Here is a 56,119-nt window from a genome sequence, read left to right on the forward strand (position 1 = left end):
ACGCCTGGGACTTCGGTGACGGCAGCTCGGGCAGCGGTGAAACCGCCAGCCACAGCTACGCGGCCGGTGGTGCTTACACCGTGACCCTGACCGTGACCGACGACGATGGCGCCACCAATTCGACCAGCCAGGACGTGACGGTCGAAGAGCCTGTCAGCGACGGCATCACCCTGTCTGCTTCTGGCTACAAGGTGAAGGGTCGTCACAACGTGGATCTGGCCTGGGACGGTGCCGAGTCCACCAACGTCGATATCTATCTCGATGGCGGTGTGATCGACACCACGGCCAACGACGGTGCCTACACCTGGTCGAGCAACAATCGTGGCGGCGGCAGCTACACCTTCCAGGTGTGCGAAGCCGGTACGAGCACCTGCTCGGACAGCGTGACGGTCAACTTCTGATCGCTTTCACGCGATAAGTCCTGAAAAGAGGACAGGGCCCGGTCACCTCGCGGTGGCCGGGCCTTTTTCATTTACATTCGTGACTTGTGGCGGATGCAAGTCCGCGCCCGATCGGTTAGTTTGGCCGTCCTGTGTCCAGTCAATCATCGGGATATTCCATGAAAAGCATTGTTTCCTGCGTGTCGGCGGCCCTCGTGCTGTTCGGCGTTTCGGAAGTTTTCGCAAGCGACGATGGCGAGCCGACCCGCCTGCTCAGCCACCCCGCCGTTTCGGCCGATCACCTGGCCTTCGTCTATGCCGGCGATCTGTGGATCAGCGACCGCGACGGCAACGAGCCGCGTCGCCTGACCAGTGCGGCGGCCGAAGAGAACAACCCCTACTTCTCGCCCGACGGCAAGCGCATTGCCTATGCCGCCGAGTACGAGGGCAACACCGACGTCTATATCATCGATGTCGACGGTGGCCAGCCGATGCGGCTGACCTGGCATCCGGGCAGCGACGTGCCGGTCGGCTGGAGCGCCGACGGCAGCGAAGTCGCTTTCGCCTCGCGTCGCGAGACCGACCACGGTCGTTCGGCGCAACTGTGGCACGTGCCGGTCGACGGCGGTGCGCCGGCCAGGCAGATGGAAGCACGCTTTTTCCGCGGGCGCTGGGATCAAGACGGCGAACGGCTGGCCTATATCGACCACGGCCCGGCTTACAACGGCCTCTACGGCGGTTCGGCCGGCTGGCGCGGCTATCGCGGCGGCACCACGCCGTCGATCCGCATCATCGAGCCCGGCGAGGGCGATGTGGTCGACGTTCCCGGCGATCGCGTCAACGACATCCAGCCCTTCTGGATGGGCGAGCAGGTGGTCTTCATTTCCGACCGCCACGAAAAGCGCCTGAACCTGCACGCGTTCGACACCGCCTCGGGCGAGATCGAGCGCCTGACCGACCAGGCCGACTGGGACGTGCACTGGGCCGATGGCCATGGCGAACACATCGTGTTCGAAGCCGGCGGCGAACTGCACGAACTGAATATCGCCAGCGGCGAGCGCCGCACCCTCGAGATCGCGCTCAACCCCGACCTGCCGCAACAGCGCACCGAGTGGCAGAGCGTCCAGGGCAACATCGAGCGTGTCGGGATCTCGCCCAACGGCAAGCGCGTACTCGTCACCGCCCGCGGTGAGATCTTCACGGTGCCGGTCGAGCACGGCTCGACCCGCAACCTGACCGTATCCGACGGCCAGCGCGAATACCCGGCCCTGTGGTCGCCCGAGGGTGACCGGATCGCCTGGATTGTCGAGTCGCTCGATGGCCAGGAACTGGTGGTCGCCGACCAGCACGGCGAGGTGAGCGAACGCCACGAGCTGGGCGCGGACTTCTACCAGCTCGAAGCCTGGGATGCCTCCGAGGGTCGCATCGCCTACTCCGACAACGGCGTGAGCCTGTTCGTGATCGATCTCGAAGACGGTGATCGCGACGAGATTGCGCGCTCGGCCCGCATGGGCAATTACGACGTCGCCTTCTCGCCGGACGGCCAATGGCTGGCCTACACGCTCAACCGCGACAACTACCTCAGTGACCTGATGGTTCACGATTTCGACTCGGGCCAGTCGACGCGGGTCAGCGACGGCATGGCCGACGTGGCCTCGCCGGTCTTCAGTCGTGACGGCAAATACCTCTATATGGCCGCCTCGACCAATGCCGGGCCGATCCAGTTCGGCCTCGACATGTCGACGCAGGAGCGCCCGTACCGCGCCGGTATCTACGCCCTGGTGCTGGCCGAAGACGCCGAGTCGCCGCTGGCCCCGCGCACCGGCGACGAGGAGCCGGACGAGGAAAACGGTGATGAAAACGGCGACAAGAACGGCGAGGACAACGGCAAGGACAAGGACGACAAGGACGTCGAGGTTCGCATCGACTTCGACGGCCTGGCTGAGCGCATGGTCGCCCTGCCGGTGGCCAAGGGCAACTACCGCGGCCTGCAGGTCGCCGGCGACGGCAGCCTGTTCTGGATGCGCTATCCGCAGCCGGGCTCGACCGTGGAAATGCCCGGCGAGAACCGCGTCGACGAGAATCGCCTGATGCGCTTCGATTTCGAAAAACGCGAAGCCTCGACGGTCTTCACCGGCCTCAACAGCTTCGATATCAGCTCGGCCGGCAGTCACCTCCTGGTCAGCTCGAATGGATCGGTCCAGGTGGCCGAGGCCGGGGAGAAGATCGAGCCGGAGGCGGTCGACCTGTCGGGCCTGCGCATGCGGATCGACCCCGAGGCCGAATGGGCGCAGATCTTCGATGAGGGCTGGCGCATGCAGAAGGAATTCTTCTACGCCGACAACCTGCACGGTCTCGACTGGGATGCGGTGTACGAACAGTACCGTCCGCTGGTCGGGCACGTTGGCCGGCGCGAGGACCTCAACGCCCTGATGGTCGAGATGATCGCCGAGCTGCACGCTGGCCATAACCGTGTCGGCGGCGGTGACGTCCATAGCGAGTCCGGTCCCGGCGCAGGCCTGCTCGGCGCCAATTTCACCATCGAGAACGACCGCTGGCGGATCGAACGTATCTATACCGGCGAGTCCTGGAATGCTTTCCTGCAGGGGCCGCTCAACCAGCCGGGTAACGAAGCGCGCGTGGGCGAGTACATCCTTGCGGTCAACGGCCGCGAGATCACCGCAGACGACAATCTCTACGAACACCTCTACAACACCGTCGGCGAGCAGGTGATCCTGACGGTCGGGCCGGACCCGGACGGTGACGACGCGCGCGAGATCATCGTCGAGCCGGTCGACAGCGAAGGCGAGCTGCGCCTTTGGGCCTGGGTCGAGGGCAACCGAAAGGCCGTCGACGAAGCGACCGACGGCCGCGTGGGCTACGTTTACCTGCCCAATACCGCCGGAGCCGGCTACACCTTCTTCAACCGGATGTTCTTCGCCCAGCTCGACCGCGAGGCGGTCATCATCGACGAGCGCGGCAACGGCGGCGGCCAGGCGGCCGACTACATCGTCGAGGTGCTCTCTCGCCCGCACCTGTCCAACTGGGTCTACCGGCACGGCGAAATCTCGCGCACGCCCTTCGGTGCCATGCACGGACCCAAGCTGATGATGATCGACCAGGACGCCGGCTCCGGCGGCGACTACCTGCCCTACGCTTTCCGTGAGCTCGACATCGGCCCGCTGCTGGGCACGCGCACCTGGGGTGGCTTGATCGGCATCTATGCCAATCCGGGCTTCGTCGACGGCGGAACGATGACGGTGCCGCATTTCCGCTTTGTCGACGCCGACAACAACTGGTCGGTGGAAAACGAGGGCGTGGCGCCGGACATCGCCGTCGAGCTCGACCCGGTCGCCACCAACAACGGCCGCGATAGCCAGCTGCAGGCGGCCATCGAGCAGATCCGGGCGATGCTCGAAGACCATTCCGACGATATTCCCGACGAAGCGCCGCCGCTGCCGACCGAGCTCGGCCGGTAAGGACAGGCCCAGGCAACGCAATTGCGGCCCCGGACACCGGGGCCGTTTTTTATTGGGCCACGAGACGCCTTGATGCCGCGACCACCTCGCCCCCATATCCTGTAATACGCACCCAAACCGAAATGCCCCAAGGAGTTACAGACATGAATATGTTGTTACGCATCAGTGGCCTGCTTGCCGCAACGGCGCTTTCCGGCAGCCTGATGGCACAGGACTGCGAGCTGACCATCGACAGTAACGACCAGATGAAATACGACAAGGACTCGCTGACGGTCAGCAGTGACTGCTCGGAGGTTACGCTGACGCTGACCCACAGCGGAAAGATGGCGGTCGAGCAGATGGGCCACAACTGGGTCCTGGCCGAAAGCGGTGACGTTCAGGCGATTGCCCAGGACGCCGTCCCGGCCGGGCTGGAAAACGATTACCTCAAGCCCGGAGACGATCGGGTGATCGCGGCCACCGAGCAGATCGGCGGCGGTGAGTCGACCAGCGTCACCTTCAGCCTGGACGGACTGGAAGCCGGCGGGGACTACGAGTTTTTCTGCAGCTTCCCCGGCCATGTGGCCATGATGCGCGGCGAATTCATCATCGAGTAACGACGCCGCTCAGTACCAAAAAAGCGCCCGCAGTGCGGGCGCTTTTTTCTTTCCACGAATGAACGGGGTTTACGGATCCTTGCGCAGGATAACGTAGTCCCATACGGGTTTCGTCAGGAATCCTCCATCCTGCTCGGCGTCGAAGACTTCCGACGGCACGCCGACGGCCTCGGCCTCTTCCCAGTCAATCATCGAGTCATCGTTCTTGTCGACTTCCTCGAATTCGGGCAGGTCGTCGGGCAGCTGGTCCGAATAGTCCTTGGTGTGCTGCTGCGCGGCCAGCGGGGCGGCCAGGGCCGCACAAACGAAAAATACGGTAATCGGTTTCCAGGTCATTGGGGTTGCTCCATTTTCTACGGTCTTGTTCATTTGGCGTCGCGTCGTTTCGGTTCGCGAACGCATCGCTTCATGCCATGTATACAGCATACCCAAGGTATCGCAACCTTGGCTGAATCCGGACTGAATCCGGGTCTGGCGCTCGCCCTGTGCCCGCGTGCATCAGGCGCTGATTTCGATGACGACCGTCAGCGCAAGCAGGGCGATGACCGTGGCGCTGATGCCCATGCGCATGCGTCGATACCAGCCCGGCTGGGTGTGTCGCACCCACAGGTGCTCCGCCGTCCAGTGCAGGGCGAACAGGACGGCCAGCAGGAGTGCGGCGGAAATCGTGGGCAGCACGAAGGCGGGCAAGGCGGCGAGCACGAGAAGAATGCTGGCGATCAGCGGGGCCTCCGGCTCCTGGGGCTTGTCCAGCGCGGCGGCCCAGAGCGTGCCGCCCATGAAGGCCAGGATCAGTACACCGTAGCCGACCAACAGGTCGAGCAGCCAATCCGGGGCCCCGGTCCAGGCCACCAATGCCCACGCGGCGAACGGCAGTACGCCGGCCCACCCGAGAATTCTTGCGGTTTGCTGCCTGCTGCGCATGCGCCTTTCTCCCATCGAGTTCATCTCTGCCGCGAACCATCGACAGGATAGCTGCCGAGCGTCCGGAGCCCTTCACACGATAGTCGGACACCTTTCCGGGCCGGTCAAGCCAAGGCCCCCCGATCACCAGCATGGACTAAAATAAGAACCTGCTCATGCAGATCGGTCGCGGTGTCGGAGTTTCTCGCATTTTTCGTGCCCTGGGAGTTCAGCTGGCTGGTCCAGATCAGCGTCTGGGGCGCCTTGCTGCTGTACTTCAACGGGCTGCGCAACAGCGCGGGCGACGACTTGCCCGGCTACGGGCCGATCATCGCTTTCGTGCTCGGCGTGGTGCTGATGTACCTGGTCACGCAGACACGCTTCGACTACTGGTCGCAGTACATGTTCTTCGTGCACCGCGGCCAGCACCTGGTGCTGCACCACCTCGCACCCTTCCTGATCGCTCTGGCGATGCCGGCGCCGGTGCTCGCGCGCGGCATTCCGCAACCGGTTCGCGCCTGGTTCACCGAACGACGCTGGCTGGGTGCGATCTGGGTCGCTGTATACCGCTGGCTGCAGCAGCCGGCGATTGCCTGCATATTGTTCGTCGGCCTGATCGCCTTCTGGCTGACGCCGGAGATCCATTTCGACGCCATGCTCAACGTGACCCTCTACTGGGTGATGAACTGGTCGATGGCGCTCGACGGGCTGCTGTTCTGGTGGCTGATGTTCGACCGGGGGCGCGGTGGTATCACGCCCCGGTTGGGATACGGCACGCGCGTGCTGCTTTTGTTCGCCGTGATGGTGCCGCAGATCGTGATCGGGGCAAGCATTGCTTTCGCCGACGCCAACTGGTTCGAGGTCTACGCCGTTTGCGGCCGCGCCTGGCCGCTCGATCCGATGACCGATCAGCATATCGGCGGGCTGATCACCTGGATTCCGGCGGCGATGATGAGCGTGGTCGGCGCGCTGGTGATATTGAGATTCTGGATCTACGACGATGCGGCGCGCAACGCCGTACGTCCGGCCGAAGCATGAGCCGGGTCAACCGAGCGACAGGAGATAGTGCATGAAAATCGTTTCTGGTGTTTTGCTGGTCATCATCCTCCTGGCCGGGGCGCTGTGGTGGGTGTCCGACATGACGCCGGCCGAGCCGATCGAGGTCGAGAACCCGCGCGTGCGCCTGGTGCCGGGCGGCGCACCGATGGCCGGCTATTTCACGATTGCCAACCACACCGACCAGCCAGTCCGCCTGGTCTCCGCAACGTCCGACGCGTTCGGGCACGTCATGATTCACCGCACGGTGGTGACCGACGGCGGCGCCCGCATGGAGCACCAGGACCAGGGGGTGCTGGTCGGCTCGGGCGAGACCGTGGCCTTCGAACCCAAGGGGCTGCACCTGATGCTGATGCGCGCGACCCGCGAACTTGAAGTTGGAGACGAAGTGGATGTCGATCTCGGCTTCGAGGGCATCGAGCCGTCCACGCGAACCGTCACCTTTACCGTGGTGCCGGTGACCTCGTCATGAATCCGTTTCGATCGGGCCTGGTGCTGACGGCCCTGCTGGCCCTGGTCGCCTGCGGCGAGGAAGGCTGGCACGGCAAGTCCATCGACGGGCTCATGCCCGAGCTTGAATTCGAACTCACCGCCGAGACCGGCGAGACGGTGACCGAGCAGGTGTTCGAGGGCCGCCCGGTGGCGATGTACTTCGGCTTTACCCATTGCCCCGATATCTGCCCGACCACCCTGGCCCGCCTGGTCGCGGCCGTGCGCCGACTGCCCGAAGCGCAGCAGGAACGGCTGCAGCTGGCCTTTATCAGCGTTGATCCCGAGCGTGACGGCCCGCAGGAGTTACGCGATTACACCGACGCTTTCAGCGAGCGCATGCTCGGGCTGACCGGCACCCAGAAACAACTCAAGGCGCTCACGCGCCGCTACCGCACCACTTACGGCTACGAGGAGCGTCGCGACGACGGCAGCTACGAGGTCAGCCACAGCTCGGCCATCTTCGTATTCGATGCCGGCCTCGAGCCGCGCCTGATGCTGCTCGACCGTCTCGGCGTGTCCGAGATCGCCGCAGACCTGGAACGACTGCTGGAAAAATCGGGGTAATCCTTGATTTGAAGGCGATTCTGGGGTATAAAGTCCGGCTCGATTTGCAACCAATCCAATTTCAGGAACATTCGTCATGTCCCGAGTGTGTCAGGTGACCGGCAAAGGCCCGCTGGTCGGCAATAATGTGTCTCACGCCAACAACCGAACCCGTAAGCGGTCGCTTCCGAATCTGCACAGCCACCGTTTCTGGGTCGCGAGCGAGAATCGCTGGGTCAAGCTGCGCGTTTCGGCGAAGGGGCTGCGCATCATCGACAAGAACGGCATCGACCAGGTCCTTTCCGACCTGCGTGCCCGCGGCGAACACGTTTAAGGAGCTCCATCATGGCCAATAGCGCGCGTGACAAGATCAGGATGGTTTCCAGTGCCGGAACCGGGCACTTCTACACCACCGACAAGAACAAGAAGAACACTCCGCACAAGCTGGAGTTCAAGAAGTACGATCCGGTGGTGCGCAAGCACGTGATGTACAAGGAAGCCAAGATCAAGTAAGGGTTCCGCTTCCGCGGAGGCTCTTCGAAAACGCCGGGTTCTGCCCGGCGTTTTTTCGTTGTGGACGGTGTGGCGCTAGGTTGGTTGGTGCCGCTGCGTGCGGTGGTAACAACCACCCCTGGCGTCGAGGCCGGACCCCGATGCGCACACTCGGGGACCGATATACAATGATTCCCGTTCCCAAATACGCAGATTCCAATCAATGCCAGACGATCTGATTCGCGGCAATCGCCGCTGGGCGGAAGGCATCCGCAACGAATCCCCTGACTATTTCGAGCGCCTGGCCGCCGTCCAGAAGCCGGATTATTTCTGGATCGGTTGCGCCGACTCGCGTGTGCCGGCCAACGTCGTGACCGGTCGTGATCCGGGGCGCATTTTCGTGCATCGCAATATCGCCAATGTGGTTCATCCGGCCGATCTCAACCTGCTCTCCTGTCTGGAGTTCGCCGTCGAGGGGCTGGGCATACGCGACATCGTGGTCTGCGGGCACTACGGCTGTGCCGGCGTGCGCGCGGCAACCGAGGAGATGGTGCACGGGCTGGCCGATCACTGGGTCGAGCCGATCCGGCGCGTGGCCCGGCGCAAGGCCGATGAACTCGATGCGCTCGGCGACAGCGAGACTCGTCTGAACCGCCTGGCCGAGCTCAACGTCATGGAGGGCGTCAGCCGGGTGGCCGAAACGCCGGTCATTCAGCGCGTCTGGAGTCGGGGCGAGAACGTGTCCGTGCACGGGCTGATCTACGGTCTCAAGGACGGTCTGCTCGAGTCCCTCGATTGCTCGATTCGCCGCGAATCGGCCTGACGGGACTCACACAAGCCCTCGCTCGGCCAGCGACACCACTTCCCCGTCGCCGACGATGAAGTGATCGAGCAGGCGGATATCCACCAGGCCCAGCGCGTCGCGCAGGCGGCGCGTGATGGCCAGGTCGGCCTGGCTGGGTTCGGCGATTCCGGAAGGGTGGTTGTGGGCGACGATCAGGGCGGCCGCGCGGCGACCCAAGGCTTTCTCGACCACCACGCGCGGGTGCACGTGGGCTGAATCGATGGTGCCGGCGAACAACTCGTCGAAGGCGATCACGCGGTGGCGCGTATCGAGATGCAGGGCGCAGAAGACTTCGTGCGGCCGGTCCCTGAGGGCCGCTCGCAGGTATTCGCGCGTCGCCTGCGGACTGGTCAGCGGCCGACCGCGCTCCAGGTTTTCGCGCAGGTGGCGCCGGGCCAGTTCCAGGGCGGCCTGCAGCTGGGCGTACTTGGCCGGGCCCAGGCCCGGTGTGTCGCAAAACTGCTCCACGTTCGCCTCGAGCAGTCCGCGCAGGCCGCCGTGGTGATTGATCAGGTGGCGGGCCAGGTCCAGCGCGGAGCGGCCGCGGGCACCGGTGCGCAGCAGGATGGCCAGCAGTTCGGCATCGCTCAGTCCCGCCGGCCCGCTTGCCAGCAGACGCTCTCGCGGGCGTTCGGTCATGGGCCAGTCGGCGATTCGCATGATATCCCTTAAGCTTGGAGACCAGAACCGTTATTCTGGTCGGCACGTACGGGCCTGAAAATCGGCCCTTGTCCCGCTCCCGCGTAGGAAATCGACTCGACAATTCATGAGCACGCTCGAAGGGAAGAACATACTGGTCGGCGTGACCGGGGGCATCGCCGCCTACAAGACGCCGGAACTGGTGCGCCGCCTGCGCGACGCCGGCGCGCATGTTCGCGTGGTCATGAGCGCGGGTGCGGAAGCCTTCATCACGCCGCTGACCCTGCAGGCGGTCAGCGGTCATCGTGTTCGAACCCACCTGCTCGATCCGGACGCCGAAGCCGGCATGGGACATATCGAGCTGGCCCGCTGGGCCGACGAGATCCTGGTGGCGCCGGCCACCGCCCACGCCCTGGCCCGCTTTGCCGCCGGCCTGGCCGACGATCTCTTGTCGACCCTCGTCGTGGCGACCGAGGCGCGCATCTGGCTGGCGCCGGCGATGAATCGAGTCATGTGGGACGCCGCCTCGGTTCGCGATAACTGCGCGACACTTCAAGCGCGCGGCATGCGGATACTCGGGCCCGGTGCGGGTTCGCAGGCCTGCGGTGAGCAGGGCCAGGGCCGAATGCTCGAGCCGGAAGAATTGGTGGCTGCAGTGGCCGGGTCGGAGGACTCGCTCGCCGGGCTTCGATTCGTGGTGACCGCCGGGCCCACGCATGAGCCGCTCGACCCCGTGCGCTTTATCGGCAACCGGTCTTCGGGTCGGATGGGCTTTGCCGTGGCCGGTGCGCTGGCCGAAGCGGGTGCACAGGTCGACCTGGTGGCCGGGCCCGCCCATCTGGCTACGCCGCACGGCGTCACACGCCACGATGTAGTGACCGCGCGCGAGATGCACGCAGCCGTCATGGCGTGCATTTCCGGCGCCGACGGTTTCGTCGGCGTGGCCGCCGTGGCCGATTACCGACCAGCCGCCGAGGCCGACGACAAGATCAAGAAGTCGGGTGAATCCATGGCCGTGGAACTCGTGCCCAATCCGGATATCCTGGCCGAGGTGGCGGCCCTGTCCGACCGCCCCCGCCTGGTCGCGGGTTTCGCCGCCGAGACGCGCGATGTCGAAGCCGCGGCACGCGGAAAGCTGGCGGCCAAGCGGCTCGACCTGATCGCCGCCAACCGGGTCGGAAAGGACCTGGGTTTCGACTCGGAAGACAATGCGCTGGAAGTCTTCAGCGCAGAGCGACACTGGAGCCTGGCGCCGCAGTCGAAGACGGCCCTGGCGCGTGAACTGGTTGCTATCATCACCGACAGCATGCTTGAGAGGGAAAGCCGATCCGATGAAAGACCTGAAAGTCAGGATTCTTGACCCGCGACTCGGGCGCGAGTGGCCATTGCCCGAGTATGCCACCTCCGGCTCAGCCGGTATGGACCTCCGCGCCTGCCTGGACGAGCCAATGAGTCTGGCGCCGGGCCAGACAGCGCTGCTGCCCTCGGGCATGGCGATTCATCTCGATGATCCCGGACTGGCTGCCGTGCTGCTGCCGCGCTCCGGTCTGGGCCACAAACAGGGCCTGGTGCTGGGCAACCTGGTCGGCCTGATCGACAGCGATTATCAGGGCGAGGTCAAGATCTCCTGCTGGAACCGCGGGTCGGATCCCATCGGCATCGAGCCGGGACAGCGTATCTGCCAGCTCGTTGTCGTCCCGGTCGTGCAGGTTCGCCTCGATATCGTTGACGAGTTCCAGGCGAGTGCGCGGGCCGAAGGGGGCATCGGCCACACGGGGGTGAGCTGATATGGCGAACAAGTCCGCTTTGAAAAAAATGCCGGGCCGGGGCCTTGCCAGGCCGCTCGGACTGGCCTTAATGGGTGTCGGCATCGTGGCGCTGATGGCCGGCTTGTGGCTGGCGTGGAATGCGATGGGAGCGGTTGACGAAAACGTTCCGGCCGACACTGCCGCAACAAGCAGCATCGACAGGATCGCAGAGGGTATCGCGCAGGTGCGCGAAGCGATGGCGTCGCCGGAGGTGCTGGAGACCGCCCGCACCGTCCTGGCCAGCGATGATGCCGATTCCGATCGGCTGCGCCGGCACCTGCAGGATGCCGGCATCGCCAACCTGATCGATGTGCGGGTGTTTCCGCCGAGCATCGAAGACATCGAGACCGGCGCATATCCCGAGCCGAATTTCGGCGTCATCCAGATGCTGCTCAGCGCCCGGCAACAGGGCAGTGCGCCGGCGGAAGTGCACTACCCCGGCACGGCCAACGAAAACCTGGCTTTCGCCCAGGCCCTGCGCTCGGCTGATTCGGATGAACAGGGCGAGCTCGCGGGCTACCTGTTCGTACGCCTGCCGGTCAGTGTCGTGACGCGGCGGCTGGCTGAACCGGGCGAGGACCGCTGGCTTGCCGTGCAGCAGGGCGAGACCGTGATCGCCGGCAAGGGCTCCCGCGCGGGTGAAGGGGCGCCGGGTGGACAGGCAATTATCGCCGACAGCCAACTGAGCCTGCACTGGGCGCGCGCTGAAAGCACGGGTGGGGCTGCGCCGATGATGGGTGGCGCCGTAGCGGGGATCGGCCTGCTACTCGCGATCGCCGGACTGGTATCGCTGCGGAAGGCCGGACGCCCCTTCGAGCCAGAGGAGACAAGCAAACGGCCAGCCGAAGCTGAACCTCCAGCTGAAAAGAAAAAGGAAAAGGAAACGGCGGCATCACGCCCCGCCGCTGCCGCCCCTGCCTCCAGTGAGGCCGGCGGCGACCAGCAGGACCTGCCCGACTGGATGCTGGACGAGGCCGCCGGTGATGACGACGCCGGTCCGTTCAGCGAGCCCGCCAGGCAGGACTCCCCCGATCCGGAAGCGGCTATCGACGTTCCGGACCTCGACGAGATCTACGAGCAGATCGAGGCCGAGGAAGCCAAGGGCCAGGGGCCGGCTGCAGGCGATGAAGGCGCGTCGCAGGCAGGACACGGCGCGCGGGCGGCGGATCAGGGCTCGGACGAACCCTCGGAAGACGATAGCCTGCTTGAACTGGAGAACTTCGACTTTACAGAAGATTCGGTCGAGCCCGATGAGGAGGAACTGCCCGCGCTGGATGAAGAACTCGAATTCGGGGAATCCGAAACCGACCCGGAACACGAGTCGGAGGGCACGGGTCTCGACCTGGACTTCGCGTTCAGCGATGCCGGGGACAAGCAGGATGAGGTCGCGCTCGACTCCGAGCCGGATGCGATCGATGAGCAACATGAAGCGCCGGAAGCCGAGGGACCCGAGGAGGATGCGCTCGAATTGGCGCTGGAGGATGACGATTGGCAGGAGCGCCCCGATGCCGGCGCCGACGAGCAGGCCAAAGAGGCGGACGTGCTCGACTTTGATAACTCCGCTCTCGAACTCGAGCCCGAGCCGACTTCCGAGTCGGAAGCCGAGGCAGAACCCAAGCCCGAACCCGACTTGGAACCGACCGCCGAGCCGGAACCGCAACCGGAGTCGCAGCCGGAACCCGTGCCGGATTCCGGCGAGACGACTTTGCTCCCCGCCGGCATTTTCCGCTCGCATCAAGTCCTGGGTATTGCCGAAGAGGATCTGACGGTCTCGAAGGCGACCGATATCGGCCAGGCCATCGGGTCGATCGTCGCCGGGCGCGGGTTTTCGCGCATCGCCGTCGCCCGCGATGGTCGATTCAGCGGGCCCGTGCTGCTGTCGGCGGTGACCCGGGGCCTGCGCAACAGCGGCGTCGATGTCATCGAGATCGGCGCAGTGCCCACGCCGCTGTTGTGGTTCGCCGCCACGGAGTTGGCAGAGGGCTGCGGCGTGATGGTGACCGCCTCGCATCACCCGCCCGAATACAACGGTTTCCGCATGATGATCGGCGGTGAATTGATCGAGCCCGGCGGCATGGCCGAACTGGCCCGCCGCGCGGAGGAGAAGGACTTTGCCGAGGGCGACGGCGGTTACGAGCAGCAGGATGTCCTCGAGCGCTACGGCAAGCGCCTGACCACCGACATCCAGCTCGAACGTCCGCTCAAGGTGGTGGTCGACTGCGGCAACGGCGTCGGCGGCGCGGTGGTACCGAAGTTGCTGCAGGCGATCGGCGCCGACCTGATTCCGCTCTACTGCGATGTCGACGGAGCCTTTCCCAATCACCGGCCGGACCCGTCGTCACCCGACGATCTCGAGGACCTGCGCCTGTGCGTGCGCAATTTCCAGGCCGATCTGGGCATTGCCTTCGACGGCGACGCCGACCGCCTGGTCCTGGTGACGCGAAACGGTGAGATCGTCTGGCCCGACCGCCTGTTGATGATGCTGGCCGCGGAGATCGTGCCGGCGCGGCCCGGGGAAGCGGTGGTCTTCGATGTGCGCTGCTCGGGGCATTTGCAGCACGTCGTCGAGCGCGCCGGCGGGCGAGGCATCATGACCGCTACCGGCCAGCAGCCCGTTGCACAGCGACTGCGTGAGGAAAGTGCGCCGCTGGGCGGCGATATGGGCGGTCACCTGTTCGTCAACGACCGCTGGTATTCCTTCGACGACGCCATTTATGCGGCCGCCCGGCTGCTGGAGATGCTGGCCGCCGACGCGCGCGAGGTCGACGAGATCCTGGCCGAGCAACCGCAATTCCGTGCCAGTCCGGAGATCACGATCGACATCGACCGGGAGCACTCGCGGTCACTCGTGGAGCGCCTGGGACAGGAATCCGATTTCGGCGATGCGCAGCTCACACGCGTCGATGGATTGCGCGTGGACTGGCCCGACCGCTGGGGTCTTGCGCGTGTGGATGCCGATTCCGGCCGCCTGGTCCTGCGCTTCGGAGCCGACGAGGCGGCTGCCCTGGGACAGGTTCGTGGGGAATTCCGCGAAAAACTGCTCGAGCTGGATCCGAAACTGCAATTGCCCTATTGATCGTCCCTGCCCGCCAGGGACCGCTCAGTAAGCGTGCTTTCTGAACAGGTGGCTCAGGTCGCCGCCCCATTCACCCTCGTAGGCGGCGAGCTTGACCTCGGCCGGTGTGGTGCCGCGGTCCACCACCTTCTGCAGGGATTCGAGAAAACCGCCTTCGTGGTCTCCGCTGCCGCTGAGCCGCTGGCGGCGTGCCAGGCCTCGATGCGCCAGCTCGAGCAACTCGCCGGCGATCGCGTGAACGCTTCGGCCGCGAATTTCGGCTCGCAGACCCTCCCGGGCGACGTCACGACGCAGGCGTTCACGTTCATCGGCATTCCAGTCGCGGGTCATGTCCAGGCAGGCGGCCAGGCTGTCGGCGTCGTAGAGCAGTCCCACCCAGAAAGCCGGCAGGGCACACAGCCGTCGCCAGGGGCCGCCGTCGGCCCCGCGCATTTCAAGAAAACGCTTGAGTCGAACCTCGGGAAAGGCCGTGGTGAGGTGGTCTTCCCAGTCCGACAGCGTCGGTTGTTCGCCCGGCAGCGCCGGCAGGCGCCCGGCTAGGAAATCGCGAAAGCTCTGGCCGGCGCAGTCGATCATCCGCTCGCCGCGTTTCACGAAATACATCGGCACGTCGAGCATGTAGTCGACGTAGCGTTCGAAGCCCATGCCCGATTCGAATACCCAGGGCAGCGTTCCGGTGCGGTCCGGGTCGGTATCCGTCCAGACATGCGAGCGGTAGCTGAGAAACCCGCTGGGACGCCCCTCGACGAACGGGGAGTCGGCAAACAGGGCGGTGGCGATCGGTTGCAGGGCGAGCGAGGCGCGGAACTTGGCCACCATGTCGGCCTCGCTGGCGAAGTCCAGGTTGACCTGCACGGTGCAGGTGCGCTTCATCATGTCGTGGCCGAGCCGGCCGACCTTGGGCATGTAGTTGCGCATGATCACGTAACGCGCCTTGGGCATCCAGTCGATGTCGTCGAGCGCGGCGGTGGGATGAAAGCCCATGCCGAGAAAACCGATGCCCAGCGGTTCGGCCACGGTGCGTACTTCGGCAAGATGCGTGTTGACCTCGTCGCAGGTCTCGTGCAGGTTGTCCAGCAACTCGCCCGAAAGTTCGAGCTGGCCGCCGGGTTCGAGGGTGATCGAGCAGCCATCCTTCTTGAGTGCAACGGGAAGGCCGTCTTCGAGCACTCGCTCCCAGCCGAAGCCTTCGGCCAGGCCCTCGAGCAAGACGCGGATGGATCGTTCACCCTCGTAGGGCAGCGGCCGGAGCGTTTCGGTACAGAAGCCGAATTTCTCGTGCTCGGTGCCGATGCGCCATTCGGATTCCGGCCTGCAGCCGGATTCGAGCCAGGCAGCGAGCTCACGCTTGTCGGTCAGGATGGTGTCGGGATTCAAGATGCAATCGCCGGCTAGAATGAAGCGCCGATTATCGCTTTTTTGCCCGGATGCTGCATGGAAGCGAGGCACCGATCCCCTGAAAATCACTGGAACCACGGAAGACACGGAATGCACGGAAAGAAAGAAAGTGGAATCCGGTCTCGCCTCACAGAGCTTGTTGTGGACCGATTGCGCACCCTGGCTCGACCGGGGCGGCTTCGAACTTGTGTTTTTTCCGTGTCTTCCGTGCTTTCCGTGGTCCCATTATTTTTCGCCCTTGCCCTCTGCGCAATCCCGCTACAAGCAGCGACGCTGCATCGCGGCGTGGGGCCGGAACCGGATTCACTCGATCTTCACGCGGCGCAAAGCCTTTCGGCGCTGAACGTGCTGCGCGATTTGCACGAGGGGCTGCTCACCCTCGACGCGAAGGCCGAGCTGATCCCCGGCGTGGCGAGGTCCTGGTCGGTCAGCGAGGACGGCCGGGTTTGGCATTTCGAACTGGATGAATCGGCGCGCTGGTCGGACGGCGAGCGCATCGTCGCCGACGATTTCGTTGCCGGCTGGCGGCGTGCCCTCGATCCGGCCACGGCCTCGCCCACGGCCGCCTTGCTCGATGTGGTCGAGAATGCTCACGAGCTGCGCACCGGCGAGGTCGATGCCGACGAACTCGGCATCGAGGCGCTTGACTCCGGGCGGCTCGAGGTACGACTGAAGCGGCCGTTGCCCTGGTTCGGCGAGTTGCTGACCCACCCGGTGACCTATCCCTGGCCGGGTGAGGCGCCACGCTTCAGCGGCGCCTTCGTGCTGGCGGAGCAAGTGCCCGGCGCCCGTCTCGAGCTCGAGGCGAACAGCCAATACCGCGCCGCCGATCAGCTGGAACTCGACGGTGTGACCTGGCACGTCATCGAGCAGCCCAACGTCGAGCTTGCCCGCTATCGCGCCGGGCAGCTGCACGTCACCGAGACCATTCCACCCGGCCGTGTCGACTGGCTGCGCGAGCAGTTCGGTGACCAACTGAGAATCTCGCCCTACCTGGGCAGTTTCTTCCTCGGATTCAACTTCCGGCGTGAACCGTTCGCCGAGGCGCCGAAGCTGCGTCACGCGCTGAGCCTGGCCATCGATCGCGACATCATCACCGAGCGCGTGCTCGGCTCGGGCGAGATTCCGGCCTGGGGACTGCTGCCGCCGGGCATGCCCGGCTGGCCCGAGGGGCGCGAGCCGCCGTTACCGGTCGGCGAACGCCTGGCAGAAGCGGAGCGCCTCTACCGCGAGGCCGGTTATGGCGAGGATCGACCGCTGCAGGTGGAGTTGCGCTTCAATACATCGCTGACGCATCGCCGCATGGCCGCGGCGATTGCCGCCATGTGGAAGCTGCACCTGGGTGTGCAGACACGCCTGGTCAACGAGGAATGGAAGGTCTTCATCGCCAACCGCCGCCACGGCCGGATCACCGAGGTCTTCCGCGGCGGCTGGATCGCCGACTGGCGCGATGCCGCCAATTTTCTGCAGCTGTTCGAGAGCGACAGCCCCGGCAACTACACCTTTTTCGACGACCCGGTCTACGACGGGCTGATGCGCCGGTCCGGTAATCAGCGCGGCGAGGACCGTCTCGAAACGCTCCGACAGGCTGAAAGACGCTTGCTCGACCAACAGGTTATCGTGCCCTTGTACTACTATGTTTCGAGGCATCTCGTGGACTCTCGCGTGCGCGGATTCGAAGACAACCCCATGGACATTCACCTCTCGCGCTGGATATCGCTGCCGTGAGACGGCTCTGGCCGCTATGCCTGGTAATGCTGCTGGCCGGCTGCGGCGAGCAGGAAGAGGGCGAGCCGGAACCGATCTCGGGGCTGGCCGAGCCGGTCGAAGTGGTGCTCGATGAGGACGGCCAGCCGGTTCCCGGCATCCTGGCCGAGTCCCAGGTCGTGCATCGCGGCAACGGCGAGGAGCCACAGACCCTGGATCCGCACCTGGCCGAGGGCGTGCCTTCGACCAATATCCTGCGCGACCTGTTCGAGGGACTGGCCACCACCACCGCGGACGGGCACATCGTGCCCGGTGCGGCGCGGCACTGGGACATCAGCCGGGACGGACTGACCTACACTTTCTTCCTGGACCCCGACGCACGCTGGAGCAACGGCGAGCCGCTCACGGCCGAGGATTTCGTGTGGTCGTGGCGGCGTGCGGTCGATCCGGCCACCAGTGCGTCCTATGGCCGCATGCTCTCACCGGTGGCCAATGCCGAGGCGATCTTCGCCGGTGAACTGCCGCCGGATGCTCTGGGCGTGACAGCGCTCAACGAGGCGACCTTCCAGGTCGATCTCAACCATCCCACCCCCTATTTCCTGGGGCTGCTGACCCATCCCACCACTTACCCGGTCTACCGGCAGGCGGTCGAGGCGCACGGCGACAGTCACGTGCGTCCCGGCAACCTGGTCTCCAACGGCGCCTACACGCTCGAAGAATGGCGCGTGCGCTCGAGCATCGAGCTGGTGAAGAACCCGCACTACCGCGCTGCTGACGATGTCATCGTCGAGCGCGTGGTGTTCTATCCCCTGGAGGACGAGAACACCGAGTTCAACCGCTTTCGCGCGGGCGACCTTCACTGGACCTACCAGGTGCCGTCGAACCAGTTCAAGTGGCTCCGGAAAAACCTGGACGAGGCAATGATGGTCGCGCCCTGGTTCGGCACGTACTTCTTTTCCTTCAATCTCACTCGCCCGCCCTTCGAGGACAACCTCGCGCTGAGGCGGGCGCTCAACCTCGCCATCGACCGCGAAATCCTGACCGAACGGGTCAGCCGCTTCGGTGAGATACCGACCTTCAACCTGGTGCCGCCGGGCCTGCCCGAGTACGAACCGCCGGCCACCGACTGGGCCGACATGAGCCAGGAGGAGCGCGAAGCCGAGGCAATACGGCTCTATCGGGAGGCTGGCTACAGCGAGGAACGCCCGCTGCAGGTGGAGCTTCGCTACAACACCTCCGAGAACCACCGCAAGATCGCCGTGGCCATCGCGGCCATGTGGAAGCAGGTGCTCGGCGTGCGTACACGCCTGATCAACGAGGAGTTCCGGGTCTTCCTTCAGAACCGCGCCCAGCGTCGCGTTACCGAGGTGTTTCGTTCCGGCTGGATCGGCGACTACCAGGACGCGTTCACTTTCCTCGAACTGTTTCACTCCGAGCACGGCCGCAACGACGCCGGCTACGACAATCCGCGCTTCGATCGCCTCCTCGAGCGCATCGCCGCCGAACGGATCCCGGCCAGCCGCCGCAACCTGATGGCCGAAGCCGAGCGCATGATCCTGGCCGACCAGGTGATCCTGCCCGTCTACAACTACGTCACCAAGCGCCTCATCGACCCGCGCCTGAAAGGCTGGAAAGAAAACGTCATGGATCACCACCTGACGCGCCATATGTATCTGGTGAGGAGCCGAGAGGTCGGAGCAGACGATGACGATGAAGCGTCCGAAGGGGAGGAGTCGTGAGGGCGCGAAATTCCAAATTCGAAATTCGAAATCCGAAACGGAAAAGCACCACGAAATCAACCGGCAGCCATTTCGTGCTTGGGTTTTCGAATTTGTTTCGAATTTGGTGCTTCGAATTTGGTGCTTTAGATCAGTGTGATCGAAGGCGGTCCGCGTCATGTTGAAATACTCGCTCCGCAGACTGGCATCAGCCATCCCGACGCTCTTCCTCCTGATCACTTTCGCTTTCTTCCTGATCCGCGTCGCGCCCGGCGGGCCGTTCGATTCGGAGCGGGCCTTGCCGCCGGATATCGAGGCCAACCTGGCGGCGAAGTATCATCTCGACGAGCCGCTCGTGTTTCAGTACGCGCGATACCTGTGGCAGATCGCCCGCGGCGATCTCGGGCCGTCTTTTCACTACCTCGACTGGACGGTCAATGACCTGATCGCGCAGGGCGCGCCGGTATCTTTCGTGCTGGGGGCGGCGGCGCTGATCCTGGCGCTGATCATCGGGGTCATTACCGGGGCCCTGGCCGCCCTGCGGCAGAACAAGCCGGCGGACTACGCGGTGATGAGCATCGCCATGATCGGCATCTCGATTCCGAACTTCGTCATGGCGCCACTACTGATCCTGTTGTTCGCCATCGTGCTCGGCTGGGTGCCGGCCGGCGGCTGGGCGTTCAGTTTCGATCGTATGGTGTTGCCGGTAGTCACGCTTGCCTTACCCATGATCGCCTACATCGCACGCATCACCCGAGGTTCGATGATCGAGGTCCTGCATTCGAGCTATATCCGGACCGTGCGCGCCAAGGGCATGCCCGAAAAGGAAGTGATCCTGCGCCATGCGCTCAAGCCCGCGCTGCTGCCGGTGATCTCTTATCTGGGCCCGGCCGCGGCGGCGATCCTCACCGGATCCGTGGTGGTCGAGCGCATCTTCACCATTCCTGGTATCGGCTCGTATTTCGTCCAGGGCGCGCTCAACCGCGACTATACGCTGGTGATGGGTGTGGTCATCCTCTATGGTGTGCTCATCATTCTGTTCAATTTCATGGTCGACCTGATTTACGCCTGGCTTGATCCCCGCATCCGCTATGACGACGGGGCCGAGACATGAACGAGTCAACCCGCGACGCCTTCGAGCAGGCGCTCGATACCCGCGAGGTCAAGGGCCGGTCCCTCTACGTCGATGCCTGGCATCGGCTGCTGAAAAACAAGGCCGCGGTGGCGGCGCTGGCCGTCCTGGTCATGATCATCGCGCTGGTCAGCTTCGGGCCCATGTTGTCGGGCTGGGATCACGAGATTCCGGACTGGGACCACTACTCCTCGCCGCCTTCACTGGAGAACGGCCACCTCTTCGGCACCGATGCGCTCGGCCGCGACCTGTTTGCGCGCACCATGATCGGCGGACGCATCTCGCTGCTGGTCGGCCTTGTGGCCACGATGGTCTCGCTGATCATCGGCGTGACCTGGGGTGCATTCGCCGGCTACGTCGGCGGACGCGCCGACAACGTGATGATGCGTATCGTCGACGCCGTCTATGCCATGCCCTTCATGTTCTTCGTTATTCTCTTGATGGTGGTGTTCGGCCGCAACATCTTCCTGATCTTCGTCGCGATCGGCGCGATCAACTGGCTCGACATGGCGCGCATCGTTCGCGGCCAGACGCTCAGCCTCAAGAACAAGGATTTCGTCGAGGCCGCGCGCGCCAGCGGCGCCACCGAGTGGCAGGTCATTCGTCGGCACATCATCCCCAACCTGCTCGGTGTGGTCATCGTCTATGTCACGCTGACCATCCCCCAGGTGATCCTGGTCGAGAGTTTCCTGAGCTTCCTCGGCCTGGGCGTTCAGGAGCCGCTGACCTCCTGGGGAGCCCTGGTCAACGAGGGCGCCCAGGAGATGGAAACCGCGCCGTGGTCGCTGCTCTACCCGGCCAGCTTCCTGGCCGTGACCCTGTTCGCCTTCAACTTCCTCGGCGACGGGTTGAGGGATGCGCTGGATCCGAAGGACAGGCAATGAAAACAAGGGTTCAGTGTTCAGGTTTCAGGTTTCAGGAAAACCTCGGGTTAGAAAACCCGGGGTTGCCGAGAGGTTGTCATGGCTTTACTTGAAGTACGGGATCTGACGGTTTCCTTCGACACGCCCGACGGCGTGGTGCACGCTGTCAACGGCATCAGTTTCGATCTCGAGCCCGGCGAGACGCTGGGGCTGGTGGGCGAGTCGGGTTCGGGCAAGACGCAGACGGCGCTGGCGCTGATGGGGTTGCTGGCCGAGAACGGTCAGGCCAGCGGCTCGGTCAAGTTCCGCGGCCAGGAGCTGCTGGGCATGTCGCTGCCCGAGTTGACCCGCGTGCGGGGTTCGAAGATCTCGATGATTTTCCAGGATCCGGTCAGCTCGCTCAATCCCTACATGACCGTCGGCGACCAGTTGATCGAGGTGCTCACCCACCACCGCAATCTCAAGAAGAAGGCCGCGCGCGCGCGCGCCATCGAGATGCTGCGCCTGGTCCAGCTCAGCGACGCGGAGCAGCGCATGCGCCAGTATCCGCACGAGCTGTCCGGGGGCATGTGCCAACGCGTGATGATCGCCATGGGGCTCTTGTGCCAGCCGGACCTCCTGATCGCTGACGAGCCGACCACCGCGCTCGACGTGACCGTTCAGTCACAGATCAATTCACTCATGGGTGAGCTCTCCACCCAGTCGTCGACCGCGATCCTGCTGATCACCCACGACCTGGGCGTGGTCGCCGGGCTGTGCAACCGCGTGCTGGTGATGTACGCCGGCAAGGAGATGGAGATGGCCGGTATTGACGAGTTGTTCGCCGACCCGCAGCATCCCTATACCGAAGGCCTGCTCGCTTCGGTGCCGCGGCTCGATCGTCACGACTCGGGCATTCTGCACGCCATTCCCGGTAATCCGCCGAATCTGCTCGAGGTGCCCGAGGGCTGTCCCTTCCGCGACCGTTGTCCCTACGCCTGGGAGAAGTGCCTGGCACTGCCGGAGTTCGAACAGATCGGCGAGGGTCGCTTCAAGCGCTGCCATCTCGATGGCCTGCCGTCCAAAGAGGAGGCTGGCTGATGCGCAATCCCGTGCTTCAGGTCCGCAATCTCGAAGTGAGCTTTCGCGTCGATACCGGCTGGCTGTTTCGACACGATTACCACAGCATCCGGGCTGTCGACGGCGTGAGCTTCGACGTCTACCCGGCCGAGACGCTGGGCATCGTGGGCGAGTCGGGCTGCGGCAAGTCGACCCTGGCCCGAGCGCTGCTGGGCCTGCAGCGGCCCAAGCGGGGCGAGATCCTGTGGCTGGGCGAGGACCTGGCCCAGGCCAGCGAGGAGACGCTGCGCAGAAAACGCCGGGAGATCCAGCTCATTTTCCAGGACCCGCAGGGTTCGCTCGACCCGCGCATGACCGTTGGCGCAATCATCGCCGAGCCGCTCAAGACCTTCTTCCCCTCCATGTCGCGCCTGCAGATCCGCGAGCGCGTGACCGGCATTCTCAAGATGGTGGGCCTGCGGCCCGACCAGATCAATCGTTACCCGCATGAGTTCTCCGGCGGGCAGTGTCAGCGCGTCGGAATCGCCCGCGCCCTGGTGGTCAACCCGCGCCTGGTCGTCTGCGACGAGCCGGTCAGCGCGCTGGATGTCTCGATCCAGGCACAGATCGTCAACCTGCTCAAGGATCTGCAGAAAAAGCTGCAGCTGTCGCTGATCTTCATCGCGCACGACCTGTCGATCGTGCGCCACGTTTCCGACCGCATCCTGGTGATGTACATGGGCAAGGTCATGGAGATGGCCGACCGATCCAGCATCTACCGCCAGCCGCGACATCCCTACACCCGGGCCCTGATCGAGTCGGTGCCGATTCCCGATCCGGTGCGCGAGCGCGCCCGCGCCCGCCGCTCGATCCAGGGCGACATGCCCTCGCCCATGAATCCGCCTTCGGGTTGCGTGTTCCGCACGCGCTGCCCCTTCGCTACCGAGCTCTGCGCCGAGAAGGTGCCCGAGCTGGAGATGCTGGACAACGGTCACCAGGTTGCCTGCCACCATCACCGCGACCTGCCGCAGCCGCCTGAGCCGGGCGAAGAGGCCGAAGTCGAGACCCGGGCCGAGGGCGGGGAGCAGCCGCAATCGTGAACACCGATGCGTTGCGCGCCAGGCTGGATGCCGGCCTGGCCGGGCTGGGCCTGACCCTCGAAAAAGAGAAGACTGACCGCCTGCTCGACTACCTGGCCCTGCTCTCGCGCTGGAATCGCGCCTATAATCTCACTGCCGTGGACGATCCGGCGGCCATGGTCGAACGCCATCTGCTCGATAGCCTGAGTATCCTGCCGTGGATCGACGGTAGCGAAATCGTGGACGCCGGCACGGGCGCCGGGCTGCCCGGTGTGCCGTTGGCGATCGCCTGCCCGGACAAGCACTTCGTGCTGGTCGACAGCAACGGCAAGAAAGTGCGCTTTCTACGCCAGGTGCGCCGGGAACTGGGCCTGGACAACATCGAGCCGGTGCAGGCCCGACTGGAAGAATTCGTACCCGAGGCCGCCCCCGACCAGGTGGTGGCGCGGGCCCTGGCGCCGCTGCCGAGGCTGGTCGAACAGCTTGGCCACCTGCTTTCGGCCGGCGCGACCCTGCTGGCCATGAAGGGCCGGCTCGAAGATGACGAGTGCGCTGCGGTGGCGGATGCGTACAATGTCGATCGGATCGAACTGAACGTGCCCGGCGCGAGCGGTGCCCGCAGCCTGGCCATCCTGAGGAAGTCATGAGTAAACGACGGGCCCGGATTGTGGCCGTAACAAACCAGAAGGGCGGCGTGGGCAAGACGACCACGGCGCTCAACCTTGCCGCCGGGCTGGCCGAGCTCGAGCGCCGCGTCCTGTTGATCGATATCGACCCGCAGGGTAATGCCACGACCGGCTCCGGCGTGGAACTCGAAGACGACCAGAACACCCTGTGCGAGGTCTTGCTCGGCGAGTGCGCGATCAGCGAGGCGGTCGTCAATGTCGAGGCCATGGGTTTTGACCTGGTCCCGGCTAACGGCGATCTCACCGCCGCCGAGGTGGCGCTGATGGACACCGACGACCGGGCGACCGTGCTGCGCGGCGCCCTGGCCAATGCCGCCTCGCGCTATCACCACATCATCATCGATTGCCCGCCCTCGCTGAGCGTACTCACGCTCAACGCCCTGACGGCGGCCGATTCGGTCCTGATCCCGATGCAGTGCGAGTACTACGCGCTGGAGGGCCTGACGGCCCTGCTCAACACCATCGAGCAGATCCAGGACTCGGTCAATCCGGAACTGGAGATCGAAGGCCTGGTACGGACCATGTTCGACATCCGAAACAATCTCTCCGGTGCCGTTTCGCGCCAGCTGTCCCAGCATTTCGGCGACAAACTCTACGCCACCGTCGTGCCGCGAAACGTGCGCGTGGCCGAGGCACCCAGCTACGGCCAGTCGGTCATCCATTACGATCGCGATTCGCGTGGTGCGGTGGCCTACCTGGGCCTGGCCGGCGAGTACCTGCGGCGCATGGGCGAGGCGGCGCGCGCGCCCTCGAGTACGGCGCAGGATCTGGCCGCCGAAGAACAACGACTGTAGGAACTCCAAGCCGATGGCCGCTTCACGCAAGAAGAAACCCCTGGGCCGTAATCTCGATGCCTTGCTCGGCAAGACCCGCGCGGCGGCCGAGCAGGAAAGCCCCGATGGCCAGCTGACCGGCCTGAAGGAGCTGCCGCTTGACGCGATCGAGCCCGGCCGCTACCAGCCGCGATCGGCGATGGACCCCGATCGCCTGCAGGAGCTGTCGGACTCGATCAAGGAGCAGGGCCTGGTGCAGCCGGTGGTCGTGCGGCCGTTGGCGAAGCAGGGCCGTTACGAACTGATCGCCGGCGAACGCCGCTGGCGCGCCTGTCGCATGGCCGGCATGGAAACCATTCCGGCGCTGGTTCGCGAGATTGCCGACGAAGCCACCCTGGCCCTGGCCCTGATCGAGAACATCCAGCGCGAGGACCTCAACCCGCTCGAAGAGGCCGTCGCGCTTCGGCGCTTGATCGAAGAATTCGGCCTGACCCACGAGCAAGCGGCCAAGAGCGTCGGCCGCTCGCGCACCTCGGTGACCAACCTGCTCCGGCTGATGGAGCTCGCGCCGGAAGTGCGCGAGATGGTCGACAGCAAGCAGATCGACATGGGGCATGCCCGCGCCCTGCTCACCCTCGAGCGCCCCGACCAGATCCGCGCCGCTCACGAGGTGGTCGACAAGGACCTGTCGGTCCGCCAGACCGAAGCCCTGGTGCGGCGCATGCGCGAGGGCGAGCCGGGGCCGAAAAAGGCCAAACCGCAACCCAAGTCCGCCGATATCCAGCGCCTGGAACAGGAGCTGACCGAGACCCTGTGCGCGCCGGTCAACGTCAAGCACTCGGCCTCCGGCAAGGGCCAGGTCACCATCCGATACACCAGCCTGGACGAGCTGGACGGCCTGCTCGAACGCTTCAAACGCTAACGCCGTTCGCGCTTGAGTCTTTCCTTGGTGCGCGCGCCCTTCTTCTCGAGCATGGGCCTGAGCGCGCGACCGATGCGCGGGAACAGGTAACTGATCGTGGTCAGGTACCCGCTGATGCGCGGCATGGGTTTGTCGAGCGTGGTGTTATCGACCAGCTCGACGATAGCCTCGGCCACTTGTTCGGCCGTGGAAATCGGCTGGGAGAAGGTCAGGTCGGTGGCGCGGTCGATTTCATCCATGATGAAACCGGTGTCGATCGGGCCGGGCGAGACGCTGGCGAACTTGATGCCTTCGCCGCGCATTTCCTCGTGCAATGCCAGGGTCAAGGCGCGCAGGCCGAACTTGCTGGCCGAGTAGGTGGCCGAGCCCGGCACTGGTGTACGACCGGCCAGCGAGGCGACGTTGATCACCGCCGCCCGCTTCGATTTCCTGAGTCCGGGCAGCGCCAGCCGAATTGCCATGGCCGGGGCCCTCAGGTTGACGTCGATCATCTGTCCGATATCCGCGACGTCGAGCTTCTCGAACGGCCCCCGGGCGTGGTAGCCCGCGTTGTTGACCAGCACATCGACCGAACCGAAGCGCTGTTCGGCCTCGGCCAGCATGGCCGCGAACGCGTCGAGGTCGGTCACATCCATGGGTGCAACAAGCACGCGATCGCCCAGGCCGAGCTCGCGTTCAAGCTCGTTCAGTTTTTCCTCGCCGCGCGCAATGAGCACCAGGTTGGCGCCCAGCCCGGCAAAAGCGCGCGCGGTGGCTGCGCCGACGCCCATGGATGCGCCGGTGATGACCACGGTGATGTTGTTGAAGTCTTTGGGCATGCTGCCGCTCCGCAGGGGATTCCCGCCGGGACTATACCGGAGAACTCCGGCCGGCTGCTTTCGATGCCCCTGGCGGACTGGCGCGAGACGCCCGCCCTGACCCGTCGTTGTCGCGCCATGCCCGTGCCGTCCGGGTGGGCGCATACTGCGACCTTTTCGCCCGCCCGGGCGTCTATATACCGACATGAGCCTCTCGCGCCCCATTGACGACCTGGCCCTGGCCGCCCTGAAGCGACGCTGTCGCCGCACGCAGGAGCGGGTCTACCGCCAGTACTCGCAGCCGGCCTGGACCCTGGCGGTCCGCCTCAGCGGCTGCGAGGCGCGGGCCTGGGATGCGGTTCAGTCGGCCTTCGTGCTGGTCTTCGAGCGCATCGGCCAATTGAAAAGCGCGGCGCAGTTCGGATTCTGGCTGCGCCGCATCCTGGTCAACCAGGTCATGGACCAGCACCGCCGGCAGTCGACCCGGCAGCCGGAGATCGAGGAGGCCGGGGAATCCCGGGACCACGATTCGGCGCTGGACCTCGAGCGGGCCTTCGCGCAACTCGATGAGCTCGACCGCCAGGTGGTCTGGCTGCACGATGCCGAGGGCATGAAGCATGCCGAGATCGCCGAACTGGCCGGGCAGAGCGTGTCCTGGTCCAAGTCGCGGCTGGCGCGGGCAAGAGAAAAGCTCAGGAAGCAATTGACGGCCGGCGAAGTCCCGGCCAGGAGCATGAAACATGGATGACGCCATCGATTTTACCCGCATGAACCGATCCGGGCCGCCCGAGAATCTGTGGCCGGCCATCGCCGGAGAACTCGACCGGCGCAGAAGGCATCGCTTCGTGCGGCGCGTGTCGGCCCTGGCCGCGGTGGTGACCGTTGTCGTGCTGGTCACGGTGCTGGTCGATGCACCCGCGCCGCCGGCCGGTGGGGAACCGATCGCGAGCGCACCGACCGACAGCGGGTCAACCGGGTTGACGCTCGCCGAGCTGCGCGCTGCCTCGGCTCGCCTGGAAGACCGGCTTTCCGACCAGCGCCAGCGTGCGGTCGGCGGAATGGAACTCGAATCGCTGCTGTGGCTCGAGGCCGAGCTGGCCTGGCTCGACGAGCAACTGGCCGAGACGCCGGCCGACCGCGAACTCTGGCGCCAGCGTATTGAGCTGCTGACCGAACTCAACCGGCGTTATGCCGACGGCGACTGGCGGCGTGAAATGCTGCTGGCCAGCGTCTGAAGTGACCAGAATGCCCCCGATAGAGGAACCGAAGATGAGAACACTACTGATTGCACTGACCACCTTGATGTTGGCGACCTCGCCGACGCTCCACGCGCAGTCGAACGACGAATCCGCCGATGAAGCCGAACAGGCGGCTTCGCGGGAAGCGCTCCGCGCGGAACTGGAGCAGGCGCGGCGCGAGGTGGCGAAGGCCGCGCGTGAGTTCGCAAGGCTTCAGCGCCAACTAGCGGATGAAGACATCGAAAAAGCACGGGCCGAGAGGGTCACGGCCATGGAGGGGATGGAGGAGCTGCACGAAGCGATAAGGGGTCGACGGGTGGAGAGAATCGAGCTCCACACCGACGAACGATTCCCCGGGCTGGTGCGGCCACGGTTGGGTGTGCTCCTGAGTCCTGAAGACGGGGCAACCATGATTGTTGGCGTGACTCCCGGCAGCGGTGCTGAGAAGGCTGGCATCAAGGCGGGTGACCGGCTCATATCGATAAATGGCCTAGAAGTGGACGCGTCCGAGCCGGAAAGCTGGCGTGTGCCAATGGAGGATCTCGAGGTCGGTCAATCCGTGCCGGTGGTTGTGGAGCGAGAAGGCGAGCGGCTCTCTTTCGATGTAGCCGCATCTTCCCCGGCCCGGGATATCCGCGTGATCACGCACGACATCAAGGGTCCGCCCCCGGCACCCGATGCGCCGGACGCGCCCGATGCACCGCGAGTGGATCGTGAGGTATTCGTGCTCGAGGACGGTGCAGGGCTGCGGCGTGTGCTGGAACACCCGATGCCGCCGCTGCCCCCGCGCCTGGCCGGCCTGGGCCGCAACAGCGACATGATCAGCAACCACGCCGGGCTCGAAGCCTACTTCGGAACGGGCGAGGGCGTGGTCGTGCTGCGCATCGATGCGGACAATCCGCTCCAGCTTCAGGACGGGGATGTGGTTCTGAGTATCGACGGGGAGGCCGTGTCACGCCCGGTCGAGATCGGCCGAGTCCTGATGGGCCGGGGTGGCGAGACGGTGACCCTGGAACTCATGCGTGCTGGCGAGCGGATCACGATTGACGCCGAGCTGCCCGAGACGCGGGCCGTCTCGGCCCTCATCCGGGAATTCGGCCGCGCGTTCTGAAAACCTGCCGGCGGGCGGCAATCGGCTTGCCGCCCGCTTCTCGCCCCTGCTATAATTCTCGGGATTTGTAGCCACCGGTGATGCTCAGAGCATCGGCGGTGGCATTTTTGTCGATGGAAATTGCGTCGACAAGCCCGACATCGAGACAGGGCATCGGCGAGGGGCCTTCACAGGTGCACGAGAAATTCGCTCACACTGTTGCCTGGCTCCTGCGCTGGCAGGCCATTCTCAGCGTGCTCGGCGCGGTCGTCTACGGCCTGCTGGCGGGCGGGGAAATGGGCCTGGCCGTCCTGGTCGGCGGTGGCATCGGATTGCTGCTGACAGCAGTAACCGGCCTGCGCATCGGGTTGAGCCTGGGGCGTGATCCGAAGGTGATGATCGCGGCCTTTTACAAGGCTATGGCCTTCAAGCTCGTGCTGGCGGTGATTCTGTTTGTCATCGTGGCAAAGTGGTTCGCCGGTTACTTCATGCCGGTAATGACTGGATACGCGGCCACCCTGGTGGCCTATTGGCTGGCCATGTGGCGACTGGCGTCCACCGGCCCGACATCGGAACACTCGGAACAGTAGCAAAGGACAGTTTTACAGCGTTATGGCTAGTGGCACCCCGACTCCGACCGAGTACGTCAAGCACCACATCACCAACCTGAGCTATGGCGATGGTCTGTGGACCATCCACGCCGATACCCTGTTTTTCTCTTGGGTGCTGGGCCTGTTCTTTTTGTCGGTCTTCATTCTGGTCGCGCGCCGCGTGACCGCCGGCGAGCCCGGCAAGCTGCAGAATTTCGTCGAGATGATCGTGGATTTCGTCGACAACTCGGTCAAGGAAAGTTTCCATGGCCCGCGCGAATTTGTCGCGCCGCTGGCCCTGACGATCTTCGTGTGGGTGCTGCTGTGGAACCTGATGGACCTGGTCCCGGTCGACTACCTGCCCTACCTGGCCTACAAGGTGTTCGGGCTGGAATACACCCGCGTTGTGCCGTCGGCCGATATCAACGGGCCGTTCGGGCTGTCGATCACGGTGCTCGGGATCATCCTGATCTACTCGGTCAAAGGTAAGGGCTTCGCGGGTTTCGGCAAGGAGCTGCTGTTCCATCCCTTCGGGAAAAACCCCCTGCTGTGGCCGGCCAACCTTTTGCTAAACCTGGTCGAGATGATTGCCAAGCCCGTCTCGCTCGCACTTCGACTGTTCGGCAACCTGTATGCCGCCGAGCTGATCTTCGTGCTGATTGCCCTGCTGCCCTGGTGGATTCAGTTCATCCCGGGCGGCGCCTGGGCGGCCTTCCATATCCTGGTCGTACCGCTGCAGGCCTTTATTTTCATGACGTTGACGATTGTTTACCTGTCGCTGGCGTATGAGGAACACTGATAGATCCTAGACCCAACCCTTGTAATCAACTGCTCTCACCAAGCACAACACTGTTAGGAGACTCCAAGTGGAAACCATTGCTCTAATTCAGGCTAATACCGCCATCGCCGTCGGCTTGATCTTTGCCTTTGCCGCACTGGGTACCGGTATCGGCTTCGGCCTGCTCGGCGGCAAGTTCCTGGAAGGCGCCAGCCGCCAGCCCGAACTCGCCGGCATGCTGCAGGTTCGCATGTTCATCATCGCCGGCCTGCTCGACGCCCTGTCGATCATCGGTGTGGCCTTCGCCGCCCTGCTGATGTTCGCCAACCCGCTTCTGGGTGCGCTGGGCGGCTGATCCGCTACTGAAATGAACCCTTCGATCACGCTAGCTTTTTAAGGTTTTGTTATGGAACTGAGTCTCGGCACCATCGTCGGACAGGCCCTTACCTTTCTGCTGTTCATCTGGGTGACCATGAAGTTCGTCTGGCCGCCTCTGGTTCAGGCCATGGACGAACGTCGGCGCAAGATTGCCGAAGGGCTGGCCCAGTCCGAGGAAGCCGAGCAGGCGCTCGACAAGGCCAATGCCGAAGCCGACGAGATTATCCGCGAGGCCCGCCGCAAGGCCGGCGAGATCATCGAACAGGCCAGCCAGCGCGGCAACCAGCTCGTCGAGCAGGCCAAGGACGACGCCATCGCCGAGCGCGACCGCCAGGTTCAGGCGGCCGAGGCGGAAATCCGCCAGGCCACCAACCAGGCCAGGGAATCGCTGCGCGAAAGCGTGGCCTCGCTGGCGATGGCCGGCGCCGGCCGGGTGATCGAGTCCGAGATCGACGACAAGCGGCATCGCGAGATGCTCGACAAGCTGGCCGCGGAACTGTAAGCCATGCTCAATCGGACCACACTCGCCCGACCCTACGCCCGTGCCGCCTTCGAGGCGGCGCGCGACGCCGACGCCAATGATCGCTGGAGTGAGGCGCTCGATCTGGCCGCCGCGATCGGCGGCACTGAGGAGATGCACTATCTCGCCGGCGACCCGCGGGTGGGCGGCGACCGCTTGCTCGAGCTGTTCACCGGGATCGGCAAGGACTGCTTCGACGAGTCGTTCGAGAACTTTCTTCGGGTGGTGATCACCAACGGCCGTCTCGAACTGCTGCCGGAAATTGCGGCCCAGTACGAGCAGTATCGGCGCGAGGCCGAACAGCGGATCCGGGTCGAAGTGTTCTCGGCCCGGCCGATGGATGACAAGCAGTCGAGCGAGTTGGCCGAACGCCTCAAGGCACGCTTCGGCCGGGAAGTGGACATGCATGTCGAAGTCGACGAGTCGCTGATCGGCGGGGCAATTATCCGCGCCGGCGACAAGGTCATCGACGGCAGCGTGCGCGGCCGTCTCGAGCAGCTGGGCCGAAGAATCAACGCTTACTAATGAGGTCGTTAATCAGCAGACATTCAGAGTTTCAGAGACGGCCTCCGGCAAGGCGCGCGAGCGCAGACATAGCAGGCCTATTTCAAGCGAGCGGAACGCGGCCGGTGGCCGTCTCTGAAGCTCCCGAAGGGCTTGCCTCTCAGCGTCCGTGGACTGCGTTCTCGGCGCTTGATGTAGTCCCCGCTACACCTGCGCGCCGACGCCTTGCCACGAACGCTGAGAGACAAGCTGAATGCCTGCTGATTAACGACCTCATTAGTAAATTGGATCGGTCGCGACACGAATCGGGTCAGCGGCCGGAATGAATTGAATGTTCAAGGATTGCAATCATGCAGCAGACCCTCAACCCGACTGAAATTTCCGATCTGATCCGCAAGCGCGTGGAGCAGTTCGAGATCTCCTCCGAAGCGCGTACCGAGGGTACGGTGGTCAGCGTGTCCGACGGCATCTGCCGCCTGCACGGCCTGGCCGACGCCATGCAGGGGGAGATGATCGAGTTTCCCAACGAGACCTACGGCCTGGCGCTCAACCTCGAGCGTGATTCCGTTGGCGCCGTCGTCATGGGCGACTACACGCACATCAACGAAGGCGACACGGTTCGCTGCACGGGTCGAATCCTGGAAGTGCCGGTGGGCGAAGCCCTGCTGGGCCGCGTGGTCGACTCGCTCGGCAATCCGATCGACGGTAACGGCCCCATCGACAGCGACATCACCGAGCCGATCGAGAAGATCGCACCGGGCGTGATCGCCCGCCAGAGCGTCGACCAGCCGGTCCAGACCGGCCTGAAGTCCATCGACGCCATGGTGCCGGTCGGCCGCGGCCAGCGCGAACTGATCATTGGCGACCGCCAGACCGGCAAGACCGCCGTGGCGATCGACGCGATCATCAACCAGAAGGGCAAGGGCATCAAGTGCATCTATGTCGCCATCGGCCAGAAGGCCTCTTCGGTGGCTTCGGTCGTGCGCAAGCTCGAAGAACACGGTGCCATGGAGCACACTATCGTGGTCGCTGCCAATGCGTCCGACTCGGCCGCGCTGCAGTACATCGCCCCGTATGCCGGTTGCGCCATGGGCGAATTCTTCCGCGATCGCGGCGAAGACGCACTGATTGTCTACGATGACCTGACCAAGCAGGCCTGGGCCTATCGCCAGGTTTCCCTGCTGCTGCGTCGCCCGCCGGGCCGTGAAGCCTACCCCGGCGACGTCTTCTACCTCCACTCGCGCCTGCTCGAGCGCGCCTCGCGCGTCAACGCCGAGTTCGTCGAGGAAAAGACGGGCGGCAAGGTCAAGGGCAAGACCGGTTCGCTGACCGCATTGCCGATCATCGAGACGCAGGCCGGTGACGTGTCCGCCTTCGTGCCGACCAACGTCATCTCGATTACCGACGGCCAGATCTTCCTGGAAACCGACCTGTTCAACGCCGGTATCCGCCCGGCCATCAACGCCGGCCTGTCGGTCTCGCGTGTTGGCGGTTCGGCCCAGACCAAGATCATCAAGAAGCTCGGCGGCGGCGTGCGACTGGCGCTGGCGCAGTACCGCGAGCTGGCGGCGTTTTCGCAGTTCGCCTCCGATCTCGACGAGCAGACGCGCAAGCAGCTCGAGCGTGGCCAGCGCATCACCGAGCTGATGAAGCAGCCGCAGTACTCACCGCTTTCGGTTGCCGAAATGGCGGTCAGCCTGTTCGCCGGCAACGAGGGCTACCTCGACGACCTGCCGCTGAACAAGGTGACGGACTTTGAGGTCGCGCTGCGCGACTACATGAACAGCAGCCACGAAGACCTGATGAACAGGATCAACGAAAAGGGCGACTGGACCGACGAATTCAAGGACGAGCTGAAGAAGGCCTGCGACGAGTTCAAGAAGACCGGCTCCTGGTGAGCCAGTCTTTCGTAGTACCGAACGCCACTAGCGACGTTAAACGAAGGCAGCAGACATGAGCGGATCAAGAGAAATTGTCGGTCAGATCAAGAGCGTAAAGAATACGCGCAAGGTCACCAGTGCGCTGGAGATGGTCTCGGCCAGCAAGATCCGCAAGGCCCAGGACCGTATGGAGGCCTCGCGCCCTTACGCGCGCATGATGCGCCAGGTCATTGGCCATCTGGCCCACGCCAATCCCGAGTACCGCCACCCGTTCACGGTCGAGCGTGAGGACGTCAAGCGCGTGGCCTACGTGGTGATCGCGACTGACCGCGGCCTGTGTGGCGGCCTGAACACCAACCTGTTTCGTACCCTGCTGAGTGAATTCCGGCGGTGGCAGGAGCAGGGTGTGGAAGTGACTACCGTGCTGGTTGGCCGCAAGGCGGCCCAGTTCTTCCGTCGCCTCAAGGTCGACGTATCTGCTGCAACCCAGGACCTGGGCGAGCAGCCGCGGTTGGAAGACCTGATCGGCTCGATCAAGGTCCTGCTCGACGGCTACAAGGAAGAAAACGTCGATCGCGTGTACCTGTGCTACAACCACTTCGTCAATACCATGACGCAGAAGGCGGTGGCTGAACAGGTTCTACCGCTGCCGCCGACCGAGGACGAGCCCATGCTGCAGTACTGGGACTACCTCTACGAGCCCGACGCCGAGCAACTGCTCGACGACGTGCTCACGCGTTACGTCGAATCGCTGATCTACCAGGCCGCCCTGGAAAACGTGGCCAGTGAACAGGCTGCGCGCATGGTCGCCATGAAGAGCGCCTCCGATAACGCCAGCGACCTGATCGACGACCTGCAGCTGGCCTACAACAAGGCCCGCCAGGCGGCAATCACGCAGGAGATTTCCGAGATTGTCAGCGGTGCCGCGGCGGTCTGATCGAGAGTCAATAGCGCGGAAAAGAATTTACTGTTTTCTTGAAGCAAAGCTCGTTCGCCAAGGCGAACAAAAGCAACACAAACATCAGGATTGAAGCAAATGAGCCAAGGCAAGATTGTCCAGATTATCGGCGCCGTCGTGGACGTTGAATTCCCGCGCGGTGAAGTGCCCAACGTCTATGACGCCCTGACCGTCGACGACAAGGATTTGATGCTGGAAGTCCAGCAGCAGCTCGGGGACGGCGTGGTGCGTACCATTGCACTGGGTTCGACCGACGGTCTGACTCGTCATGTCCCGGTCAGCAACACCGGCAAGGCCATTAGCGTTCCGGTCGGCACCAAGACACTGGGCCGCATCATGGACGTGATGGGCAACCCGATCGACGAGGCCGGCGAAATCGGCGAAGAAGAGCGCTGGCCCATTCACCGCAAGGCGCCGGCCTTCGACGAGCAGGCCGCCAGCAACGAACTGCTCGAGACCGGCATCAAGGTCATCGACCTGATCTGCCCGTTCGCCAAGGGCGGCAAGGTCGGCCTGTTCGGCGGCGCCGGGGTCGGCAAGACCGTCAACATGCTCGAACTGATCCGTAACATCGCTATCGAGCACTCCGGCTACTCGGTATTCGCCGGCGTGGGTGAGCGTACCCGTGAGGGCAACGACTTCTACCACGAAATGAAGGACTCCAACGTCCTCGACAAGGTGGCCCTGGTGTTCGGCCAGATGAACGAGCCGCCGGGCAACCGCCTGCGCGTGGCCCTGTCCGGCCTGACCATGGCCGAGTACTTCCGCGACGAGGGCCGTGACGTGCTGATGTTCATCGACAACATCTATCGTTACACCCTGGCCGGCACCGAGGTGTCCGCCCTGCTCGGCCGCATGCCGTCGGCTGTGGGCTATCAGCCCACCCTGGCCGAGGAAATGGGCGCCTTGCAGGAACGCATCACCTCGACCAAGACCGGCTCGATCACCTCGATCCAGGCTGTCTACGTTCCCGCCGACGACCTTACCGACCCGTCGCCGGCCACGACCTTTGCTCACCTCGACGCCACCGTCGTGCTTTCGCGCCAGATCGCCGAGCTGGGCATCTACCCGGCCGTCGACCCGCTCGACTCGACCTCGCGCCAGCTCGATCCGCTGGTGGTGGGCCAGGAGCACTACGACGTCGCCCGAAAGGTGCAGGGTACGCTGCAGCGCTACAAGGAGCTCAAGGACATCATCGCCATTCTCGGCATGGACGAGCTGAGCGAAGAGGATAAGCTCACCGTCTCGCGCGCACGCAAGGTCGAACGTTACTTCTCGCAGCCGTTCTTCGTGGCCGAGGTCTTCACCGGCTCGCCGGGTGTCTACGTATCGCTGAAGGACACGATCCGTGGCTTCAAGGGTATCTGCGACGGCGAATACGATCACCTGCCCGAGCAGGCCTTCTACATGGTCGGTACCATCGAAGAGGCCGTGGAGAAGGGCGAGAAAATGGCCGAGAAGGCAGCTTAAGCAATGGCCTCCACGATTCATTGCGACATCGTCAGCGCCGAAGCCGAGATCTTTTCGGGCGACGCTGCCATGGTCGTGGTCAGCGGTGAGGAAGGTGAACTCGGCATCGCGCCGCGGCACGCCCCGCTGTTGACCAGGCTCAAGCCCGGACAGGTGCGGGTCATGCTGCCTGAAGGGGGCGAAGAGTTCTACTACATCTCCGGCGGGCTGCTGGAGGTGCAACCCCATGTGGTAACGGTCCTGTCGGACACGGCCGCGCGAGCGAGCGACCTGGACGAAGCAGCCGCGCTCAAGGCCAAGGAAGAGGCCGAAAAGGCGATCGCCGACCGGTCGGCCGACATGGAGGTCGCCCAGGCCCAGGCTCAACTCGCCGAAGCCATGGCCCAGCTTGCTGCGCTCGAGCGCCTGCGCAAGTCCCTCAAGCGCTGACTCGGCAGGGTGATCCGGCTCCCGGCCGGTATTGAAACCTATTCGAGAGATGCCCCGGCTGGACCGGGGCATTTTTTTGTCTCGGCGCGGTCTATAAGGAGAATCTGGTATTCTGAATCTACAAATATAAAGGGAAGGAGGAACCCATGGGAATGCACTCGCGTGTGCTCATCATCATGGTTCTCGTCATCGGGGTAGCGGGCTGCGGTGGCGGAGACGCGCAGCCCGACAACGAGCGTTTATTGAACGCATTCGAACAGGGGCGAACCGGCGTCTGGGTGAGCGGTCACGGAATCGTGGCTCAGCTGATTGGCGACGAAACTGTTTCCGGAGAACGTCATCAGCGAATGGTCGTCAACGTTGCAGGCGGGCTCGACCTGATCGTGCGCCATTCGATCGAGCAATCCGAGCGCGTTCCGGTGGCGCAGGGCGACACCGTCGCTTTCCAGGGTCGCTACGAATGGAACGGCCGCGGCGGGGTGCTTGGATACACCCACCACGATCCCGAGCAACCCGGTGACGGCGGCTGGGTCCGCTACAAGGGCACGACGTACGACTGACCCTTGTTCAACACTCGGACTGCATGCCGCTCAGGGCTGCTCGCCGCTGTACGGCATTGCTTCGGCCCCGGTGATTTCGCCGACAACTGCCGTTTCGTGAACGAAAAGTTCGACCTCCCGCTCGAATGTCAGCGGGCCTTCAACTTTCACGTCCGCACCAATGACGACTTTCGGCGGAGAGCCGGCGCTGAAGCTGATGCCCTGGCTCTTCCGCACCGACAGCGCGCCGCTGATAACGGCGCCATCATCAAGCAAGATGCTGCTGTTGTTGGTTACCAGCGAGGCCGCGCGCGCACCGGTCATTTCAATCCGGCCATTGACCGAGCTGACCTGTCCTTCGATCACCACGCCATCGGAGGCCACGATACGGCCGTTGACCGACTCGATCTCGCCGCTTACTTGACCGCCCTGACCGAGCTCAATGCGACCATTGACGCTCGAGATGTCTCCATCGATCGAAACACCGTTGCCGAGGGAGATCGTGCCGTTCACATTGCTGATGTCGAGGGCATGGGAGCCGCTGCCGACCTGGATGCGGCCGTTGACGTTGCTGATTTCGCCAAGGACCCGGCAATCCGTGCCAATGTCGATGCGGCCGTTGACCAGGGAAATATCCCCGTCGTGCGTCGACCCGTCCGAAAGCGTGAAACTGTCCGTCAACGAGGAGCAGGCACCCAGGGCAAGCGCCAGCAAGACTGCGGTGGATGTGCGAGTCAACATGATTCAATCCTCATCCGAAATAGGGGACCAGCATGCCCTTTGCCGCCCGCAATCTCCAGTGCCTGAAGTCATGGTCGGGCCAGCTGCAGCGAGGCGAAATCAAACAGCTTGCGGTCGCATAATTGAGAGGGTGCCGCGTTGCCCAGCGCGCGGAAGATCGACATCTTGCGCCCCGGCTGAGCGCGTTCCCACTCGGCCAGCATTTGCTTGATATTCTGCCGTTCGAGATTGGGCTGGCTGCCGCAGAGGTTGCAGGGGATGATCGGATAGTCACGCACCTCCGCCAGGCTCTCCAGATCCGATTCCAGGCAATAGGCCAGCGGACGAATGACCATGTTCTGCCCGTCGTCGCTGAGCAGTTTGGGTGGCATGGCCTTGAGTGCCGCGCCGTGAAACAGGTTGAGAAAGAAGGTTTCGACGATGTCGTCCAGGTGATGGCCCAGCGCGATCTTGGTCAGGCCGTTTTCGCGCGCGTATTCATAGAGTGTGCCGCGGCGCATCCTGGAGCACAGTCCGCAGGTTGTCTTGCCCTCGGGTACGACGCGCTTGACCACCGAATAGGTATCCTTCTCGATGACGTGATAGTCGACGCCCAGGGACTCCAGGTACTCGGGCAAGACGTGCTCGGGAAAGCCGGGCTGCTTCTGGTCGAGATTGACGGCCACCAACTCGAAATCGATAGGCGCGGCCTGCTTGAGCCCGAGCAGCAGGTCGAGCATGGCGTAGGAATCCTTACCGCCGGACAGGCACACCATCACCCGGTCCCCGTTCTCGAGCATGTCAAAATCGGTGACAGCCTGCCCGACCTGGCGCCTGAGGCGCTTGATCAACTTGTTGGTGTTATATTGCTGCTTACGCGAACGGTTGTCGCTCGGTTTGTCGTCGACGATGGTCAGCGGCACAGTTGCGCGGTTCATGATTGCAATCCGGAAATGGCTTCAAGCCCATCATTCTAGCGGCAAATTGACCCAATCCCTCGCCGAAATCACTGCACGCCTGCACGAGCTTCGCCAGGAGCACCGCGACCTGGACCAGGCGATCGAGCGCATGGCCGACAATCCTGCCGTCGATCAGCTCCAGCTGCGCCGGCTGAAAAAACGCAAACTCCGATTGCGCGACCAGATTGCCTGGTACGAGAGTCAGATGATCCCCGATCTGGATGCCTGAGCCCTGCTTGCCGGGGCAGCCCCCAGGCGGAATTCGCGGCGTTCAACGCGCATTGGCACCCCGTGGACTGGCGGCGCTGCACGCGGCGCGGGTCTCGACAAGTCAAATGCTGTTTCGCCCGGCGCTTCTCGCTCTTGCGGCGAATTCCTTTTACCTCGCGCGGCAAAAGGAATCAAAAGCGCGCTGAAAAGATTGCGGACGCACCGCAGGACTATCGGAATGTGGGGGCTTCAGGATTTTGCCTCCGTCTTTGCTCCAGCTCCGTCTAGACACAGGGCGTCTTCGGCGTGCCCAGGGTGTAATCTGCATTCTGATGGCCCGACCTCGATCCCTCCCGGCTTCGGCTAGGCCATTGCAGGTCGCTTCGGGTGAATGCTCCCTGCATCTGGATCCTGGCACCGACCTCGAACGCTCGCTTTGGAAGTCGTGCGGCTGCGTGCGGGCCTGCCCAAACGGACGTCGAAAGCCCGCCTGCGTCTCAGAGAGTCAGAACAAAGCCCCAGACAAAATACTGAAGCCACTCCCGCTGCAAGTCCCGAGAGGAAAATCGCTTGCTTTTGACTTTAAGCGCGCTTTTGGTGACTTTTCTCGCGCAAGAGAAAAGTTACCCGCCATCAGCCTGCGGAGCAGGCGGGCGGAACAGCCTTTGAAGTGTCGAAGCCCGCACCGCGGCCGGGGGCAACCTGTTTACCCACAAGGCATTGAAGGTACCACCGCAAGAGCCTGCGAAGCAGGCCGGGCGAAACAGCCTTTGAAGTGTCGGAGCCCGCCCCGCGTGGGGTGGCACGAAAACACCTTACGCCACAATACCTAAAGCGCCCCGAAACAACGCCCCCGGGGACAAGTCCCCGACCTACCCGTCCTCCCCGGTTAACTCTAGCAATTCAGGCGTCACCTGAATAATGGTGTGCCGGATCTCCTTGCTGAGCACCAGCTTGGCATCGCGTGCAAAGGTTTCGAGCCGGCGGCCGAATACCAGGCAGTTGTCGTCGTCGCGTGAGAGAAAGCCGCTGTCGAACATCGCCTCGATGAACTGGCGGAACAGGGTTCGATCATAGAACTCCGGTGCCTCGAACTCATGCAGCAGCGAGATTCGCTGGGCGGACAGGATGCAAAGCTGCTCGAGCTGGCGACGGTTGAGCCGACCCGAGCCGTTCTTGACCAGCACGGCCATGGTGATGAAATAGCGCTCGAAATTCTGAAGCAGTGATCCCCCGAGCAGGCGCAGGTAGTAGCTTTTATCGCTGCCCCCGGGCGCACGCTGCAAATCGTCGCCGGAGGCGCGCAGCAGCTCGAGCTCGATCAGTGAATCGATACAACGCTCGACCACGCTGTCGAGTTCCTCTTCCTCCCAGGGGAGGAAAAGCTCTCGCTGCAGAAAGGGGTAGACCGTTCTGCTGAGGCTGCGCAGGCGCGAACGGCGCACCCGCTGGGTATTGAGGAAACAGCAGGCGATCCAGGAAGTGATGGCCAGCAGGTGTGCGGTATTGTTGCGGAAATAGGTCAGCAGCAGAGCCCGTGTGGCGTCCGTGCGAATGATGTTGCCAAGGCGATGTTCATGTCGCTCGACCACGCCCAGCTCCAGGCCGTACTCGATGACCTGGCCAGGCGTCATGCGAGTGATCGTGACCCGGTCGGAATAGCAGGTCAGGCGAACCACGTTCTTGAGCACGCCGATCATCTTCTCCAAGTCGTCTTCATCGAGTGCATGCTTGCGGCTGGCGAGCAGAGCCGTGGCCAGCAGGTTGATCGGATTGAAGTCCGCCGAGCGGTTGATGTTGACCATGATGCCGTGGGCGAGGTCGTCGACGACGTCGCCCAGCCAGGGCGGCTTGCTGCCGTTTTCCAGCTCTTCCTTCCGCCAGTCCGCATTGTGCGCGTCGAGTACGGATTCGAGCTTGATGGGTTCGCCGAAACTGACCGTCACCTCGCCGTAGTTCTTGCGCAGGATATTGATCACGTTGCGGAAGTCCGCCAGCGATTCGGGTTTCTTTTGCTGCCCCGACAGTTCCGAAATGTAGGAGCTTCCCTCGGCCAGACGCTCGTAGCCGATATAGACGGGCTGGAACAACACCGGCCTGGACGGATTGCGCAGGAAAGCGCGTACGGTAATCGAGAGCATGCCCGCGCGCGGGGGCAGCAGGCGGCCGGTCCGAGAGCGCGTGCCCTCGATGAAGTACTCCATGGCAACGCCCCGGTCCAGGATCAGCGTCACGTACTGATTGAACACCGCGGCATAGAGCGCTTGCGACCGAAACGAGCGGCGCAGGAAGAACGCCCCGCCGCGCCGCAAGAGCGGCCCGATCAGCGGCATGTTGAGGTTCACGCCGGCGGCGATATGCGGCGGCACGAAGCCCCGGTGGTAGAGCAGGTAAGACAGCAGCATATAGTCGATATGGCTGCGGTGACAGGGCACGTAGACGATTTCGTGTCCGTCCTGCGCCTCGCGGAACTGGCTGAAATGGTTGACGACCACGCCGCGGTAGATGCGGTTCCAGAACCAGGTCAGCAGAAGATCGGCGATGCGAATGAACGCATAGGAATAGTCCGCCGCGATTTCCCGGGCGTACTTGCGCGCCAGCAGCTCGGCCTTTTCCCCGCTGATATCGTCACGTCGTGCCTTCGCCAGGATCGCCTGCTGCACACGCTCGGACCGGATGACGCGCTCGACAAGTGTGCGTCGGTGCGAGCGGTCCGGGCCGATGGCGGCGGTGCGCACACGCTTGAAGTGAACTCGAAGGACCCGGCTGATGCGCCCCAGCGCCTGCGAACTGTCCTCCGTTTCCTCGAGTACCTCGCCGACGTCGACCGGCTTGCCGAACTGAACCATGGTCGCGCGGCCGTTGATGAAGGTCGAAAACAGGCGGCGGATGCGCCCGGCCACGCCCCAGTTTTCGGAAAACAGGATCTTGAAGACGCTCTCTTCCTTGTCCGGTGCTCGACCGATCAACACCGTGACCGGAACGACCTGCACGCGCGCAAGATCGTCGGCGTTGGCGCGCTCGAGCAAGTGGCGCAGCATTTGCGGATGACGCCGCCGCTGCGGCCTGCGAATGATGAATCCCCCGTAACGCCTGGAGGCGCTATAGGAGCGGGGTAGCACGCCGTCACCGACGCGGAACGTCTCGCCCGGTTTCGGCCAGCCGAGCCTGCGGCAGACTTCATCGACGATCAGCAGCGAAGACAGCGCGTAGGTGTCCAGCACATAGAACACGGGACGATCGGGATCGATGTCCAGTTCCGACAGGTCCTCGGGCAGCACGGTTGAGCGAACCCACCAGTGCAGGATGCGCCGGAGCAGGTTCAGCCAGGCGCCGTAGAGACGCGCGGGCAAGCCGTTTGGGGAACTGGTTCGCTGCATGACAGGGTCGCGATTCGGGGCGGCAAGTTTACCATCCGACACCCCGATACCGACCTAACTGAAATAGCCGGCGATTTCCGCCTGGATGCCGGCGGCGGCAGCCGCCGGGTCCTCGGCGTCGCGGATCGGCCGGCCCACCACGATGTAGTCGGCGCCGGCTGCGAAGGCGTCACCGGCGCTCAGTGTTCGCTTCTGTTCATCGCGATTGGCGACCGGCCGGATGCCGGGGCACACCGCGACCAGGCGATCGTCGACATGGCGCCGCAGCGCCGGCACTTCCAGTCCGGAAGAAATCACGCCGGTGCAGCCGATCTCCAGGGCGCGGCGTGCGCGCGAGAGGACCAGTTCCTCCACGTTGCACTTGAAACCGAGGTCGTCGAGATCACCCTGGTCCAGGCTGGTCAACGCGGTCACGGCCAGAATCCCCATGTCGCCACGATTGGCCACGGCTTCGGCCAGCATGCCGTCGTTTCCATGGACGGTCAGGAAATCGACGTCCCGGCGGGCAAGCTGCGCGGTGGCCCGGCCTACCGTCGGTGGAATGTCGAACAGCTTGAGGTCGGCAAACACACGCTTGCCCTGCTGCTTGAGTTCGTCGGCCAGTTCGAAGTAATTCCCGCTGAGAAAGAACTCGAGGCCGAGCTTGTAGAAGCGCACGTGATTCCCGAGTTGTCGAACCAGGCTTCTGGCCTGGTCGATATCGGCCACGTCGAGGGCGAAGATCAGTCGTTCCTCAGCGGGAATGCGCCGGCGATTGTCAGGCAGTGTCATGAAAATGCTCCAGGATGGTCGGGGCGATGCGTTCGGCATGGACCATGTGCAGGTGGTGCCCGCCGGGGCAGGCTATCGTCGCGCGCCGATGCCGGAGCGCGGCCAGCCTGAGCTGGAACATGCGCTGGTTCATCAGGCCCGTACCCGGCTCGGAATGGATATTGAGCACGGGTGCTTCGATGTGGGCGAGCAGGTCGATGACCTGCGGCTCGGTGTAGCGATGGGCCGTCGGCCAAGTCAGGCGCAGGTCGTGGCGCCATTGCCAGCCGCCGTCGACCTCGATCAGGCCGCGATCGGCCAGCATCCGGGCCGACGCGTCGCTGAGGTCGCTGCCCTGCTGCCGGGCCGCCACCGCGGTATCGCGTTCGGCATGCACGCGACGATTCCTCGGCTTCGAGCGCGCAACGGCCTTGCGCCAGACCTCGGCGGTTTTCTCCGCCGGAGCTGAGAGCGGGCCCAGGCCCTCGATCAGCGCCATCGAGTTCACGCGCTCGGGTGCCGCGGCCGCGACCAGGGTCGATACCGCGCCGCCGAGCGAGTGGCCGAGCAGGTTTGCCTGTCCCCAGCCGAGGGCATCGAGTACGGCCAGAACATCGAAGGTGTAGTCGTCGAAGTGATATCTCACACCCTCCGGTCGCGGCGACGAGAGGCCATGCCCGGGAAGGTCGACGGCGACCAGGTCGAGCCCGTCGAGATGCTCGCTCAGCGGCAGGAAGGAGTGGGCGTTGTCGAGCCAGCCGTGCAGCGCCAGGACGGGAATGCCGCCCCGGCGCCAGCGCAGGCCGGAAATCCGCCCGTCGAGCAACTCGATGGGCTCCATCAGTCCAGGCGCTCCAGGTTGGCGTAGGACAGCACCAGCCACTTCTGGCCGGCGGTCTCGAAGTTGATCTGGACGCGGGCGTTGGGCCCGCTGCCCTCCAGGTTGACGACCGTGCCGATACCGAAGCGCTCGTGGCTGACGGTCGAGCCGAGCGTGAAGTCGTGTTCCGCGCCGGGTCCACCGGCGCTGCCGCCACCGAAGGCCGTTCCGACATACCGGGCCGGCTTCGGGCGGACCTGCTCGATCAGCTCCTCGGGCAGCTCGTCGAGGAAGCGCGAGGGGTAGCTGGTGGACGTCTGGCCGTGCAGCATGCGCGATTCAGCGTAGGACAGGTACAGGCGCTGCATGGCGCGGGTCATGCCCACGTAGCACAGGCGACGCTCCTCCGACAGCCGCCCCGGCTCCTCGGTGGACTTCTGGTGCGGGAACAGGCCTTCTTCCATTCCCGACAGGAACACCAGCGGAAACTCCAGGCCCTTGGCCGAGTGCAGGGTCATGAGCTGCACGCAGTCCTGCCACTTCTCGCCCTGGTGTTCGCCGGCTTCCAGCGCGGCCTGGGCCAGGAAGGAAGCCAGCGGACTCAGGCCGGCCTGTTCGTCTTCGAGCGGCTGGTCGAAGGTCTCGGCCGCGCGGATCAGTTCGGTCAGGTTCTCCTCGCGCGTTTCGGCGCGATCGGGCGCCTCGCGCTGGCGATACCAGCGCGCCAGGTCGGCGGTTTCCACGATGGCCGACATCAGCTCGCCCAGCGAGGCCTCGCGCGTTTGTTCATCGAGATCGTTGATGATCTGCAAAAAGTGCGCGACGGCGTTGCCCGCGCGGGCGGCGAATGCGCCGCTGTCGCGCATGGCGGTGGCCGCCTTGAACAGCGAGGTGTTGCTCGAACGGGCGTGATCGCGAATGGCGGCGACCGTGCGCTCGCCAATGCCGCGCGAGGGCACGTTGACCACGCGTTCGAAGGCCGGATCGTCGTCGCGGTTGTGCACCAGCCTCAGGTAGCTCATGGCGTCCTTGATCTCGGCGCGCTCGAAAAAGCGCTGGCCGCCGTAGACGCGATAGGGAATGCCTTCGGCCAGCAACTGGTGCTCGAACAGGCGTGACTGGGCGTTGGAACGATACAGCACGGCCACCTCCGAGGCCGCACCGCCCTGCTCCAGCCAGTCGCGGATGCGCGCGACCACGAACTCGGCTTCTTCCTCGGCGCTGAAGGCCGAGAAGACCCGAATGGGTTCGCCTTGTTCACCCTCGGTCCAGAGGTTCTTGCCCATTCGCTCGTCGTTGTTGGCAATCACCCGGTTGGCGGCCTCGAGAATGGTCGCCGTGGAGCGGTAGTTCTGCTCCAGGCGGATCATGGCCGGATCGAAGTCGCGCGCGAAGTCCGAGACGTTCTCCACCCGCGCGCCGCGCCAGCCGTAGATCGACTGGTCGTCGTCGCCGACCACGAACAGCCGGGCACGGTCGCCGGCGATGATGCGCACCAGCGCGTACTGCAGCTTGTTGGTGTCCTGGAATTCGTCGATCAGGATGTGGCCGAAGCGGTCGCGGTATTGCTGCTGCCGTGCCGGGTTGTCGCGCAGCAGTTCGAGCGTGCGCAGCAGCAGCTCGGCAAAGTCGACCAGGCCGGAGCGCTCGCAGTAGTCCTGGTAGTTGCGGTAGACCGCCACCTGGGTGAGCGCATGCGGATTGTCGAAGGGCTCGATGTGCTCGGGCCGGCGGCCCTCGTCCTTGTGATGGTTGATGAAGCCTTGCATCGGACGGGCCGGGTACTCGCCCTCGTCGAGTTCCATGTCGCGGATCACGCGCCGGATCAGTCGGTACTGATCTTCGCTGTCGAGAATCTGGAAGGTATCGGGCAGGCCGGCCTCGTCGGCGTGCATCCTCAGGATGCGATGACAGATACCGTGGAAGGTGCCGATCCACAATCCGTCGGGTCGCAGGCCCAGCAACTGCCCCACCCGCGCGCGCATCTCGCCGGCGGCCTTGTTGGTGAAAGTCACCGCCAGCAGGCCCATGGGACTGACGTGGTGGACCTGGATCAGCCAGGCAATCCGGTGCACAAGCACGCGTGTCTTGCCCGACCCAGCCCCGGCCAGTACCAGCACGTGCCCGTCCTCGGCCGTGACCGCCTCGCGTTGCGCGTCGTTGAGCTCGTCGAGTAGGTGGCTGACGTCCATGGATCCGGTCGGTGCGAGACAATGCGTTCATTCTAAACGCGGGGACGTCGGGGCATTGCCCGGATTGGTTTGTTATGACGCGGCTTGACATCATGGACTACAGGTGTGATCCTGATGCGAAGACTACACTTGTAGGCATTGCCATGAAGATCACTGCATCGGAAAGCCAGGTCATGGAAATCCTGTGGCGCGAGAGTCCGCTCGAGTCGGGTGACATCGCGCAACGCCTGGCGCCGGAGACGCAATGGAGCCCCAAGACGGTCCGCACCCTTCTCGACCGACTCGTGGCCAAGCGCGCCATCGAGCGGTGCAAGCGCGGTCGGCACTATAGCTATCAACCCTTATTGTCCCGGGAGCAATGGCTGCACGATCAGACCGAGAGCCTGGTCAGGACACACTGCGACGGACGCCTGGCGCCGCTGGTGGCTGCTTTCGCCCAAGCCGAGCAACTCAGCGAAACCGATCGCGAGGAAATCCGCGCTCTGCTGGAGAAGCTGTCATGAATGAGGTGTTGCTCGAATGGCTTGCCAGGGCAAGCGTGCTCCTCACGCTGCTCGTTCCGGCTGCCTGGGTTTGCAGTTTGGCGCTGCGCCGGGTTCTCGGTGCGCGCGCCGCCTACGCTGCCTGGATTCTTGTGCTGCCAGCGCTCACGCCCCGACTTGAATTCCTGGCGGGGATTGCGCCGCTCCCGAGCAACGGACTGCTCGAGCCGGTCCGGCTGGAAACGCTCCGAGTGAGTGCCGAGTCAGGCGCTGCGGGCTCGCTGGGGGACCTTCTTGCGCTGACCTGGTTGGCGGGCGTGCTCGGCTTTGCTCTGTCGACGAGAGTGCGACAGCGACGCTTCGAGTCCCTCCTGCGCTCGGGCGCCGAGCCTCCGGAAGTGGCCACCAGGGAACGAGCACGCCTGACTGAGTACGGGCTGCCGGCTCGGATTCCGCTGTGCGTTTCCGCCACCGTTCCGGGGCCGATGATCGTGGGGACCTTTCCGCCACGCCTCTACCTGCCCGATAGTGAGCGGCTGCCCGAGGAAGTCATCGCCCACGAGGTCGCCCATATCCACCACGGCGACCCCTTCTGGCGATTCCTGGCCTCGGCGGTGCGTTGCACGTTCTGGTTCCTCCCCTGGATTCACATGGCCTGGGGCGCTTTCGGCAAGGCACAGGAGTTGGCAGCGGACGAGGCCGTGCTTGCCCGCCTGGACAGGGCCGGACGTTATCGCTACGCCCGGATGCTGGCCGCCGCTTGCGGCGTCCACGCAGCCGCGCCCGCGTTGGGCTGGTTTACACACTCACTCGTGAAGGAGCGCATCAAGATGATTGGAAAGACACCCTACTTTTCCCGGTCCCTTCCGGGTGGGCTCGTGCTCGTCGGCGCGGCTACCCTGTGCATCACCGTTGCGATTGCAGCCCCCGAGTCGGCACTGCAGCACGAAGAGCACAAACAGCATGAGCAGCAGGAACAAAAAGAGCGGAACGAGCAGGCCTCCGATCGCTTGCCGCCAGACGGCGCCGAGGCGAGGGCAAAAATACAATCGCTTAGAGAGCGAGAGCCGATCGAAGGAGACAGGCTCGAGCCGGTGGTACGGGTAAGCCCTCTGTATCCCAGGCAAGCAGCGATGGACGGGGTGACCGGCCACGTGAAGCTGGAAGCGACGCTTACGGAAAACGGCCACGTCGTCGATATCGAAGTCGTCGAGTCCGAGCCCGAGGGCGTTTTCGATGCGGAAGCGGTCCAGGCCTTCAGCCAGTGGCGTATCGCGCCGGTCTCTCCCCATGAATCCGGAACGCCGCAGCCCGTGCGCATCCGACAGGTCATGGAATTCGTGCTGGACTAGCCCCTGCGGCCAGCCCCTCGAGCAGGTGGCTGACGTCCATGCAGCCTTCAGCTCCTGCCGATGGCGCGGAAGCCAATATCCGAGCGATAGAAGGCGTCCTCGAAGCCGATCTGGGCGATCCACTGGTAAGCGCGGGCCTGGGCTTGCTTCGGTGTATCGCCCAGGGCGCACAGGGCCAGGACGCGGCCGCCGCTGGTGACTGCACGGCCCTGATCGTCGAAGGCCGTGCCGGCGTGGAAGACCTTGATGTCGTCGGGAAAGTCGGATTCGAGACCGGTGATGGGATGGCCCTTCTCGTAACTGCCGGGGTAGCCACCGGCGGCCATGACCACCGCCAGGGCGGTGCGCTCGTCCCACTCCGGAGCAATCCGGTCGAGCGTGCCCTCGAGCGCATGCTCGATGATCTCGACCAGGTCGGACTTGAGTCTGAGCATGATCGGCTGGGTCTCGGGGTCGCCGAAGCGCACGTTGAATTCGAGCACCTTCGGGCCGGTGGCGGTGAGCATCACGCCGGCATAGAGAAAGCCGGTAAACGCCCACCCGTCCTCGGCCAGGCCGGCGAGCGCGGGCTCGATGATGTCGTCGATGATCCGGCGGTGAACGTCCCCGTCGACGACCGGAGCGGGTGAATAGGCGCCCATGCCGCCGGTATTGGGTCCGCGGTCGCCGTCGTCGCGCCGCTTGTGGTCCTGGCTCGAAGCCATCGACAAATATTGCGTGCCGCTGGCGACGACTATGAAGCTCGCCTCTTCGCCCACCAGGAACTCCTCGATGACCACGCGCCGGCCGGCCTTGCCGAAGGCCTCGCCGGAGAGCATGTCCTCGAGTGTGGCGCGCGCCTGGTCTTCGGTTTCGGCGATGACCACGCCCTTGCCTGCTGCCAGGCCGTCGGCCTTAAGCACCACCGGCAGACCGATGCCGTGGATGATTTCCATCCCCTCCTCGACATCGTCGACCACGCCGAAGCCGGCGGTGGGGATGTCGTGTCGGGACATGAAGTCCTTGGCGAAAGCCTTGGACGATTCCAGCCTCGCGGCGTCGGCACTCGGGCCGAAGCACTTCAGTCCGGCGGCTTCGAAACGGTCGACAATGCCCGCGGCAAGCGGCGCCTCGGGGCCGACCACGGTCAACTCGACGGACTCCGACTTCGCCAATTCGATCAACCCGTCGATGTCGTCAGCGCCGACATCGGCGTTGCGCATGCCCGGTTCGGCGCCCGTGCCCGCATTGCCGGGGGCGACGATGACCTCGCTGACTTTCTCCGACTGCGCCAGCTTCCAGGCCAGCGCATGCTCACGACCACCGCCGCCGACGACGAGAAGCTTCATTGGTGTGCTATCCGGGATGTTTGCGCCAACTCATTGTACCGCGGCACCCTGGCGCGAAAGGGGCTTTCGGGAGAGCGAAATTCGAAATCCGAAATCTCAAATCCGAAACAAATTCGAAAACCCAAGTGCGAAATGCTGCGAGCTGATGTTTTTCGTTTCGAATTTCGTGCTTCGTGCTTGTTTCGGATTTCGATATTCGAATTTCGAGTTTGATTTTCCTTTTTGGTGCTTGTGATTTCGAATTTTCGGCATCGCGCCGAAGCCCTTGTGTCTGATGTGTCGCCGGCTCGTGTTAGTGACGAAAATGTCGCCGCCCCGTCAACACCATCGCGATGCCGTATTTGTTGCAGGCATCGATGACTTCCTGGTCACGTTTCGACCCACCCGGCTGGATCACCGCGCGGATGCCGCGTTCGGCGGCGGCCTCGATGCTGTCGGCGAAGGGGAAGAAGGCGTCGGAGGCCATGACCGCGCCCTCGAGCGAGAGATCGGCGGCTTCGGCCTTGAGTGCTGCGAAGCGAGCGGAGTCGACGCGGCTCATCTGGCCGGCGCCGATGCCGATCGTGGCCCGGTCCTTCGCGTAGACAATGGCATTGGAGCGCACCAGGCGGACGGCGGCCCAGGCAAAGCGCAGATCGTCCAGTTCGGCGTCGTCGGGGGAGCGATCGGTAGCGACCTCCAGCTGCGGGACCGTCTGCCAGTCGTCGGCGGCCTGGACCAGCCAGCCGCCGTCGATGGCGCGAAGTTCCAACGGCTGCGGTGCGGCATCGCCGGGCGTGAGTACGCGCACGTTGGGCTTGGCGGCGAGCATTTCGCGTGCCTGCGCACTGACCGAGGGGGCGATCAGGACTTCCATGAATTGCTTGAGCAATCGTTCGGCCAGTTCGGCGTCGACCTCCCGGTTGACGGCGATGATGCCGCCGAAAGCCGAGGTCGGGTCGCAGGCCAGTGCCTTGTCGTAGGCTTTGGCGGCGCTGTCGCCCTGGGCCGCGCCGCAGGGATTGGTGTGCTTGACGATCACGCAGGCCGGTACCTCGCCCAGGCTTCTTACGCCGGCCCAGGCGGCGTCGGCATCGAGCAGGTTGTTGTAACTCAGGGCCTTGCCCTGGAGCGGCTGGCAGCCGGCCAGGCCCGGCGCGCCCTGGCCGCGGACCCGGTAGACGCCGGCGGCCTGGTGCGGGTTCTCGCCGTAGCGCAGCGGCTGGATCGCGTCGAGTGCCAGGTTGACGCGCGGCGGCAGCTCGCTGTCGGAATCCTGGGCGGACAGCCACTGGCTGATCTGGCCGTCGTAGGCGCAGGTGTGTGAGAAGGCGCGGGTCGCCAGCTCGCGCCGCAGTGCTTGGTCGGGAAGGTCCGGCAGGGATTCGATGAAGGCCGGATAGTCGTCGGGGTTGCACAGCACGCAGACGTCCCGGTGGTTTTTGGCCGCTGCGCGCAGCATGGCCGGCCCGCCAATGTCGATGTTCTCGATGGCTTGTTCGAGCGTGCAGTCCGGTCGCGCCACCGTCTCGGCAAATGGATAGAGATTGACTACGACGACATCGATGCGATCGATGCCGTGCTCTTCCATGACCCCGGCATCCACATCACGCCGGCCCAGGATGCCGCCATGAATCCTGGGGTTCAGGGTCTTGACCCGCCCGCCCATGATCTCGGGGAAACCGGTCAACTCGCTGACCTCCGTGACAGTCATGCCGGCCTGGGTGAGCGCTCGTGCGGTGCCGCCGGTGGAAAGCAGCCCGAATCCCGCCTTTTCGAGCCGGCGCGCAAGTTCCACGAGCCCGCGCTTGTCGGAAACGCTCAGCAGTGCCCAGCGTCGATTCGATTCATTCATCAGGAAAACTGCTCCGGAAGGGGTTATTCCAGGCCGTAACGCCGGACGCGGTTACGCAGCGTGGTCCGGGTGATGCCCAGAATTTCGGCAGCCCGCGACTGGTTGCCGTCAGTATGCGCGAGCACCGTCTGGACAAGCGCCCGTTCGGATTCGCCCATGATCAGGCCGTGCAGGTTGTCCGGTGGCGTCCCCCCCATGTCGTCCAGGTACTGGCGGACGACGCGACGCACGAATTCGTGCAGGCACGGACCCTGATCTGGTGGGTTATCGGACAAGCTGCGTATCCCTCGAAAAGCTTCAATCAGTGGATCACTACGGCGAACCAAAAACCATAGCACAAGTCACGCGGGGGGCTCAGTGGAATCGCACCTGGAATCCGGCCGGGTCGCTCGTGCCGACGACAAATTCCAGCAGCACCGGCATGATCACGCCGGCGGGCAGGCCGCGCTCGATCCCGTCCGTTTCACGCAGATACTCTTCCGGCGTCAGTCGCCGTACACCGAGAACCTGTTGGCTGGCATCGAAAAACCGGACCTCCATGACCGGAAACGGCACGGCCGTATCCGCCTGGTTGTGCAAGCTGGCGCTGATGATGACGGCATCGTCCAGGCTCGGATGGGCGTGCATGTCACGCGAAACGATCTGGATGGCCTCGTTGGGGTCGATACCGGCATCGGGCTGGGCGGCACTGCCCAGCCATTGCGCGATGGGCGAGCCCGGCGTCTGCCAGAATGCCCACAGCTGGATGAAAAGCAGCGCGAGGAGCGCGGCGCTGATCGCCGGCCACAGCCAGCGACGCCGGTTTTCGTCCGGCAGCCCGTTTTCGAAACCCGGCAGAGGTTCGACGGTACTGGTGTCGTCGGGTTCGTCCTCGACATCTTCGAAGTGTTCGACCGGTAATTCGGCCTGCACCATGTCGGGATGCTCGAGCATCGGCGGCATGCCGTCGCCTCGCAGCGGCTCGGCCGACTGATCGGGATGGTGCTCGAACAACTCGGAGAGGCTGTTGAAGGTCTTGCCGCAATTACCGCAGCGCACCACGCCGGCTGCTTCGGCGAGGACACTGGCGTGCAGTTCATAAACAGCCTGGCATGCCGGGCAGCGTGTGAACACGGCTGCAACCTCAGCCGTTCTCGTCGCTTCGCGAGGTCAGCTCGCGATAGCGTTCGAGATCAGCCGAAAAACGCTCGCGCGCCTCGGCCTCTCGTTCGTCGAGCCGCTCGAGGTCGGCGCGCAACCCACGCAGTTCCGTACGGGTCTCCCTGATGCGGGTCTGCAGCTGCTCGGGCACGGCCTGGCCCTTGCGGTCGAGTTGGGCTGCTCGGCTGACCAGGCCCTCGAATCGATTTTCCACGAGTTGGACCGCCTTGCGGGTCGACACGCGCTGGCTCTCGATCCCCGCCAGCTGCAGTTGCAGCGCCTGGTGCAGATCATCCACGCTGTTGTAGGTGGCCAGCAGCATGCGATCACGAGTTTGTTGGTCGCGTTCATCGGCGTCACGCTTCGCTTGCTCCGCCCGCTGGCGGCGACGTTCGGCAATTTCCTCGGGGCTCAGAGCGGGCTCGACCCGATCCCGAATCGTGCCATCCGGGCCCAGCCGGACATACCCGTAGTCCTTGTACTGCGGGGGAACGGTCTGGCCATAGTGGGTTTTGCCCTCGTCGTCGACCCAGCGATACACGGACTGGGCCTCAGCTGGCGTAGCCAGGATGAGCGGCAACAGGAGTGACAGGAACAGAAGGATGCGATTCAACATGGTTGGGCTCAGGCGCCGTAGTGTTGTTGGTAGGCAATGACCTTATCGAGGCTTGCCGGCGGGCGATCGTGTGATTCCAGCCACTCGATGAGATCTCGCAGGCTGGCGATCGACACCACCTGCAATCCACGGGATTCGACAACCTGGACGGCTGAGCGTTCGTCCTCACTGCCGCGCTCCTGGCGATCGAGGGCGATGGCCACGCCTGCTGCTTCTGCGCCGGCTTCGGCAATGATCTCCAGTGCCTCGCCGATGGAAGTGCCGGCCGAAATCACGTCGTCGACGATCAGTACGCGACCCGTCAGGGCCGCCCCAACCAGCGTGCCGCCCTCGCCGTGGTCCTTGGCTTCCTTGCGATTGTAGGCGAACGGCACGTCGATTCCGTGGTCGCGCGAGAGGCTCAGGGCCACGGCGGTGGCCAGGGGAATGCCCTTGTAAGCCGGGCCGAAGAGCATGCCAAACTCGATGCCGGCATCGACAATGGCATCGGCATAGCAGCGCGAGAGCGCGTCAATGGCCGCCCCGCTACTGAATTCGCCTGCGTTGAAGAAGTAAGGGCTTTCGCGACCGGACTTCAGGGTGAAGCGGCCGAAGCGCAGGGCCTCGCGTTCGTGCGCGAGCTCGAGAAAACGGGTCGTCCATGGCTTGAGCATGTCGCTTATTCTAGGCGACTTGATTGAGGTCATGCACCTGGTGGCGCGCTGTCCTATGCTGGATGTTCCAGATCCGGGGAGCATGGATGGAAGGCGAGCGCGGCGATCGACAGGTCGTATTCGAGGCAAGGGGGCTGACCCGGGTCTACCAGATGGGGGAGGTCGCCATTCACGCCCTGCGCGGTGTCGACCTCAATCTCTACGCCGGTGAACTGGTGGTCATGCTCGGTGCTTCCGGTTCGGGCAAGTCGACCCTGCTCAACATCCTCGGCGGCCTCGATGCACCCACCGAGGGCACGGTTCACTATCGGGGCGAATCCCTGGGCTCTGGCGGCGAGCGTGAATTGACCCGGTTCCGTCGCGATCACGTCGGCTTCGTCTTCCAGTTCTACAACATGATTCCCAGCCTGACCGCGCTCGAGAACGTGGCCGTGGTCACCGATATCGCGCGCGACCCGATGTCGCCGATCGAGGCCTTGCGCCTGGTCGGGCTGGAAGACCGGCGCGATCACTTTCCCTCACAGCTGTCCGGCGGTGAGCAGCAGCGTGTGGCCATCGCCCGCGCCGTCGCAAAGCGACCGGCCGTATTGATGTGCGACGAACCCACCGGCGCGCTCGACTCGAAGACCGGTATCCGCGTGCTGGAAGTCATCGAGCAGGTCAACCGCGAAATCGGCACCACCACGGTAGTGATCACGCATAACGCCGTGATTGCGGAAATGGCCGACCGCGTGGTGCGCCTCCGCGACGGCCGAATCGATGCGATCGAGGAAAATCCCGAACGCGCCGAGCCCGCAAGCCTGAGCTGGTAGGCGATGCGCGCGCTGAGTCACAAGCTGCTCCGTGACCTCTCGGTTCTGAGGGGGCAGGTGGCGGCCATTGCCGTGGTGATCGCCGCCGGGGTGATGACCCTGATCATTGCCGTGACATCGCTGGATGCCATTCGCTACAGCCAGCAGGCTTTCTATCGTGACTATCACTTTGCCGAGGTGTTCACCGAGCTCAAGCGCGCGCCCGAGCACCTGGCTTCGCGCATTGCCACCATCGACGGTGTGGACCGCGTCCACACGCGTGTGATCGCCCCGGTGCGACTCGACGTTACAGGATACGACGACCCGATCAGCGGCCAGCTGATCAGCATTCCAGACGGCAACCAGCCGCCGATCAATCGACTGCACCTGCGCGAAGGGAGGCTGCCGGCCTCCGGCCGCGCCGACGCCGTTGCCGTCAGCGAGCCGTTTGCCGAAGCGCACGGCTTGCGTGCGGGCGACCGCCTGCAGGCGATCATCAACGGACAGCTCGAAACACTGACCGTCAGCGGCATCGTTCTCTCGCCCGAATACGTCTACCAGCTCGGCCCTGCCGACTTGATTCCCGACTACGAGCGTTTCGGGGTGCTGTGGATGAACCGGCGGGCGCTTGGCCGGGCCTTCGACATGGACGGTGCGTTCAATAGCGTCACGCTGACCTTGCAGCCCGGCGTGGAGCCAGCCCCGGTGATTGCCGGGCTCGACCGCCTGCTCGACGATTACGGCAGCCTCGGCGCCTACGCCCGCGACGAGCAGGTCTCGCACCGCATCCTGTCGCAGGAAATCGACCAGCTCGCCGTGATGGCCGTCATCCTGCCGGGGATTTTCCTCGGCGTTTCGGCTTTCCTGCTCAGCGTCCTCATGGGGCGAATCGTGCGGACCCAGCGCCAGCAGGTGGCCGTGCTCAAGGCCTTTGGCTACAGCAATGCCGAACTGGTGCGCCACTACGCCCTGCTGACCGCCCTGATCGTGCTCGTCGGCCTCGGCCTGGGGGTGGTGGCGGGAGCCTGGGCGGCCGACTGGGTGGCCGCCCTTTACATGCAGTACTTCCGGTTCCCGGACACGCGCTTCGAAGTCCGCCCCCAGGTCATCGCCCTGGGCGCGGCGGTTTCGGGCGCGGCAGCCATGCTGGGTACCTGGCGCGCCGTGCGTGAGGCGGCTGTCCTGGCGCCGGCGGAGGCCATGCGTCCGCCGGCACCGGGCGTCTTCCGGCAGGGCTGGCTGGACCGATCCGGCCTGCGTCGCTGGCTGGACCAGCCCACGCGCATCATCTTCCGCAACCTGGGGCGGCATCGCCTCAAGGCCTCGCTGTCGGTCCTCGGCATCGCCCTGTCGGTCGCACTGCTGCTCGTCGGAAGCTACCAGTTCAATGCCATCGATGAGCTTATCGACACGCAGTACCGCAAGGTCCTGAAGATGGACGCCATCGTCCATCTCAATGAAGTGACTTGCCAGCGGGCGGCGGCCGAGCTGCACCACTATCCCGGTGTACGCCAAGTCGAGCCCTTCAGGACGGTGCCGGTGAGGCTGGTCCACGGCCTGCACGACTATCGAACGGCCATCGAAGGCATGGCCCGACGGCCTGTCCTGCGCGGGCTGATCGATGGTGCGGGCGGGCAGCAGGAGCTACCGGCCGAAGGCCTGGTGCTGACCGACTACCTGGCCGAGCATCTCGATGCCCGGCCGGGTGATTTGATCGAGGTGGAGTTCAAGGCCGGCCATCGCCGTACCGTTGACGTGCCGCTGGCCGGGGTGGTGGCCGAGCCGTTGGGTGTGGGCGCCTATATGGCCCGACCGGCGCTCAACCGCCTGATGCGGGAGGGGCCGGCCGTGTCCGGTTTCTGGCTGGCGTTCGATCGTCAGCACGAGCAGGCGCTGTATCGCGAGCTTCGCGATGTCCCGCGGGTGGCTGGTATCGGCCTTATCCGTCGGGCCGAAACGGACATCCGCGGCTATATCGAGGACACGGCGTTGGGCATGATGAGCGTGATGCTGTTGCTGGCCGCCTCGATCGCCTTCGCCGTGGTCTACAACAGTGCCCGGATCGCCTTCGCCGAGAGAGAGCGCGAGCTGGCCACG

The 56,119-nt window shown here is 64.4% G+C and carries 56 protein-coding genes (2 of these 56 only partly in view); 39 read left to right on the plus strand and 17 right to left on the minus strand.

Annotated features, from left to right (window positions below):
- From ACDC66_RS00495 to azu, 3 genes are all read left to right on the plus strand, one after another.
- Positions 1-401: the 3' portion of a PKD domain-containing protein gene (locus ACDC66_RS00495; RefSeq protein ID WP_376694712.1), read on the plus strand. The gene continues 1,903 nt to the left of window position 1, outside the view; only the last 401 of its 2,304 coding nucleotides appear in the window; its start codon lies beyond the left edge, outside the window; it ends in the stop codon at positions 399-401.
- Between the two features lie 158 nt (positions 402-559).
- Complete coding sequence (locus ACDC66_RS00500; RefSeq protein WP_376694713.1) at positions 560-3,859, plus strand: S41 family peptidase; 3,300 nt, start codon at positions 560-562, stop codon at positions 3,857-3,859.
- Positions 3,860-4,002: 143 nt separating this feature from the next.
- The gene (gene azu / locus ACDC66_RS00505) at positions 4,003-4,455 is read left to right on the plus strand and encodes an azurin (RefSeq protein WP_376694714.1); all 453 of its coding nucleotides are present in this window, start codon (positions 4,003-4,005) and stop codon (positions 4,453-4,455) included.
- 69 nt (positions 4,456-4,524) lie between these two features.
- Here the strand turns inward: azu and ACDC66_RS00510 are convergent, their stop codons facing one another.
- Both ACDC66_RS00510 and ACDC66_RS00515 read right to left on the minus strand, forming a co-directional pair.
- Positions 4,525-4,791 carry a hypothetical protein gene (locus ACDC66_RS00510; RefSeq protein WP_376694715.1) on the minus strand — a complete coding sequence of 89 codons (267 nt, stop codon included), beginning with the start codon at positions 4,789-4,791 and terminating at the stop codon, positions 4,525-4,527.
- 162 nt (positions 4,792-4,953) lie between these two features.
- Positions 4,954-5,379 carry a DUF3429 domain-containing protein gene (locus ACDC66_RS00515; RefSeq protein ID WP_376694716.1) on the minus strand — a complete coding sequence of 142 codons (426 nt, stop codon included), beginning with the start codon at positions 5,377-5,379 and terminating at the stop codon, positions 4,954-4,956.
- A gap of 171 nt (positions 5,380-5,550) precedes the next feature.
- Here ACDC66_RS00515 and ACDC66_RS00520 point away from each other — a divergent pair, with 171 nt between their 5' ends.
- The 6 genes from ACDC66_RS00520 to ACDC66_RS00545 all read left to right on the plus strand — a co-directional run bounded on the left by ACDC66_RS00520 (position 5,551) and on the right by ACDC66_RS00545 (position 8,764).
- Positions 5,551-6,396 (plus strand): cytochrome c oxidase assembly protein, encoded by an 846-nt coding sequence (locus ACDC66_RS00520; protein WP_376694717.1) that lies wholly within the window; start codon positions 5,551-5,553, stop codon positions 6,394-6,396.
- A gap of 31 nt (positions 6,397-6,427) precedes the next feature.
- Entirely contained in the window at positions 6,428-6,886 is a 459-nt protein-coding gene (locus ACDC66_RS00525; RefSeq protein ID WP_376694718.1) for a copper chaperone PCu(A)C, read from the plus strand.
- Complete coding sequence (locus ACDC66_RS00530) at positions 6,883-7,470, plus strand: SCO family protein (RefSeq protein WP_376694719.1); 588 nt, start codon at positions 6,883-6,885, stop codon at positions 7,468-7,470. The genes ACDC66_RS00525 and ACDC66_RS00530 overlap by 4 nt, the downstream gene beginning before the upstream one ends.
- A gap of 76 nt (positions 7,471-7,546) precedes the next feature.
- Positions 7,547-7,783 (plus strand): 50S ribosomal protein L28, encoded by a 237-nt coding sequence (gene rpmB / locus ACDC66_RS00535; RefSeq protein WP_376694720.1) that lies wholly within the window; start codon positions 7,547-7,549, stop codon positions 7,781-7,783.
- An 11-nt stretch (positions 7,784-7,794) separates the two neighbouring features.
- On the plus strand, positions 7,795-7,962 hold the full coding sequence (rpmG, locus tag ACDC66_RS00540; protein WP_164228181.1) for a 50S ribosomal protein L33: 168 nt from the start codon (positions 7,795-7,797) through the stop codon (positions 7,960-7,962).
- Between the two features lie 202 nt (positions 7,963-8,164).
- Positions 8,165-8,764: a carbonic anhydrase gene (locus ACDC66_RS00545; protein WP_376694721.1), complete on the plus strand. Its 600-nt coding sequence runs from the start codon at positions 8,165-8,167 to the stop codon at positions 8,762-8,764.
- 6 nt (positions 8,765-8,770) lie between these two features.
- On the opposite strand, the gene radC is transcribed toward ACDC66_RS00545, so the two are convergent.
- Positions 8,771-9,445, minus strand: a complete 675-nt coding sequence (gene radC, locus ACDC66_RS00550) for a RadC family protein (RefSeq protein WP_376694722.1) — start codon at positions 9,443-9,445, stop codon at positions 8,771-8,773.
- Positions 9,446-9,551: 106 nt separating this feature from the next.
- On the opposite strand from radC, the gene coaBC reads away from it, so the two are divergent.
- The 3 genes from coaBC (at position 9,552) to ACDC66_RS00565 (ending at position 14,308) form a co-directional block, all read left to right on the plus strand.
- Entirely contained in the window at positions 9,552-10,784 is a 1,233-nt protein-coding gene (coaBC, locus tag ACDC66_RS00555) for a bifunctional phosphopantothenoylcysteine decarboxylase/phosphopantothenate--cysteine ligase CoaBC (RefSeq protein WP_376694723.1), read from the plus strand.
- A complete protein-coding gene (dut, locus tag ACDC66_RS00560) occupies positions 10,756-11,211 on the plus strand; it encodes a dUTP diphosphatase (RefSeq protein WP_376694724.1) in 456 nt (151 codons plus the stop codon). Before coaBC ends, dut begins: the two co-directional genes overlap by 29 nt.
- A gap of 70 nt (positions 11,212-11,281) precedes the next feature.
- Positions 11,282-14,308, plus strand: coding sequence for a hypothetical protein (locus ACDC66_RS00565; RefSeq protein ID WP_376694725.1), 3,027 nt, complete (start codon positions 11,282-11,284; stop codon positions 14,306-14,308).
- Positions 14,309-14,332: 24 nt separating this feature from the next.
- On the opposite strand, the gene ACDC66_RS00570 is transcribed toward ACDC66_RS00565, so the two are convergent.
- Complete coding sequence (locus ACDC66_RS00570; protein ID WP_376694726.1) at positions 14,333-15,685, minus strand: glutamate--cysteine ligase; 1,353 nt, start codon at positions 15,683-15,685, stop codon at positions 14,333-14,335.
- Positions 15,686-16,051: 366 nt separating this feature from the next.
- On the opposite strand from ACDC66_RS00570, the gene ACDC66_RS00575 reads away from it, so the two are divergent.
- From ACDC66_RS00575 to ACDC66_RS00615, 9 genes are all read left to right on the plus strand, one after another.
- Positions 16,052-17,434: a peptide ABC transporter substrate-binding protein gene (locus tag ACDC66_RS00575; protein ID WP_376694727.1), complete on the plus strand. Its 1,383-nt coding sequence runs from the start codon at positions 16,052-16,054 to the stop codon at positions 17,432-17,434.
- Entirely contained in the window at positions 17,431-19,152 is a 1,722-nt protein-coding gene (locus ACDC66_RS00580; RefSeq protein ID WP_376694728.1) for a peptide ABC transporter substrate-binding protein, read from the plus strand. The genes ACDC66_RS00575 and ACDC66_RS00580 overlap by 4 nt, the downstream gene beginning before the upstream one ends.
- Positions 19,153-19,309: 157 nt before the next feature.
- Positions 19,310-20,245 (plus strand): oligopeptide ABC transporter permease OppB, encoded by a 936-nt coding sequence (gene oppB / locus ACDC66_RS00585; RefSeq protein WP_376694729.1) that lies wholly within the window; start codon positions 19,310-19,312, stop codon positions 20,243-20,245.
- On the plus strand, positions 20,242-21,147 hold the full coding sequence (locus ACDC66_RS00590; RefSeq protein WP_376694730.1) for an ABC transporter permease subunit: 906 nt from the start codon (positions 20,242-20,244) through the stop codon (positions 21,145-21,147). Before oppB ends, ACDC66_RS00590 begins: the two co-directional genes overlap by 4 nt.
- Before the next feature lie 78 nt (positions 21,148-21,225).
- Positions 21,226-22,206, plus strand: coding sequence for an ABC transporter ATP-binding protein (locus ACDC66_RS00595; protein WP_376694731.1), 981 nt, complete (start codon positions 21,226-21,228; stop codon positions 22,204-22,206).
- Positions 22,206-23,264: an ABC transporter ATP-binding protein gene (locus ACDC66_RS00600; protein WP_376694732.1), complete on the plus strand. Its 1,059-nt coding sequence runs from the start codon at positions 22,206-22,208 to the stop codon at positions 23,262-23,264. The genes ACDC66_RS00595 and ACDC66_RS00600 overlap by 1 nt, the downstream gene beginning before the upstream one ends.
- The gene (gene rsmG, locus ACDC66_RS00605; protein WP_376694733.1) at positions 23,261-23,890 is read left to right on the plus strand and encodes a 16S rRNA (guanine(527)-N(7))-methyltransferase RsmG; all 630 of its coding nucleotides are present in this window, start codon (positions 23,261-23,263) and stop codon (positions 23,888-23,890) included. The genes ACDC66_RS00600 and rsmG overlap by 4 nt, the downstream gene beginning before the upstream one ends.
- On the plus strand, positions 23,887-24,723 hold the full coding sequence (locus tag ACDC66_RS00610) for a ParA family protein (RefSeq protein WP_376694734.1): 837 nt from the start codon (positions 23,887-23,889) through the stop codon (positions 24,721-24,723). Before rsmG ends, ACDC66_RS00610 begins: the two co-directional genes overlap by 4 nt.
- 13 nt (positions 24,724-24,736) lie before the next feature.
- Entirely contained in the window at positions 24,737-25,624 is an 888-nt protein-coding gene (locus tag ACDC66_RS00615) for a ParB/RepB/Spo0J family partition protein (protein WP_376694735.1), read from the plus strand.
- Here ACDC66_RS00615 and ACDC66_RS00620 read toward each other — a convergent pair.
- Positions 25,621-26,442: an SDR family NAD(P)-dependent oxidoreductase gene (locus ACDC66_RS00620; RefSeq protein ID WP_376694736.1), complete on the minus strand. Its 822-nt coding sequence runs from the start codon at positions 26,440-26,442 to the stop codon at positions 25,621-25,623. The two genes, ACDC66_RS00615 and ACDC66_RS00620, sit on opposite strands and share 4 nt — an antisense overlap.
- A 184-nt stretch (positions 26,443-26,626) precedes the next feature.
- Between ACDC66_RS00620 and ACDC66_RS00625 the strand changes: the two genes are divergently transcribed.
- The 13 genes from ACDC66_RS00625 to ACDC66_RS00685 all read left to right on the plus strand — a co-directional run bounded on the left by ACDC66_RS00625 (position 26,627) and on the right by ACDC66_RS00685 (position 36,816).
- A complete protein-coding gene (locus ACDC66_RS00625; RefSeq protein WP_376694737.1) occupies positions 26,627-27,169 on the plus strand; it encodes an RNA polymerase sigma factor in 543 nt (180 codons plus the stop codon).
- A complete protein-coding gene (locus ACDC66_RS00630; protein WP_376694738.1) occupies positions 27,162-27,656 on the plus strand; it encodes a hypothetical protein in 495 nt (164 codons plus the stop codon). Before ACDC66_RS00625 ends, ACDC66_RS00630 begins: the two co-directional genes overlap by 8 nt.
- A gap of 34 nt (positions 27,657-27,690) precedes the next feature.
- The gene (locus tag ACDC66_RS00635) at positions 27,691-28,770 is read left to right on the plus strand and encodes a PDZ domain-containing protein (RefSeq protein ID WP_376694739.1); all 1,080 of its coding nucleotides are present in this window, start codon (positions 27,691-27,693) and stop codon (positions 28,768-28,770) included.
- A gap of 80 nt (positions 28,771-28,850) precedes the next feature.
- Positions 28,851-29,339: an ATP synthase subunit I gene (locus ACDC66_RS00640; protein ID WP_376694740.1), complete on the plus strand. Its 489-nt coding sequence runs from the start codon at positions 28,851-28,853 to the stop codon at positions 29,337-29,339.
- Between the two features lie 22 nt (positions 29,340-29,361).
- Positions 29,362-30,138, plus strand: a complete 777-nt coding sequence (atpB, locus tag ACDC66_RS00645) for a F0F1 ATP synthase subunit A (protein ID WP_376694741.1) — start codon at positions 29,362-29,364, stop codon at positions 30,136-30,138.
- Between the two features lie 67 nt (positions 30,139-30,205).
- Entirely contained in the window at positions 30,206-30,472 is a 267-nt protein-coding gene (atpE, locus tag ACDC66_RS00650; RefSeq protein ID WP_459117377.1) for a F0F1 ATP synthase subunit C, read from the plus strand.
- A 51-nt stretch (positions 30,473-30,523) separates the two neighbouring features.
- Positions 30,524-30,997 carry a F0F1 ATP synthase subunit B gene (locus ACDC66_RS00655; protein WP_376694742.1) on the plus strand — a complete coding sequence of 158 codons (474 nt, stop codon included), beginning with the start codon at positions 30,524-30,526 and terminating at the stop codon, positions 30,995-30,997.
- A gap of 3 nt (positions 30,998-31,000) precedes the next feature.
- A complete protein-coding gene (locus tag ACDC66_RS00660) occupies positions 31,001-31,540 on the plus strand; it encodes a F0F1 ATP synthase subunit delta (RefSeq protein ID WP_376694743.1) in 540 nt (179 codons plus the stop codon).
- Positions 31,541-31,869: 329 nt separating this feature from the next.
- A complete protein-coding gene (gene atpA, locus ACDC66_RS00665) occupies positions 31,870-33,417 on the plus strand; it encodes a F0F1 ATP synthase subunit alpha (RefSeq protein WP_376694744.1) in 1,548 nt (515 codons plus the stop codon).
- Between the two features lie 55 nt (positions 33,418-33,472).
- Entirely contained in the window at positions 33,473-34,336 is an 864-nt protein-coding gene (gene atpG / locus ACDC66_RS00670; RefSeq protein ID WP_376694745.1) for a F0F1 ATP synthase subunit gamma, read from the plus strand.
- 99 nt (positions 34,337-34,435) lie between these two features.
- Complete coding sequence (atpD, locus tag ACDC66_RS00675) at positions 34,436-35,827, plus strand: F0F1 ATP synthase subunit beta (protein ID WP_376694746.1); 1,392 nt, start codon at positions 34,436-34,438, stop codon at positions 35,825-35,827.
- A 3-nt stretch (positions 35,828-35,830) separates the two neighbouring features.
- Positions 35,831-36,256 carry a F0F1 ATP synthase subunit epsilon gene (locus tag ACDC66_RS00680; RefSeq protein WP_376694748.1) on the plus strand — a complete coding sequence of 142 codons (426 nt, stop codon included), beginning with the start codon at positions 35,831-35,833 and terminating at the stop codon, positions 36,254-36,256.
- A 146-nt stretch (positions 36,257-36,402) separates the two neighbouring features.
- Complete coding sequence (locus tag ACDC66_RS00685; protein ID WP_376694749.1) at positions 36,403-36,816, plus strand: DUF3465 domain-containing protein; 414 nt, start codon at positions 36,403-36,405, stop codon at positions 36,814-36,816.
- 30 nt (positions 36,817-36,846) lie between these two features.
- Here ACDC66_RS00685 and ACDC66_RS00690 read toward each other — a convergent pair whose 3' ends face one another.
- Positions 36,847-37,536, minus strand: coding sequence for a DUF4097 family beta strand repeat-containing protein (locus tag ACDC66_RS00690; protein ID WP_376694750.1), 690 nt, complete (start codon positions 37,534-37,536; stop codon positions 36,847-36,849).
- A gap of 68 nt (positions 37,537-37,604) precedes the next feature.
- Positions 37,605-38,453: a tRNA 2-thiocytidine(32) synthetase TtcA gene (ttcA, locus tag ACDC66_RS00695; protein ID WP_376694751.1), complete on the minus strand. Its 849-nt coding sequence runs from the start codon at positions 38,451-38,453 to the stop codon at positions 37,605-37,607.
- A 46-nt stretch (positions 38,454-38,499) separates the two neighbouring features.
- On the opposite strand from ttcA, the gene ACDC66_RS00700 reads away from it, so the two are divergent.
- On the plus strand, positions 38,500-38,703 hold the full coding sequence (locus tag ACDC66_RS00700) for a YdcH family protein (RefSeq protein WP_376694752.1): 204 nt from the start codon (positions 38,500-38,502) through the stop codon (positions 38,701-38,703).
- Positions 38,704-39,556: 853 nt separating this feature from the next.
- On the opposite strand, the gene plsB is transcribed toward ACDC66_RS00700, so the two are convergent.
- From plsB to uvrD, 4 genes are read right to left on the minus strand one after another with little or no spacing between them, the layout of a single operon-like run.
- A complete protein-coding gene (gene plsB / locus ACDC66_RS00705; protein ID WP_376694753.1) occupies positions 39,557-42,064 on the minus strand; it encodes a glycerol-3-phosphate 1-O-acyltransferase PlsB in 2,508 nt (835 codons plus the stop codon).
- A gap of 54 nt (positions 42,065-42,118) precedes the next feature.
- The gene (gene pyrF / locus ACDC66_RS00710) at positions 42,119-42,835 is read right to left on the minus strand and encodes an orotidine-5'-phosphate decarboxylase (protein ID WP_376694754.1); all 717 of its coding nucleotides are present in this window, start codon (positions 42,833-42,835) and stop codon (positions 42,119-42,121) included.
- Positions 42,822-43,655 (minus strand): alpha/beta fold hydrolase, encoded by an 834-nt coding sequence (locus ACDC66_RS00715; RefSeq protein ID WP_376694755.1) that lies wholly within the window; start codon positions 43,653-43,655, stop codon positions 42,822-42,824. The genes pyrF and ACDC66_RS00715 overlap by 14 nt, the downstream gene beginning before the upstream one ends.
- Entirely contained in the window at positions 43,655-45,826 is a 2,172-nt protein-coding gene (gene uvrD, locus ACDC66_RS00720; RefSeq protein ID WP_376694756.1) for a DNA helicase II, read from the minus strand. Before uvrD ends, ACDC66_RS00715 begins: the two co-directional genes overlap by 1 nt.
- A gap of 143 nt (positions 45,827-45,969) precedes the next feature.
- Between uvrD and ACDC66_RS00725 the strand changes: the two genes are divergently transcribed.
- Together ACDC66_RS00725 and ACDC66_RS00730 are read left to right on the plus strand one after the other, a co-directional pair.
- Positions 45,970-46,329 (plus strand): BlaI/MecI/CopY family transcriptional regulator, encoded by a 360-nt coding sequence (locus ACDC66_RS00725; RefSeq protein WP_376694757.1) that lies wholly within the window; start codon positions 45,970-45,972, stop codon positions 46,327-46,329.
- Entirely contained in the window at positions 46,326-47,660 is a 1,335-nt protein-coding gene (locus tag ACDC66_RS00730; protein ID WP_376694758.1) for a TonB family protein, read from the plus strand. Before ACDC66_RS00725 ends, ACDC66_RS00730 begins: the two co-directional genes overlap by 4 nt.
- A gap of 47 nt (positions 47,661-47,707) precedes the next feature.
- Here ACDC66_RS00730 and purD read toward each other — a convergent pair whose 3' ends face one another.
- From purD to pyrE, 6 genes are all read right to left on the minus strand, one after another.
- Positions 47,708-48,988, minus strand: a complete 1,281-nt coding sequence (purD, locus tag ACDC66_RS00735; protein WP_376694759.1) for a phosphoribosylamine--glycine ligase — start codon at positions 48,986-48,988, stop codon at positions 47,708-47,710.
- Between the two features lie 292 nt (positions 48,989-49,280).
- Entirely contained in the window at positions 49,281-50,822 is a 1,542-nt protein-coding gene (gene purH, locus ACDC66_RS00740; RefSeq protein WP_376694760.1) for a bifunctional phosphoribosylaminoimidazolecarboxamide formyltransferase/IMP cyclohydrolase, read from the minus strand.
- 23 nt (positions 50,823-50,845) lie between these two features.
- Positions 50,846-51,097, minus strand: a complete 252-nt coding sequence (locus ACDC66_RS00745; protein WP_376694761.1) for a helix-turn-helix domain-containing protein — start codon at positions 51,095-51,097, stop codon at positions 50,846-50,848.
- A 79-nt stretch (positions 51,098-51,176) separates the two neighbouring features.
- Positions 51,177-51,935, minus strand: coding sequence for a DUF3426 domain-containing protein (locus tag ACDC66_RS00750; RefSeq protein ID WP_376694762.1), 759 nt, complete (start codon positions 51,933-51,935; stop codon positions 51,177-51,179).
- 10 nt (positions 51,936-51,945) lie between these two features.
- Positions 51,946-52,578 (minus strand): DUF4124 domain-containing protein, encoded by a 633-nt coding sequence (locus ACDC66_RS00755; protein WP_376694763.1) that lies wholly within the window; start codon positions 52,576-52,578, stop codon positions 51,946-51,948.
- An 8-nt stretch (positions 52,579-52,586) separates the two neighbouring features.
- Positions 52,587-53,231, minus strand: coding sequence for an orotate phosphoribosyltransferase (pyrE, locus tag ACDC66_RS00760; RefSeq protein ID WP_376694764.1), 645 nt, complete (start codon positions 53,229-53,231; stop codon positions 52,587-52,589).
- A gap of 86 nt (positions 53,232-53,317) precedes the next feature.
- On the opposite strand from pyrE, the gene ACDC66_RS00765 reads away from it, so the two are divergent.
- Both ACDC66_RS00765 and ACDC66_RS00770 read left to right on the plus strand, forming a co-directional pair.
- Entirely contained in the window at positions 53,318-54,043 is a 726-nt protein-coding gene (locus ACDC66_RS00765) for an ABC transporter ATP-binding protein (RefSeq protein WP_376694765.1), read from the plus strand.
- Between the two features lie 3 nt (positions 54,044-54,046).
- Positions 54,047-56,119, plus strand: the 5' portion of a protein-coding gene (locus tag ACDC66_RS00770; RefSeq protein WP_376694766.1) for an ABC transporter permease. Its footprint extends 291 nt past the window's final position; 2,073 of the gene's 2,364 nt are visible here — the first part of the coding sequence; the start codon lies at positions 54,047-54,049; the stop codon falls past the right edge of the window.

The sequence above is a fragment of the Wenzhouxiangella psychrophila genome (assembly GCF_042310375.1).
Classification (GTDB): domain Bacteria; phylum Pseudomonadota; class Gammaproteobacteria; order Xanthomonadales; family Wenzhouxiangellaceae; genus Wenzhouxiangella.

Bases quoted from the DNA above. Each gene is read 5' to 3' on its own strand.
- ACDC66_RS00640 (WP_376694740.1), top strand. From the start codon at position 28,851: ATGCTCAGAGCATCGGCGGTGGCATTTTTGTCGATGGAAATTGCGTCG.
- ACDC66_RS00655 (WP_376694742.1), top strand. From the start codon at position 30,524: ATGGAACTGAGTCTCGGCACCATCGTCGGACAGGCCCTTACCTTTCTG.
- azu (WP_376694714.1), top strand. From the start codon at position 4,003: ATGAATATGTTGTTACGCATCAGTGGCCTGCTTGCCGCAACGGCGCTT.
- ACDC66_RS00565 (WP_376694725.1), top strand. From the start codon at position 11,282: ATGGGTGTCGGCATCGTGGCGCTGATGGCCGGCTTGTGGCTGGCGTGG.
- atpG (WP_376694745.1), top strand. From the start codon at position 33,473: ATGAGCGGATCAAGAGAAATTGTCGGTCAGATCAAGAGCGTAAAGAAT.
- ACDC66_RS00530 (WP_376694719.1), top strand. From the start codon at position 6,883: ATGAATCCGTTTCGATCGGGCCTGGTGCTGACGGCCCTGCTGGCCCTG.
- ACDC66_RS00515 (WP_376694716.1), bottom strand. From the start codon at position 5,379: ATGCGCAGCAGGCAGCAAACCGCAAGAATTCTCGGGTGGGCCGGCGTA.
- ACDC66_RS00690 (WP_376694750.1), bottom strand. From the start codon at position 37,536: ATGTTGACTCGCACATCCACCGCAGTCTTGCTGGCGCTTGCCCTGGGT.
- coaBC (WP_376694723.1), top strand. From the start codon at position 9,552: ATGAGCACGCTCGAAGGGAAGAACATACTGGTCGGCGTGACCGGGGGC.
- ACDC66_RS00545 (WP_376694721.1), top strand. From the start codon at position 8,165: ATGCCAGACGATCTGATTCGCGGCAATCGCCGCTGGGCGGAAGGCATC.
- atpB (WP_376694741.1), top strand. From the start codon at position 29,362: ATGGCTAGTGGCACCCCGACTCCGACCGAGTACGTCAAGCACCACATC.
- ACDC66_RS00765 (WP_376694765.1), top strand. From the start codon at position 53,318: ATGGAAGGCGAGCGCGGCGATCGACAGGTCGTATTCGAGGCAAGGGGG.
- ACDC66_RS00625 (WP_376694737.1), top strand. From the start codon at position 26,627: ATGAGCCTCTCGCGCCCCATTGACGACCTGGCCCTGGCCGCCCTGAAG.
- uvrD (WP_376694756.1), bottom strand. From the start codon at position 45,826: ATGGACGTCAGCCACCTACTCGACGAGCTCAACGACGCGCAACGCGAG.
- rpmB (WP_376694720.1), top strand. From the start codon at position 7,547: ATGTCCCGAGTGTGTCAGGTGACCGGCAAAGGCCCGCTGGTCGGCAAT.
- ACDC66_RS00615 (WP_376694735.1), top strand. From the start codon at position 24,737: ATGGCCGCTTCACGCAAGAAGAAACCCCTGGGCCGTAATCTCGATGCC.
- ACDC66_RS00715 (WP_376694755.1), bottom strand. From the start codon at position 43,655: ATGGAGCCCATCGAGTTGCTCGACGGGCGGATTTCCGGCCTGCGCTGG.
- ACDC66_RS00685 (WP_376694749.1), top strand. From the start codon at position 36,403: ATGGGAATGCACTCGCGTGTGCTCATCATCATGGTTCTCGTCATCGGG.
- atpD (WP_376694746.1), top strand. From the start codon at position 34,436: ATGAGCCAAGGCAAGATTGTCCAGATTATCGGCGCCGTCGTGGACGTT.
- plsB (WP_376694753.1), bottom strand. From the start codon at position 42,064: ATGCAGCGAACCAGTTCCCCAAACGGCTTGCCCGCGCGTCTCTACGGC.
- atpA (WP_376694744.1), top strand. From the start codon at position 31,870: ATGCAGCAGACCCTCAACCCGACTGAAATTTCCGATCTGATCCGCAAG.
- ACDC66_RS00630 (WP_376694738.1), top strand. From the start codon at position 27,162: ATGGATGACGCCATCGATTTTACCCGCATGAACCGATCCGGGCCGCCC.
- ACDC66_RS00635 (WP_376694739.1), top strand. From the start codon at position 27,691: ATGAGAACACTACTGATTGCACTGACCACCTTGATGTTGGCGACCTCG.
- oppB (WP_376694729.1), top strand. From the start codon at position 19,310: ATGTTGAAATACTCGCTCCGCAGACTGGCATCAGCCATCCCGACGCTC.
- rpmG (WP_164228181.1), top strand. From the start codon at position 7,795: ATGGCCAATAGCGCGCGTGACAAGATCAGGATGGTTTCCAGTGCCGGA.
- ACDC66_RS00510 (WP_376694715.1), bottom strand. From the start codon at position 4,791: ATGACCTGGAAACCGATTACCGTATTTTTCGTTTGTGCGGCCCTGGCC.
- purD (WP_376694759.1), bottom strand. From the start codon at position 48,988: ATGAAGCTTCTCGTCGTCGGCGGCGGTGGTCGTGAGCATGCGCTGGCC.
- ACDC66_RS00525 (WP_376694718.1), top strand. From the start codon at position 6,428: ATGAAAATCGTTTCTGGTGTTTTGCTGGTCATCATCCTCCTGGCCGGG.
- ACDC66_RS00680 (WP_376694748.1), top strand. From the start codon at position 35,831: ATGGCCTCCACGATTCATTGCGACATCGTCAGCGCCGAAGCCGAGATC.
- ACDC66_RS00725 (WP_376694757.1), top strand. From the start codon at position 45,970: ATGAAGATCACTGCATCGGAAAGCCAGGTCATGGAAATCCTGTGGCGC.
- ACDC66_RS00500 (WP_376694713.1), top strand. From the start codon at position 560: ATGAAAAGCATTGTTTCCTGCGTGTCGGCGGCCCTCGTGCTGTTCGGC.
- ACDC66_RS00610 (WP_376694734.1), top strand. From the start codon at position 23,887: ATGAGTAAACGACGGGCCCGGATTGTGGCCGTAACAAACCAGAAGGGC.
- ACDC66_RS00755 (WP_376694763.1), bottom strand. From the start codon at position 52,578: ATGTTGAATCGCATCCTTCTGTTCCTGTCACTCCTGTTGCCGCTCATC.
- dut (WP_376694724.1), top strand. From the start codon at position 10,756: ATGAAAGACCTGAAAGTCAGGATTCTTGACCCGCGACTCGGGCGCGAG.
- ACDC66_RS00730 (WP_376694758.1), top strand. From the start codon at position 46,326: ATGAATGAGGTGTTGCTCGAATGGCTTGCCAGGGCAAGCGTGCTCCTC.
- purH (WP_376694760.1), bottom strand. From the start codon at position 50,822: ATGAATGAATCGAATCGACGCTGGGCACTGCTGAGCGTTTCCGACAAG.
- ACDC66_RS00600 (WP_376694732.1), top strand. From the start codon at position 22,206: ATGCGCAATCCCGTGCTTCAGGTCCGCAATCTCGAAGTGAGCTTTCGC.
- ACDC66_RS00590 (WP_376694730.1), top strand. From the start codon at position 20,242: ATGAACGAGTCAACCCGCGACGCCTTCGAGCAGGCGCTCGATACCCGC.
- ACDC66_RS00660 (WP_376694743.1), top strand. From the start codon at position 31,001: ATGCTCAATCGGACCACACTCGCCCGACCCTACGCCCGTGCCGCCTTC.
- pyrE (WP_376694764.1), bottom strand. From the start codon at position 53,231: ATGCTCAAGCCATGGACGACCCGTTTTCTCGAGCTCGCGCACGAACGC.
- ACDC66_RS00620 (WP_376694736.1), bottom strand. From the start codon at position 26,442: ATGCCCAAAGACTTCAACAACATCACCGTGGTCATCACCGGCGCATCC.
- ttcA (WP_376694751.1), bottom strand. From the start codon at position 38,453: ATGAACCGCGCAACTGTGCCGCTGACCATCGTCGACGACAAACCGAGC.
- pyrF (WP_376694754.1), bottom strand. From the start codon at position 42,835: ATGACACTGCCTGACAATCGCCGGCGCATTCCCGCTGAGGAACGACTG.
- ACDC66_RS00595 (WP_376694731.1), top strand. From the start codon at position 21,226: ATGGCTTTACTTGAAGTACGGGATCTGACGGTTTCCTTCGACACGCCC.
- radC (WP_376694722.1), bottom strand. From the start codon at position 9,445: ATGCGAATCGCCGACTGGCCCATGACCGAACGCCCGCGAGAGCGTCTG.